Origin of the sequence: Microvirga sp. BSC39 (genome assembly GCF_000739015.1) — a bacterium.
Classification (GTDB): domain Bacteria; phylum Pseudomonadota; class Alphaproteobacteria; order Rhizobiales; family Beijerinckiaceae; genus Microvirga.
Genome location: NZ_JPUG01000062.1, coordinates 401,246 through 446,445 on the forward strand (window position 1 = coordinate 401,246; position 45,200 = coordinate 446,445).

A 45,200-nucleotide genomic window follows, 5' to 3' on the forward strand; every position below is an offset into this window, starting at 1 on the left:
GTCGTTGTGCGTCGGAGGGAGGCCTGATGGCTTGCCACAATGGTTAACAATTAGTTAACAAAGACTTAGCCAAGAGTCCGTAAGCAGCACTTTCGCCGCACCTTGGAACTTTCTTGAATCAAACAAGTTTTCCTCCTGTGATCGTCCTTCGGTTGCTAGGGGAAGAACCGATGAAAACCTTCCAAGCCAAAAACACCTGCCACGTGTCGTCCCGCGCCCAGCGTCTCGACCGGCGTCAGGAAAGCCGCTGCTCCCTCGCCCTGATCATGCTGATGGGCCTGGCGACGCTCTCCGTCATGGCAACTACACAGACGCTCTCCGCCCAGGACACGAAAACCATCCACGTCCATTCTCCGCGATAACGCGTGAGTGAACGACGGCACGGTTGACGCCCTGCTGCAAGAGTTTAGCTCTCCGGCATCGGATCGACGGAGAGATGTATGCTTAAGCTTCGTATTGCCCTGGCCTGCGTCCTGACCCTCGGCGCCCTCCCCCCCGCCCTGGCCCAGGACACCCAGCGCTTCCGCACCGATAAGGTGGAGGTGATCGTCGAGACGGTCGCCCGCGATCTCCAGAACCCATGGGGCCTCGCCTTCCTGCCCGACAACCGCATGCTCGTGACCGAGCGCGCCGGACGCCTGCGCATCGTCGAGGCCAACGGCTCTCTGTCGGAGCCGATCGAAGGCCTCCCGCGGATCGCCGTGCGCGGACAGGCCGGGCTTCTCGACGTGGCCCTCGACCCCAGCTTCGCCCAGAACCGGCTCGTTTACCTGAGCTTTGCCGAGGATCGCGGCGAGGGACGGGCCGGCACGAGCGTGGCGCGCGCCCGCCTCAGCGACAACGGACGAGCGCTGGAATCCCTGAACGTCATCTTCCGCCAGGAGCCCTCTCACACCGGCAACAATCACTGGGGCTCGCGCCTGGTGTTCGACCGGGATGGCAACCTCTTCGTGACGCTCGGAGACCGCTTCGACCTGCGCAATCAGGCTCAGAACCCGGCCAACCACATCGGCAAGATCGTCCATATCAAGCCTGACGGCTCCGCTGCCCCGGGCAACCCGTTCCTGAACCGCGAGGATGCGCGGCCGGAGATCTGGTCCATCGGTCACCGCAACCTGCAATCGGCGGCCCTCCACCCGACCACGGGTGAGCTTTGGACCGTCGAGCACGGCGCGCGCGGCGGCGACGAGGTGAACATTCCGCAGAAGGGCAAGAACTACGGCTGGCCCGTCATCTCCTACGGGGTCGACTACTCGGGCGCGAAGATCGGCGAGGGCACCAAGAAGACGGGCCTGGAGCAGCCGGTCTATTACTGGGACCCGTCCATCGCCCCGTCCGGCATGGCGTTCTACACGGGCGACAAGTTCCCGGCCTGGCGCGGCAGCGTTCTGGTCGGGGCGCTTGCCGGCAAGCTCGTCTCGCGGCTGGAGACCAACGGCAACCGGGTGACGGGCGAGGAGCGCATGCTGCAGCAGCTCGGCGAGCGCATCCGCGACGTGCGCCAGGGACCGGACGGTTTCGTCTACCTGCTGACGGATTCCCGCAACGGCCGCATCCTGCGCATGAAGCCAGCCACCTGAGGCCGGCGCTTGGGCCCCTAGCGCAGGGCCTTGGGAATAACGAGTTTCAGGCCAGACCATGTCTCGTCGACGGCGCAGACTTTCACGTCGACGAGGCCCTGCGCAAGCGCTGCGGCCCGGATCACGTCCTCCGTCACGTCGGTCGGGACCTTGGAGCTCTTCTTCGGCCAGGAGATCCAGATCATGCCATTGCGCATGATCCGGCCTCGCAGAAACTCGAGCGCGTGATCGAGCCCATTGCTCTGCACCGTGAACAGGTGAATCACGTCGAGCGGGGCCGGCAGGTCTTCGGTGAGTGAGGGCTTCACCGCCCGCTCCTCAAAGACGGCACTGTCCGCCAGCCATAGGAGGTTCTCGGGCAGCCCGATAAAGGCCGCCTTCTGCCCATCTTTCAGTCCGAGCTTCTTCGGAAGCGGCGTGCCGGAATATCCTGCGCTCATGCGGATCTCACCGCCCCTGGAAGATGAACGCAGCCCCTCCGGCGATCAGGCAGAAGCCGATCAGGTGGTTCCAGCCGAGCGGCTCCTTCAGGTAGAGCACCGAGAAGCCCGCAAAGACCACCAGGGTGATGACCTCCTGCATGGTCTTCAGCTCGGCGGCCGAATAGACGGCGGAACCGATCCGGTTGGCCGGTACGGCAAACCAGTATTCGACGAAGGCGATGCCCCAGCTGGCCATCACGGCGATCCACAGAGGCGAGGTCTTGAACTTCAGATGCCCATACCACGCGAAGGTCATGAACACGTTCGAGGCGATCAGCAGCAGGATGGGGGCGGTGTGCGGGCTCATCGGACTTTCGGGGAATGGCTAGGAGGGAGGCGGGCTCTGCCCTATGCTTCTCAGCTGGGCTGTCAAGCGGACGGTTGAGAACAGGCGGAACATGCGCAAGAAGGCTGTGGCAATCGGACTCGTGAGCGTTGGCCTCGGCTATGGCTTGTGGCGCGGCTGGGAAACGGGATTGGAGCGGACGTGGCAGGGCCTGTTCGGCTCGCCCGACCTGGGGCCCGTGGAGTTCGCCACCCTCAAGCGCCGCTCCACGCCCAACGATGCCCTGATCTGCTCAGCCGACATCTGCCCTCAGGCACAGCCCGATGCGGAGTCCCCGGTCTTTCCCGTCCCCAAGGATCGCCTCCGCGGCATCGTCTCCGACGTCGTCCTGGCAGAGCCCGGCACGCGTCTTCTCGACAGAGGCCAGGAGCAGGACCGCTACCTCGTGCGCACGCGGCTGATGCGCTATCCCGATACCGTGGTCGTGCAGGTGTTCGACCGGGGCCAGGATGCATCGACCCTCGCTCTTTATTCGCGCAGCCAGATCGGCCGCTCGGATTTCGGCGTCAACAGGCGGCGGATCGAGCGCTGGGTTGCCCGCATCGGCGCGCTGGCCGCACGGCAGCAATCCTAACGATTATACAAACGCTGCAACACCTGAGAGCCGCCGGCGATCTGCGGATTGGATGGGTCGAAGCCCTCCCGCCTCTCCCGCTGCGTGACGAGGCCGCGCGCCGTCTCGAAAGCCGCATCCAGGCGCGGCTCACGCCTGAGGGCCTTGTTGAAGAAGGCATCGCCGAAATAGGTCCAGGTCGCCCCGTCCTGGCAGCCGAAGGACGGCTTGTCGGCCGCAGCGGCCGTGATGACGAGGGTGCGCTCATCGGCGAGCGCTTTGGCGAAAACGCCCGAGTAGCAGGCCGAGACGATCACCACCCGGTGCTGCGCCCTGGTTCTCTCGAGCAAGCCCCTCACGTCGCCCGGCGTGACGAGACGGGTATCGCGTCCGGCCACGAGGCCGATGCCCTCCGGGGCCCCGTGGGAGGTCAGGACGAGCACCACGATGTCCTCGGCGGGATCGAGCGTCCGGCCCGCGGCCTCGGCGGCGGCCAGCAGGGTCTGCGGCGTCGCGCCGGCCCGGCGCTTGGTGTTGAAGCGGACGATGGAGCGCCCTTTCGCGCCGAGCTGCTGCTCGAGAATGCGGGCCGCGCCCTTGGCCTCGCTCTCGAACACGCTCTGCGGCCCCCAGAGACCGAAGGACAGGACATAGACGTCGGTCTGCCCTGGACGCTGCGGGGCCAGCTGGAGGGGATCGGCCCGGCGGGCACTCTGCCCCGGGGAGTCGTGTACGGGAACGGCGGCAAGGAGCAGCCCTGCCAGCCACAAAGCAAGAAATCGGCGCATGTCGTTTCCCCAGCCTCGTCCACCTTACGCGCAGAGCGCGTTCAACGCCAACACGGGCCTAGACCGAGCGGAGGCTGGGCTGAGGGATTCGGGGCCGTGCGAACCTGGGCTGAACCGAATGCCGTCTTCCGGGTTTCCCTGTCAGCCAGTGAACAGGACATCGTCCCAAGAGGGCTTCTCAAGAGGAATTCTATGGATATCGCGCTCGACAAGGTTTGCGAACTCATTCTCCGGGCCAGGGCCATCGACGTCAAAGAGGGCATCACCGATCCGGCCTCGGGCTCGAATCCCACCGACGACGGCAGCATCGACGCGCTGACCGCCTCGCCGGACGACGCGACCGAGGACGAGGTGCGCGACGTGATCGCCGGCCTCAACGACGACGAGCGCGCCGACCTGATCGCCCTGGTCTATATCGGCCGCGGCGACATGGAGCCCGAGGAATGGGGCGCCGCCGTGCGCCTTGCCCGGGAGCGCGACGAGGCAAGCTCCGCTTCGACCGCCGACTGGCTCATCGGCATCCCGAACCTCGCGGACCTGCTCGACGAAGGCCTCAACGCTATGGGCCGCAGCTGCGCCTGAGCGAGCGGGCGCGCCAACGATCGCTGGCGCGCCGCTGCCGGACTACATGGCTTTCGGCATCGCCGCGATGTCGCGCACGGTCCCGTCCACGCCCGCAATCGTCCCGACTTCCGATGTCTTGCCGGTCGCCAGGTCGACCTTGTAGAGCGACTTGCCGCTCATGAGCCAGCCTTCGTTGGTGGCATCGCTGGACACGATGTCGAAGGCCGCGGTGCCGGCTTCCATGCCCAGCATGCCGACCGAGTTCAGAACGCCGTCGTTGGGCGGCACCTGCCTGACAAGCACGCCGCTCGCCTCGATGTCGTAGAGCACCGTCTCCTTCGCGCCCTTCATGGAATTGGTGTAGGCGCCGGCCACAACTTTCGGCATCTTGCCCTTGTGCATGTCGGCGTCGGCAAACTTCAGCTGGCCGTCCTTGGTGACCTTGCCGTCATCCACATTGGCGCGCAGGTTCATGCCGTCCGAGCCGATGATCCGCAGCCGGTCCGCCACCGGGTTGAAATCGACCGTCGCCATGGTGCCGGGCGCGAGCATGGTGTCGAGCTTGGACTTCATGGAGGCCTTGCCCGTGGCCGGATCGATCGTCACCACGGTGCCATCCGCCACAACGCCATAGAGCATGCCGTCGGCTGGGCGCACATCGATGCCGACAAGCGCGCCGGAGAGGCCCGAGACCTTCATCGAACGCTCGACCTTCTTGCCCGCCACATCCACGATGGCGATCATGTCGTCTCCCACAAGCGCCGCCACGCTCTGCGCGTGAGCCGCGCCTGCCACGAGTGACGACCCGATGAGAGCCGCGGCCAAGGGTGTGAACTTCATGATAATCCTCCGGCTGAAACCGCCGGTCCTGAGCGACCGACATTGCGCATACCCGCCGGGATCCTCTATGGATGCAGGGGACGTGAATATTTCTCGGACCGCCTGCATCCAACGGCAGGGTCCGGGTGTATCTTAGCCAAGTGGAAACGGAGTTCTCGCGTGAAGGCTGCGCTGGGGGAGATGGCCTCCCCGGCCTTGGACCTGAACCACGCCCTCGGCCAATGCGCCCTGGGCGATCGTCTGGCCTTGCGCGCGATCTATGACAACGAGGCGCCGCGGATGCTGGGAGTCGCCATGCGCCTCCTGCGGCGACGGGCCTTGGCCGAGGAAGCCGTGCACGACACCTTTCTCCAGGTCTGGCGCAAGGCGGACAGCTTCGATCCGGCCCGGGGCGATGCCCGCTCCTGGCTCTATGCGATCCTGCGCAACCGGGCGCTCAACATCCTGCGCGGTGAGACCCGCACCGATCTGGTCGAGGATTTCGAGCCCATGGGGCTCGCGAGCGACGAGGAGAATGCCGAAACCGTCATGATGCGCCTGTCCGATACGGGAAGCCTCAAGCGCTGCCTGGAGCGTCTGGAGCCCTCGCGCCGCCAGGCCATCACGCTCGCCTATATCCACGGCCTCAGCCACGGCGAGCTCGCCGGCCGCCTCGGCGTGCCGCTCGGCACGATCAAGTCCTGGATCCGCCGGTCCCTGATCTCGCTGCGGGAGTGCATGGCATGACCCGCGACGATCAGGATCGCCTCGCCGCCGAGCATGTCCTCGGGCTCCTCGAGGGCGAGGAGCGCGGACTGGCCGAGCGTCTCATGACGTCCGACGCAGCCTTCCAGGCTCTCGTCCAGCAATGGCGCACCCGCTTCACGGAATGGGACAACACGGCTGCCGACGTCGCCCCGAGCGATGCCCTGTGGCGGCGGATCGAGTCCGGCCTCGAACCTCAACCTGCTGTAGCTGCCGCAAGGCCTGCGGCACCCGTGCGACGGGCGACGTCGCCAGGCCTGCTGCAGGGCCTCTGGAACAGCCTCGTGTTCTGGCGCGGCTTCGGCATGGCCGGCGCGCTGGCCGGGCTCCTGCTCGCCTTGGGCGTGGGCTACTTTGCCGACAAAGCCACCCGCCAGCCCACCCTCGTGGCGGTTCTCATGAGCGAGACCAACCAGCCGGGCGCCGTGCTGCGCACCTTCGCGGACGGGCGCCTCGAGCTCACGCCGCTCGGCGACATGGAGATTCCGCACAATCACTCCATTCAGGTCTGGACCTTCCCGGATCCGAACGGGGCGCCGGTCTCCGTGGGCGTCGTGCAAACGGCCAGGACGGTGCTGCTCGACCCGAGAAACCTGCCCCAGCCGCACTCGAATCAACTGTTCGCGATCTCGGTCGAGCCGCTCACCGGCTCTCCCACGGGCCTGCCCACGGGACCTGTGGTGATGAAGGGCACGGCGTCCACGGCACTGTGACGGCGCCCTATTTGTGACACGGATCGCGCCAATACTTTCGGATAATCCTGAAGGAGGATGCCATGGCTCCGCGCCACCCGCCCGAGAGTTCAGATGACGATGAGCAGATCAAGCATCTGCAGGCCCTCCACAAAGCTCTTCAAGAGAGCACGGCCGTCGATAAGCTGCCCGTTGCTGAGATCAAGCAGGATGCACCGCACCTCGCGACGGCAGAAGAGGTCGAGATCGACCGCATGGAGGCCTACCTGAGGGGTCCGACGGCGTTCACCGCCTGACCCACAACTTTTCTCTCTTCACGAAAACGCGACCCCGCATCCAATCGCATCCATGCGGGGTATCCGCCCTGAAGGTTGAGCCTTCGGTCTCCGGCAACAGGCCGGGATCCTTAATCCAACCAATTCAGGGACCAGATCCATGAACATTCGCATTGCCTGCATGACGGCCGCCATCGCACTTGCGGCTCCCGCTCTCACGCTGTCCGTGACGGCGCAGGAGCAGACCAAGACGGTCGGCGGCGCCCCGATGTATGCGTCGAAGAACATCGTCGAGAATGCCGTCAACTCGAAGGATCACACGACCCTCGTGGCTGCCGTGAAGGCTGCGGGCCTCGTCGAGACCCTGCAGGGCAAGGGTCCGTTCACGGTGTTCGCACCGACCAACGCCGCCTTCACCAAGCTGCCCGCCGGCACGGTCGACACCCTGCTGAAGCCCGAGAACAAGTCCCAGCTCACCGGCGTGCTCACCTATCACGTGGTGGCCGGCAAGATGACCGCGCAGGATCTCGCAGCAAAGGTGAAGGAAGGCGGCGGCAAGGCCATGCTGAAGACCGTGCAGGGCGAGATGCTCACCGTCACGCCGTCCGGCAACACGCTCACCATTACCGACAAGAAGGGCGGCAAGTCCACCGTCAGCATTGCCGACGTGATGCAATCGAACGGCGTCATCCACGTGGTCGACACCGTTCTGCTGCCGGGCTGATCCCTCCACATCCCGGCACGGGCGGAGCGAAAGCTCCGCCCGGTTTCCCCAGTGGTCACACACTTCAGCAGCCCTTCGGGGCTGCTTCTTTTTGCAGCCTTGCGACAAACGAAAAAGGCCGCTCAACGAGCGGCCTTTCGCACCCAGCAAGGGTTTTTGGATTTACAGCTTTCCGAGCTTGAGGAACTGCGTCTCGCCGGAAGAATCGTCCACGCCGTCGTTGTCGGTGACGATGTAGGCATCGCCCGCGGCATCGATGGCGAAGCCTTCCACCTTGTCGAGCACATAGCCCTTCGCGGCCTTCATGTCGGGAAGGAGATCGCGCACCAGCGTCTTCTGCACGAGCGGTACTTCGCCGCCGAGCGCCCGGGGCTTCATGTCGGCCATGGAGACCGCATAGAGCTTCTTCACCTTCGCCTTCTCGGCGATCTGGTTGTCGCGCTCGATGATGATGACGCGATCGCCCGCAGCGGTGATTTCGGAAAGGCCGATCCACCCTGCTTCCGCGGTGTCGAGCGGATAGCGCACGGCGCTCCAGCTCTTGTCCGCAGGCTTGTATGCGAGGAGCTTCACGGCGTTCTTGCCGTCGTCGGCCCATTCGCGCTGCACCGCGAGCCACACGGTCTCGTCGGCCCCGGAACCGGTGACGGTCACGCCCTCGAAGCCGTAGTTCTTCGCGCCCTTCTCGAGCTCCGCCGGCACGGCGATCTCCTCCTGGATCGCACCCATGGCATCGACCTTGATGAGACGGTTGGTGAGGCCCTTCTCCGGATTGCCCTCGGAAGCGAGCCAGAAGCCGTCGCCCGCTACAGCAATGCCTTCGAGATCGAGCTTCTCGGCCGCAGCGCCGTTGCGCGTGACGAGCGCTTCACCCGTGATCGTCGCGGGCTTCTTCGTGGCATCGATGGTCAGAATGCGCGGCGCTCCGCTATAGACGCTATCCGTCACCGCGTAGAGCTTGCCGGCCTGCGACTTGTCGGCCGCCAAGCCCGAGAGCGCGCCCCAGGCGATCGGCAGGCCGTCGGCGTTCTTCGCCGAGCGGATCGTCGGATAGGCCGGGGCGGCGCGCTCGGCGCGCTGATAGATCATCACGTGGGGAGCAACACCGCCGTCTCCGTGCAGATCGGTCTCGCTCGTGGCGACGAACAGATTGCGTCCGGGGATCGCGAGCAGCCCCTCCGGGCCGATGCCCGTGGGCAGAACCTGCACCAGTTCGGGCGCAGCACCCGTGTCGCGATACACGCCCACCACCGAGGCGCGCTCGGCACCGACGAAGATCAAGGTGTCGTTTCCGAAGCGGCCGGTCTCGACGCCTTCGATCTCAACGCCCTTCTTGTTGCGCTTGTCCGGATAGTGACCGAGCGCCACGATCTCGTGCTCCAGGCTCGCGCCGGATTCATACGCCACGCTGCCATCCCGGTTGAAGATGGTGAAGCCGCGCGATCCGCCCTTCCAGTCGCCCTCATTGGCGGTGACGAAGCGGTTCGCATCGATCCAGTGCACGGCATCCGGCTCGCGGGCGACCTTCTCCATCGTGCCCGTGAGCTCGATCCTGCCATCCCGTTTGGTGTCGATGGCTTTGAGGTCCACGGTTCCAGCGGAGAAATGCGCTTCGACCCTACCGGTCTTTCCATCGACCACGGCGATGTGGTTGTTCTCCTGGAAGGTCACGACCACTTTGCCCTCGTCGGACACGTCGACATATTCCGGCTCAGGGTCGTCGCCCGCCACCGTCGCCAGTCCCGTCAGACTCACCGTCTTGAGGGCTCCGCAATCGACCTGATCGCCATTGAGCGAGCCGACCACCAGCGAGCCCGCAGGCAGCTGCGGAAGCGCGCCATCGTTCAGCTTCTCGTCGCGCTCGTTCTCGATGGCGATGGCGATGACGCCCGCATGGGCCGCAACCGAGTCCGGCTGGCCCGGCAGGGTGCACTCCGCGGCGATCGTCCGGTCGGCGAGGTTGATCGTCACGAGCTTGCCGGTCGGATTGGTGAGGCTCTCGGACGTGTTGACCGCCACATGAACCTTCTGGCCCACGACCTTCACGGAGGTGGGTTCGCCGCTCAGGGCCAGCGATCCGCCGGCCTTCGGCTGGGCCGGATCGGTGATTTCGATGAAGCCGAGCGCCTTGCGCGGGCTGTCGGTGTAGATCAGCAGCTTGCCGTCTTCGCTCGCCGTGATGATCTCGGCCACGGTCGCGGCCTTCTGGTCTCCATCCTTCGGAAGGTTCGCCGTGATGGGGAAGCTGGCGATGCGGTCGAAATACTCGGCCGCGGAGGCGCTGAGCGCGGTGCCGGAGAGGAGCGCGGCGGCAAGCGAGCCGACGATGAAGGAGCGATGCATGGAATCCCCGCAGAACGGTCAAGGTTAGCCGGGTCCTCATGCGCCCGTCGTATGACAGGTGAATGACGTCGGGCGCCTCCGCCCAGGCGCGGTTTGCACCCAATCCGGTCCCAAGACGTTGTCGAAACTGGAGCGGCCGTGTAGCAGCTTACAACAGTCACGCTTGAACGTTTTCGACAGGAGCCCTCATGAGCATCGGCCTGATCGCGTTGCTGGACGACATCGCGGGCCTCGCGAAAGTCGCCGCCGCCTCGCTCGACGATGTGGGATTGCAGGCCGCCAAGGCGGGCGCGAAGGCCGCCGGCGTGGTGATCGACGATGCCGCCGTGACGCCGCGCTACGTGGTGGGCTTCGCGGCCGCCCGCGAACTGCCCATCGTCGGCAGGATTGCCCTTGGGTCGCTCAAGAACAAGCTCCTCTATCTGCTGCCCGCGGCCCTGCTGCTCAGCCTCTTCGCCCCCTGGGCCATCACGCCTCTGCTCATGATCGGCGGCGCCTACCTCTGCTACGAAGGCTCGGAGAAGGTGTTCGAGGCGCTGTTTCCCCACAAGGCGCACGAGCACGAGGCCGCCGTCAGCGAAGCCACCCAGACGGCGCAGAGCCTCGAAAACGAGAAGGTGGGCGGCGCGATCAAGACCGACTTCATCCTCTCGGCCGAGATCATGGCCATTACCCTGGCCAGCATCCCGGTGGGGTCGATCTGGATGCAGGCCGTGGTGCTGGCCGTCGTCGGCATCGGCATCACGATCGCGGTCTACGGCACCGTGGCGTTGATCGTGAAGGCCGACGATGCCGGCGTGGCCATGGCGGCCAGCAACCGACCCGTCTCCCGCCTCCTGGGACGGGCCAGGTCGGGTGTATCTCCCTCCGGCGCAGACCGGACCCTGGCCCCGCTGACCAAAGCCTTCGGCCGGGGATTGGTGAAGGGCATGCCGGTTCTGCTCAAGCTTCTCGCCATCGTGGGCACCGCCGCCATGGTGTGGGTCGGCGGCGGCATCATCGTCCATGGGCTGGAGGGCTACGGCTTCGCCGGACTGGGCCACGCCATTCACGATGCGGCGGTTGCGGCCGCCCATGCGGTGCCGGCGCTCGGCGGCTTCGTGGAGTGGCTCGTCTCAGCCGCTGGCTCCGGCCTCTTCGGACTGGTTCTCGGGGCTGTGCTGATTCCCTTCATCCATTTCATCGCCGTGCCGCTGATCAAGGCCCTGCGGGGCGGCAGCCGGAAGGCCGAGAAGCACACCGCCTAAGCCAATGGCAGGTCGCGGGTCATCGCCCGCTGACGGTCGATCAACTCGCCTTGCGGTAATAGCGATGACGGGAATCTGCTTTATCGGCTCTTTCCCGCCAAGCATCTGCGAGCTCACAGTTGTGCGGCGTACCTAACCCCTCGCGATGGATGCGCGCAAGCGCGAGCATCGCATCAGTGTTGCCCTTGTCCGCAGCCTTCTCGAACCAGCGGCGCGTCTCGACGTAATCGACCGGGCCCTCATGCCCCAGGAGCAGGAGACGGCCGATGATCACCATAGCGTCTTCATGTCCCTGCCGGGCCGCGAGGACGTACCAGTATCGCGCTCCCTGCCCGCTGATGCGCTTACCGCCGAGCGCCTTTTCGGCGAGTGCCATAGCCGAGGGCAAATCGCCAGCTTCAGCAGCTTTGGTCTTCCATTCGAGAGCAAGCTTCGGATCGGGCTCGACACCCCAACCCTGTTCGTAGACTTTTGCAAGAGCTGCCATCGAGGGTGCATGGCGTTGCGCAGCGGCTTTACTCCACCACTCAAAGGCCAGCTTGTCGCTGCTTTCCATTCCCTGCCCGTTCCTGGCCATCCAGCCGAGGCCATGCATCGCCGGCAGGCTGTTTCGCTCGGCGGCAAGAGTGAAATACTGACGCGCCTTATCGAAGTCACGAGGAAGGCCGTAGGCATACAAGTAGAGATAGCCAATGTTGAAGGCTGCCTGCGCATTGCCTTGATCGGATGCCTTGCGATACCACGATACCGCCGCCGCATCGTCGCGAAAGCCGCCTATTCCTTCCTTGCTGAAGAATCCGAGGGCATTCATTGCATAATCGTCACCAGCCTGCGCAGCCTTCTCATACCAGGAGCGGGCTGCTCCCAGATCGACGGGAACGCCCTCGCCATGTTCATAGAGCTGTGCGAGGTGACGCATGCCCCGTGCATTTCCGGCCTGCGCAGCCTTCTCGAACCAGAGCTTGGCCTGCGCAGCGTCCTTCGGTCCACCCTCTCCATCTCTCATCATAAGGCCTACTGAGAACATTCCCACAGGATGGTTGTCGTTCGCCACCTGAAGGTAGATCTCACGTGCTTTCTTCCAATCTTTCGGGCCGCCTGTTCCGGAATAATAATCGCCAGCAAGCCAGAGCTTTCCTTCCGCCGAACCGCCATCAGCCGCCTTCTGATACCACCGGCGCGCTGCCGCTTCGTCCTTTGGCACCCCCAATCCCTTGCGGTAGAGATTTCCGACAGAGACCATTGCCCCGGTGATTTTTTTCGCGGCAGCGATCTGATAATGCCCGTGCGCCTGTCGCGGATCGGCGGAGACTCCTTTTCCCTCCTCGAGAAGAAGCGCCATGCGGAAATGCGCGGAAGGATTCCCCTTGTCCGCAGCCCTGCGGTAGAAGTCCATGGCCCTCGCATGATCGGCTCCCTGTGCGCCCGCCCCGACCTCGTATAGATAACCGAGATAGACCAGGACGGAGTCGTCCTTTGGCTCCGGGATGCGCTCGTACCAGGCAAGAGCCGCGCCGCGATCACGTGAGACGCCGACGCCCTCCATGAAAGCGAAGGCAAGCTCCTTCATGGCGACCACATCGCCACCCAGCGCGGCAAGCTCGAAGTATCGAGTGGCTCGAACGGGATCAGCCTTTGTGTGATAACCGTTCCTTAGCATATAGGCGTAGCGGAGGTAGGCGATTGCCTTTCCACTCGCCGCACCTTTTTCATAGAGCCTTGCGGCGCGTTCCGGATCCTTCGGACCGCCGCGCCCCTGATCCAGCATCATGGCCAGATCGGACATGGCGAGCGTGTTGCCCTTTGCAGCAGATCGCTCCAGCCATACGCGTGCCTGCTTCGCGCTCATCGGCACATTGTCCCCGGACAGATAGACCTGCGCGAGGTTGTACATGGCGTAGTCCGAGCCGCCACCCGCCGCCCGGCGCCAGAGCTGAATCGCCTGCCGGACGTCTTTAGCCACACCCTTGCCTTGATGAAGATGCAACGCGATCTCGCTCAAGGCTTGGACCTCGCCGAGCGCTTCACTCTCCCTGAAATAGGCAAGCGCCTTTACATCATCATGAGGGACGCCCCATCCATCGCGATGGACCCATCCCAGTTCCAGAAGCGCTTGCCCGCTCCCTCTCCTCGCGGCCAGTTCTAACCAGGACCGATAGAGCCACGCATCGAAGCTCTGCTGCTTCGGCCTCCACTCACGGGCGATCTCGATCATAGCCCGGGCAGACCCCGCTTTGGCGGCCTCGACCTGCACAAGACGGCCTGCTGCCTGAGCAAGGTTTGCCGTCAGTTTGGACCAACCGTCCGAACCTGTGCCCGACGGCTTGACTTCCGGTTCATGCGCAAACCTGTCCTGCAGATCCATCAGCAGCAGAGTGGCTTCGGCACGCTTGTTTCCTGCCTTCGTCGCGCGGGTGAGATAGTCTCGTGCCACGGTGCGAACATCAGGCGTGTTGGAGGTTTGCAGCAGAATCTGTGCGTAAGCGGTCATGCCCGCTGAAATCCCATCGTCCGCCGCCTGAATCAGGAGAATGCGGGCCTTCTCGCGATGCTGCGGCCCCCCAACTCCGTCCCAGAGCATCTGTCCGAGATGGGCTCTTGCATGTTTGTCACCATGAGCCGCAGCCTTTTCATACCAGTGGCTCGCACCGGCATCGTCCTGAGGCCCGCCTTCGCCGCCGCGCATCATGCCCGCAAGCTGATACATGGCCGTGGCATCGCCCTTCTCGGCGGCCTTGAGGAACCATGCGCGTGCCCCGTATCTGTCGACCGGGCCGCCCTCTCCCCTGTACATGGAGAAAGCGAGGTTCCTCATGGCCGTGCGATTGCCGCCCACCGCAGCCAGCCCATAGAGCGCGCGGGCTCGGCGAGCGTCCTGCGGACCTCCCTGCCCCTTGTCTATCATGTAGGCGAGGTTGTTCGTTGCGCTCGCGTGCCCCTTGTCCGAAGCGCGCTCGTAAAGCCTTCGCGCCGTCTCGAAGTCGCGGTCGATGTTCTCGGCCAGCCAAGCCCGCCCATACATGCCGGCCGCCGATCCCATCGCAACGGCCTGATCGTACCACTTGAAGGCTTCCGGAAGGATCTGATCCTTCCCCCTGGCGCTCAGGAGATCGCCCAACCTGACCATGGCAGAGACATCGCCTTGCATCGCGGCACTCCGATAGTATTCAAGCGCCTTCCTCATATCCACCCGCACGCCGTTGCCGCGCTCGTAGAGGAGGCCAAGCCGGTATAGAGCGTTGCGGTCGAAAAGAGCGGCAGCGCGCTCGAAATGCTGCCGCGCCAAGGCAAAGTCCTGCGATCCGCCGCTGTCGTCGAGAGCGATGATGCCGAGCCCTCGCCATGCCGGAGCGTGTCCCTTCCTGGCCGCTTGTTCGAAATGCTCCTTCGCTTTCTGGACATCCTTCGCGCCATCCTGGCCGTTCAGATAAATGAAGCCCAGACTGACCAGGGCGGGCGCACTGCCGGCCCGTGCCGCATCTTCAAAAAACTCCTTTGCCAGGGCCGGGTTCTTCGGAGCGCCATCGCCAGCCGCATATTGCGAGGCGAACCCCAACAGGCCTACCACCGGCATGATCTTGGCTGCCCTCAGGTAGAGTTGGCGCGCCTCCTCGTGACTGGGTGCGGAGACATCGCCGAGATCGAGCATGAAGCCCAGGTTCAGCATGCCTGTCGGATCGCCGGCATTGGCGGCGCGCTCATAGAATCCTTTGGCGGCAATACGGTCTCGCGTGCCTGCGATGCCATGGGATGCCATTCACCCAAGCGTCGTCAGGCTATAGGCGTGGCCCCCATCCGCCGCCTTTAGGAGATTTTCCTTCGCGATAACATGCTCGCCGAGGTGAAGATTAGCGCGTCCGAGCGCATGCCGCAGACGCGGCATGTCGGGGCGGATCTCGACAGCTGCCTCGCAAATGATCTTGACGAGGGGGGCATCCAGAAGGCCTTCATAGACAGGATCGATGCCTGGCGGAACCGAGAGATCCCCAGGCATGGCAGCCAGCCTGTCACAGGCCGTCACCACCGGCTCCAGCCGGGAGGCCTCCTGTCCGGAAGCCGGGGCTCCCGCCAGCAGCGCGCCCCACAACAACAGATAACCCCCGACACGCATCCCCCAGCCCTTTGCCCTTTTCCGCTCAACCGCAGCTCCGATAAAAGCGTAAGGCGAGACAAAATTCAAAATGCCGCTAGGGAACGATGCAGGTTGTATCCGCGATGGGAGGAGCTTGGCGGGGCTGTCCTGCGTCACCCTCATGACGTCGGGAAGAGATCCCGAACCCTTTCAATTCTCGATCTTTCGTACCATATTCGTTCTATGGCCAAATCACCCAAGAAGCCCAAGCTTTCCACCGGGAAAGCCTCCAAGCCTGAGCTGAAGCCCCTGGCCCCTCACCTGGCCGATCTCCTCAATCCCGCGGTCAACCGGGAGCGCGAGGCGGCGGAGGGGTTTGCCGAGCGCGCGCAGGAAACCTTCATCCACGGGGACATCACCGACGTGGATCCGGCGCTGGCGAAGAAGCTTGGCCTGAAAGGTCCCGACGACGGGCCGGACGTGGCTGAGGAGCTGGGCGATCTCTCCTCCGGGTCCGGCTATTCCGCCACGGTCGATGCGCTCTCGCGGCTGCTCACCGAGGGCGATCCGCGCTTCAAGAACGGCACGCTCTGGGTGCCGCACCGCCCGCCCCGGCCCGAGAAGTCGGAAGGCGGCATTCCGTTCAAGATCAAGTCGGACTTCCAGCCTGCCGGCGACCAGCCCAACGCCATCCGCGAGCTGGTGGACGGCGTGCGCCGGCAGGAGCGCGACCAGGTTCTGCTCGGCGTCACCGGTTCCGGCAAGACCTTCACCATGGCCAAGGTGATCGAGGAGACGCAGCGCCCCGCCCTCATCCTCGCACCGAACAAGACGCTGGCCGCGCAGCTCTACGGCGAGTTCAAGTCGTTCTTCCCCGACAACGCGGTGGAGTATTTCGTCTCGTATTACGATTACTACCAGCCCGAGGCCTACGTGCCGCGCTCGGACACCTTCATCGAGAAGGAATCGTCCATCAACGAGCAGATCGACCGCATGCGCCACTCGGCGACCCGCGCGCTGCTCGAGCGCGACGACGTGATCATCGTGGCCTCCGTGTCGTGCATCTACGGTATCGGCTCGGTCGAGACCTATACGGCCATGACCTTCTCCGTGAAGGTGGGCGAGAAGATCGAGCAGCGCCAGCTCATCGCGGATCTCGTGGCCCTGCAGTACAAGCGCATTCAGAGCGACTTCGCCCGCGGCACATTTCGCGTGCGCGGCGATGTGATCGAGCTGTTTCCGGCCCACTTGGAGGACCGCGCCTGGCGCATCGGCCTGTTCGGCGACGAGATCGAGAGCATCGTCGAGTTCGATCCGCTGACAGGCAAGAAGACCAACGACCTGCAGTTCGTGAAGGTCTACGCCAACTCGCACTACGTGACGCCGCGTCCCACGTTGCAGCAGGCCGTGAAGGGCATTCAGGACGAGCTGCAGCACCGGTTGCAGGAGCTCGCCCGCATGGGCCGCCTGCTGGAGGCGCAGCGCCTGGAGCAGCGCACGCAGTTCGACCTCGAGATGATCGAGGCCACGGGCGTGTGCAACGGCATCGAGAACTATTCGCGCTATCTCACCGGCCGCAAGCCCGGCGAGCCGCCGCCGACCCTGTTCGAATACCTGCCCGACAACGCGCTGGTCTTCACCGACGAGAGCCACGTGACGGTGCCGCAGATCGGCGGCATGTATCGCGGCGACTTCCGGCGCAAGGCGACGCTCGCCGAATACGGCTTCCGCCTGCCGTCGTGCCTCGACAACCGCCCGCTTCGCTTCGAGGAATGGGACGCCATGCGCCCGCAATCGGTGCACGTGTCGGCCACCCCCGCCAAGTGGGAGATGGAGCAGACCGGCGGCGTGTTCGTCGAGCAGGTCATCCGCCCCACCGGCCTCGTCGACCCGGTGGTGGAAATCCGCCCGGCGCGCTCGCAGGTCGATGACCTCGTGCACGAGGTGAAGGAGTTGGCCGCCAACGGCTACCGCACGCTGGTGACCACGCTCACCAAGCGCATGGCCGAGGACCTGACCGAATACATGCACGAGAACGGCATCCGCGTGCGCTACATGCACTCGGACATCGACACGCTGGAGCGCATCGAGATCATCCGCGACCTGCGCCTCGGCGCTTTCGACGTGCTCATCGGCATCAACCTCCTGCGCGAGGGCCTCGACATTCCCGAATGCGCGCTGGTGGCCATTCTCGATGCGGACAAGGAGGGCTTCCTGCGCTCCGAAACGTCGCTGGTGCAGACCATCGGTCGCGCGGCGCGTAACGTCGAGGGCAAGGCGATCCTCTACGCGGACAAGATCACCGGCTCCATGGAGCGCGCGATCGCCGAGACCAACCGCCGCCGCGAGAAGCAGCTCGCCTACAACGCCGAGCACGGCATCACGCCGCAGAGCGTGAAGAAGAACATCGCGGACATCCTGGAGAGCGTCTACGAGCGCGACCACGTGTCGGTCGATACGGGGATGGCCGACCGCACGGTGGGGCACAACCTCAAGGCCGTCATCGCCGACATGGAAAAGCGCATGCGCGAGGCCGCGGCGAATCTGGAGTTCGAGGAAGCGGCTCGCCTGCGCGACGAGCTCAAGCGCCTGCAGGCCACCGAGCTTGCCATCAGTGACGACCCGATGGCGCGGCAAAGCGACGTGGAGAAGGAAGCGGGCCGGTATGGCGGCGCGCGCAAATACGGCCGCAGCGCCAACCTGCCGCCGAAGGGCCTGGCGCCCTCAGGGGAAGGCGCCAGCGCGGGCGACGAGGATTCGGACTCCTACGGCCCCCTCGGCAAGGGCCGCTCGGACGAGGGCACCCGGGTGCGCAAGCCCGGCCTCGACGAGATGGGCCCCGGCACGGACCGCGAGGTCCCGCTGAATTTCCGCGAGCGCCCCGCCGGGCGTTCGACGCAAGGGTTTGCGGGGCAGAAGCCGAAATACAAAGGCGGACGGAAGGGGCGGTAAGCCGCCCCTTGCTTGTGATTCAAACCTTACAGTCGATCTTGATGCTCAAGGAACGGGCAGCGGCGACGCGCTCCATCTCTTCTCGGCTCAGCTCGACCAGCGTGAAGGTCGGATCCTTCATCAGGCTCGACGGATTGGGCTGAAAGTTCTGCGTATCCTCGATCTCGACCGACGCGGTGCCGGAGACCTGGACCTGGTCCTCATTCATCATGGCCGTTCTCCCTCGACAGGCTCGTGCCGGGCCCGATCTGTGACATATTGTTACATATGTACATCCGGATCAACAAACCTGCCGTTGAATCGTCAAGGGCAGCACCGGGGCACCTCCAAGCACCCTGGCCTACCCCGGCACCCGGTCGAGAATCCCCATGACCACCGAGCCGATGCTGGCGATGAGGATGGCCGCGGTGGCGGCGGCTTTGGGGATGAGCAGGCCGGCGCGTCGGGCATCCGTGTACCAGCCGCCGACGATCGTGCGCCATTGCCAGTAGGGCGAGAAGGTCCAGGCTTGCGGATAGGGCCGCCGCTCGCGCCGGCAGATGTCCCACACGATCCGGTCGTTCACGCGATAGAACGCGAGCGACGCCGCTCCGAACAGCACGAACCAGACCAGACCCCTGACCATCCCGACGCTCCGGCTCTCGCCCGATGCATCATGGTGGATGAAGCCCGTGCCATCTTTGTGGCGGCTTCCGTCAGCGTCACGGCCGGACTCGTTCCAACCATCCACGTTCTCATCGGTATAAGACCTGGCTCCCGGACGAGCCCGGGGATGCCGCCTGAAAGATCATTCAACCAATTGGTTGACAGCCAATCCGGGCGCACTCATATTCAACCACATGGTTGAACAACACGCATCCCACCTCGACACCGTCTTCCACGCCCTGGGCGATGCCACCCGCCGGCGGATGCTGCGCGATCTCTCCGGAGGCGAGCGCACGGTCGGCCAGCTGGCGGAGCCCTTCGCGATCTCCCTGGCCGCCGCCTCGAAGCACATCAAGGTGCTGGAGCAGGCCGGGATGATCCGGCGCGAGGTGCGCGGCCGGACCCATCTGTGCCGCCTCGACCCCGGCCCGCTGGCGAGCGCCCACCAATGGCTCACCGCTTACGAACGCTTCTGGACCGATCGTCTGGACGCCCTCGACCGGCTCCTGCGCGAGGAGGATGCCGCAAATGCCCCTTAGCCCCCGAGAACCCCACGAGGAGACAGCCATGAATGACCTCTCGCCCACCAACCTTGCCCCCGATGCCTATGGCGTGCTGAGCGAGCCCGATACCCTGACGATCCAGCGCCTCCTGCCCGGCCCCGCGGAGCGGGTGTGGGACTATCTCACCCAGAGCGAGCTGCGCCGCCAGTGGCTGGCCGCGGGCGAGATGGCACTCGCCGTCGGTGCCCCCTTCGAGTTCGTGTGGCGCAACGAAGAGCTCACCTCCCCGCCCGGCACCCGCCCGGCGGGCTCGGCGGAGGAGCACCGGCTGGAATGCAGCATCACCGAGCTCGACCCGCCCAAAAAGCTCGCCATCACCTGGGGCTCCACCGGGGGCGTCACCTTCACCCTCGAGCCCATCGGCACCAAGACCCTGCTCACCGTCACCCATCGCCGGGTGCCCGAACGCTCGGCGTTGCTCAGCGTCAGCTCCGGCTGGCACACCCATCTCGACATCCTGGCCGCCCGCATAGCGGGCCAGGAGCCGCCGGAGCCCTTCTGGGACGAGGTCGCCCGCCTGAAGCCCGAATACGACCGGCGCTTTCCGGGCTGACACCACACCAGGACGTCCGAAAGCCCTCATCCCCTTGTGGGGATGGGGTGCCGGGCGGAGGGCCGCAAAGTCAGCGCGCCGTACCCGACGCAGAAAACGCGCGGCTCCTGGATCGTCTCTTCCCTCTCCCGTGTGGGAGAGGGGCAGGGGTGAGGGTGTGCGGCTTCACCAGCCCGGCGCCATCGCTTCCGCTGCACCCTGCCTCGCGTCGTGTCTTCTTCGGCACCGGCCTTCCCTCGCCCCAACCCTCTCCCGCACGGGAGAGGGAGACCCGCGCCTTGACGTTCGACGCCTCACCGGGCCGAACCCTGCCCCCTCCCGCCAGGAGGAGGGAAACGGCACGCCCCTGCCCGACCCGCCCACACTCCGCGACAGGGTGAAGCCCACGAGGAAGCCCGGCGACGCGGAGCCGATCCCGCCCTGGCGACAGGCCTCGTCCATGAGGTCGAAGGAGAGCGCTTCAGATCAGCCCCCGGCTCTGAGGGCCATCACGGCCGCAATCGCCCGCTGCGGCAGCTTGACGATAGTTGCGATGAGCGCCCCCAGCACGAGGGCCGACCCGCTGAGCCAAGCGGGAGCGGTCCTGCCGCAGGTCTCGCAAGCCTGTGATCGCGGGTGGACGATCCTGGTACGATCCAGGTCCGCTGAAACAAACCGCGCGTGACGAGCAGCTTGGCTCTCACCTTCCACACCATAGCATCGAGCCGGGCTGCACGACACGCCACCCTCGATTGTCTCCCCTCCCGGGGCCTTGACCGGCCCCGGGGCCGAGAACCTGTGCCCTTTCATTCATTCCTTCCCGTCCCCATTACCTCGAGAGATTCATCGTGATCCAGGACGACATTCCCCTCTGCATCATGCCCAATTTCGACGACACGCTGCGCCGCCTGTCGGACCTGCTCATGGCGTACAAGATCTGCCGCCGGCGCACCTGCCGGTGGCACGAGAGCTGCCAGGGCGGGTTCGGGCCGCCCTGCTACCTGCAGCAGCGCAACCTCTTCGCCGATGCGGTCCGCTACGAGCTGGACGAATACCGGAACTATTGGACCCCGCAGCGCCGCAGGGCGAAGACCCGGACGCCCTGGGGGCGTCGTAGCCGGGATGCGGCCGTGCACGAGGCCCGGGCGGAGGGCGGGCCGGTCTTGGGCGGCGGCGCACCCTCGGGGTGCCGGCCAGCCAACGAAAAGGGCGGCCCTGGAGCCGCCCTTGTCCGTATGCGTCGAGGCCATGCCTCCGTTGGGGCCGCTCCTCTGTTGGGGCTGGGCCTCCGGTGAGGCTGGGCCTCTCAGAACAGGAAGTCGTCCGCCGTGAGCGTGCCCTTGAAGCCCTGGAGCACGATGGTGCCGGTGCCGGTCTCCACCACCGTGGCGCCGCCCTTGATGGCGATCGTGAGCTGCTCGAAGGCAGTCACGCCCGTGTTGCGCAGGTCGAGGAGGTCGTCGGCCTGGTTGAAGTCGCGGATGCGGTCGCGGCCGAAGTTCATGTCGAAGGCGAAGGTGTCCTGGCCCTTGCCGCCGCGCAGGAAATCCGCCCCCGCGCCGCCGTTGATCACGTCGTTGCCGTCGCCGCCGAAGATCCTGTCGGAGCCGTCGCCGCCGAGCACCGTATCGTTGCCGGTGCCGCCCTGGAGATGATCCACCCCGGCGCCGCCGTCGATGCTGTCGTCGCCCGCGCCGGCGAAGACGATGTCGCGGCCCTGGCCCGCATCGACGGTGTCGTTGCCCGCCCCGCCGTAGATGCGGTCGTTGCCGTTATAGCCCTTGATGAGGTCCGTCCCCTTGCTGCCGCGCAGCAGGTCGGCCCCGCAGCCCCCGAAATACTTAGCCATTTCCAACCTTCGGTCTTTGATTTCAAACAGGATGTTCAACAATGAAGCGGAACGTTGTCCGCAGCCTCTTCGATATCACGTTCCGGTAGGCCAGTTAGGAATTTCGGCCCAGTGAGCTGTTTGGTCGCTGGACGCAAAAATGGCCGGGGAGCGCCCGGCCATGAGGTTCAGTCCGTGCTGTCCGGCGTCAGAGCCGTCCCATCAGCAGCAGGATGATCAGGATGACGAGGACGACGCCCAAGAGGCCGCTCGGGCCGTAGCCCCAGCCGCGGCTGTGCGGCCAGGCCGGCACGGCGCCGATGAGAAGCAGGATGACCAGAATGAGCAGGATGGTGCTGATGCCCATGGAAATTCTCCTTGGTGGCGCGCCTTGGAAACGGCCGCGCTTCATGGGTGGGAAACTTGGCCGTTGGGAAATGGTTCCCGCTTCTCCGAGCGTCGCTATTGCCTGTGGATGAGTTCCGAAGGGGTAGGTTCCGGGGCGGAACGATCACAAATGCCTGACGTTACCTCCTCGGCGATTGGGTGCCGCTTTCAGCGCGGTCCCAGCGGGAGGTCGCTAGTCCCGATTGTCCAGGACAACCTATGCAGAAGAAGAATCCGAACATCATGCGCAACGACGATACAGAAAACGTTCCTGGCCTTCACGGATCGTCCTCTCCGGCCCTGAGCCGCTCGGTGCAGGCTCAGATCGGCCAGCGGCTGCGTCAGTTCTACGAGACGCTGGCGCTGGGCGAGCAGCCGGTTCCGGACCGGTTCATCGAGATCATCAATCGGCTGGACGAGCGCAAGCCGGAGAAGCATCAGTCATGAGTATCAGTACCGATCTGCGCGATTCCATGCTCAAGGCGACGCCAAACCTACGAGCCTTCGCCATTTCGCTGACGAACAACGTGGACCGCGCCGACGACCTCGTTCAGGAAACCCTGATGCGGGCGATCGCCAATATCGAGCGCTTCCAGCCCGGCACCAACATGCAGGCCTGGCTCTTCACCATCCTGCGCAACCTGTTCCATTCCGAATACCGCAAGCGCCGCCGCGAGGTCGAGGATGCGGACGGCAAGTACGCCGCCACCCTCTCGGTCGCGCCCGACCAGATGCCCCATCTCGATTTCGAGGATCTGCAGAAGGCCCTGGCGCGCCTGCCCCACGACCAGCGCGAGGCGCTGCTGCTGGTGGGGGCCTCCGGGTTCTCCTACGAGCAGGCGGCGGAGATCTGCGGCTGCGCGGTGGGCACCATCAAGAGCCGCGTCAACCGGGCCCGCAACCGCCTCGCCGAGCTGATGCACCTCACCGACGTGGAGGAGGATCTCGGCCCGGACCGCGTCACCCTCTCGGTGATGCACGCGGTCGCCTGATCTGCCCTCAGGAAGCCTTCCATCAACAGGCGCACCTGTCGGAGCGCCTAACGATGCTCTTGCTTATCGAGGAAGCATCGGATCAATCCCAAAAGTGCAGATCTACTTTTGGGTCCGATGCTTTAGCGACGCCGGAACTGCTGGTTGCCGCGCTGCGGCGGACGCGGACCGGAAGAGGCACCCGAATCCTTGTGACGGAAGATGAGACGGCCCTTCTCGAGATCGTAGGGCGACATCTCGACAGTCACGCGGTCACCAGCCAGCGTCTTGATGCGGTTCTTCTTCATCTTGCCGGCCGTGTACGCGATGACCTCGTGCCCGTTGTCGAGCTGCACGCGGTAGCGGGCGTCGGGCAGAATTTCGGTCACAAGTCCTTCAAAGGTGATCAGTTCTTCCTTTGCCATGCAAAGCCTTTCCTCATAACAAAAAAGCCGCCCCTCACCCGGAACGGCTCAGATGCGAGAGAACGTGCCGTAGCACGTTCTCCGGCATGAAACCTTAGGCGTTCTGCAGGTTCACTGCAGAAGCGCGGCCGGTGCGCTGGTCGGTCTGAAGCTCATAGGAGATCTTCTGACCTTCGCGCAAGCCGCGCATGCCGGCGCGCTCAAGCGCCGTGGCGTGAACGAACACGTCCTTGCCGCCGTTGTCGGGCTGGATGAAACCATAACCCTTGGTTTCATTGTACCACTTCACGGTTCCCTGTTCCATGGGGAATTCCCTTTTCACTGTCGTTTGCACGTGGATGCGAGCTTAAAAGCCAGACACCCGTTAGTCGATAGATGGTAGAGTAAGGAACGTGCGCCCGGCAGTGCCAAAGCGGGAAGCCCAGTCGTCCGGCCAAATGTCGATGAAGATTAGGTAGGGTACGGATGGGGCAAATGCAAGGCAAAGCCCAGGGTTCCTTCCCCGGGAACTCCTCGCTGGATGCCTTGCCGGCCCGGCTTCTAGCGGCTGCCCCGTATGCCGGAGATCACGCCCTGCAGGGCCTCCTCCCCTGGAGGCGTGAAGCGGATCTCGGTCCCGTCGGCCTCGATCAGGCCCCGGCCCGTGAGCTCCTCCACGGCGGCCTCGCTCGCCTTGTGGCCGGCTCCGTCCTTCTGCACCACGCTGCGCACCATCTGGCCGCTCGACAGCTGGTGATAGGCCGCGAAGGCGAACACCGCCAGCGCCTCGTCGCTCAATCCGGACAGATCCGCCATCACCCACCTCGCTTGCCGTTGAAGATATCCACCCTCTCAATGCGAAGGCTCCCTGACCGTTCAAGCGGAGCGGCAAAAACAGGCGGCGCAAGGCTGCTTCAGCGGCCAGGAACAGACGTCCACGCCATACGTTGGTCGCGCGTGAGCGGGCTATCCAGGAGCCCGGACGAGAGCAAGGAGGAGCGCACTCATGGCCAACGATCGCAACCGCTACGGCAACCAGGATCCCGGCTGGCGCGACCGCGAGGATGACGGCTACATCGCCCGCCGCGGCTTCGGCAACCGCAGCGCCGGCTACGACCGCCGCTCGGGCGAGGGTGATAGTCGCGGCCGCGAACGCGACTTTGGGGATTCGGCCGGCTACGGCACCGGCGGTTCGGCCCTCGACTGGCACGACGTGGTCGGCGAGGAGCGCGGTCAGGGGCGTCCCTTGTTCGACACCGACCGTCGGCACGATCCGGACCGGTTCGGGCAGGACCGCTACGGGCGCGACCGCCAAGGATCGGAGAGCTTCGGCCGCGGCTCGCGCGACTACAACGAGGAGCGCGGCTTCTTCGAGCGGGCCGGCGACGAGGTGCGATCCTGGTTCGGGGATGATGACGCGGAGCGCCGCCGCGACCGTGACGTGCGCGAGACCGGCCAGCATCGCGGCCGTGGGCCGAAAGGCTATCAGCGCTCCGATGCCCGCATCCTCGAGGACGTGAACGACCGCCTCACCGAGGATCCGCACATCGACGCCTCCGAGATCGACGTGAGGGTCGAGAACCGCGAAGTCACCCTCACCGGAACGGTCAACAGCCGCTTCGAGAAGCGCCACGCCGAGGACATCGTCGAAGCCGTTTCCGGCGTCACCCATGTGCAGAACAACCTGCGCATCCAGCAGGCGGCGGATGCGGGCATCGCCGGCTCGATGATGTCCGGCGCAGGAGCCGCAGGCGCCGGCAGCACCGGGACTCCGGCAACCGGCACCGCGACCTCCAGCGGCCGCAGGTCCGGCGGGACTTCTGGCAGCGGCGTCTGACGCTTCTCCGACCCGAACACCGCCGATTTACCAGGATGTGCTTCTCCCCTTGGGGATGATGCGCATCCGTCGCAACAAGACCTTTACCTTTCCCCAACCGCGATGAGGCCCCATATGGGACGGAAAGGAAGAGGACATCGATGGCAGGCATTTCCGTCACGCTCGAAGGCGACAACATCCAGCTGGCGTTCCAGAAGGACGAACAATCCACCGCCGTGGTCATGGACCCCCATGCTGCGCGCTCGCTGGTGAGAGCCGTGAGCCAACTTCTCGCCGCCATCGGCGAGAGTGTCGGAGAGGAGGGCGAGGACATGCCGGAGGAGCTGGTCGACGTGACCTCCCAGACCATTGACATCGGCATGGACGAGCACGGGATGGCCGTGGTGGCCCTCCAGGCCGGTGCGATGCCGCCTTTCCTGCTTCGCCTGAAGGACGATGAGGCAAGGCACATCGCTCAAAGCCTGCTCGAGATCCTCAACAGCCCCCGCGACGCCCGTGTTTCGCACGGAGATCACTAGGCTTAACCAATCTTCCTCAAGGTCATGAGAAAAGCATTGATCCGAAGCCGGCCGCCTGACATAAGTTACTTTATAACTTTTCTTATGCCTGTTCCGATGCCGCAGCAGCATCCTCAGGCAGCCGGGATATTGTCATGGCGGATTGGTCAGCAGGCTATGTTGTCGATGTCGAGTATACGCACGGCTTCTATCAGGAGCTGACACCGAGCCTCCTCGGCTTTCTGTCGCTTCTGCAGGGGGTGCAGGCACCGGATCTCGGCTCGTCGTCGCTGTCCTATTGCGAGCTCGGATGCGGCCAGGGCTTCTCGACGAACCTCCTGGCGGCTGCCAATCCGCACATCCAGTTCCACGCCACCGACTTCAATCCCAGCCACGTCGTCGGCGCCAAGAGCCTCGCCCAGGCAGCGCAACTGAAGAATGTCCACTTCTACGACGACAGCTTCGCCGAGTTCGTGAACCGGAGCGAGCTGCCTGACTTCGACTTCATTACCCTGCACGGGATCTACAGCTGGATTTCCCCTGAGAACCGCCGGAGCATCGTCGAGTTCATCCGCCGGACGCTCAAGCCCGGCGGTCTTGTCTACATCTCCTACAACACCATGCCGGGCTGGGCCTCCATGATGCCGCTCCGGCGCCTGCTCCTGGAGCATACCGCAGCTCAAGGAGCGCAGCTCTCCCCCCAGTCGCGCGTCTCGGCCTTCCTGCAACTTGCCGATAAGCTCGGCAAACTGGATATGCGCTTTCTTGCCAGCCATCCGAAGCTGGAGAAGAAGATCGAGCGACTGAAGGGCCAGAATCAGAACTACATCTTTCACGAGTACTTCAACCAGGACTCCAACCCCTTCTACTTCACGGATCTCGCCGAGGAGCTCGCTGAGGCGAAGCTCACCTGGGTTGGCCCGGCCAATGCGTTGGACACTCTGGACGAGATCAATCTGACGAAAGAGCAGCGGGAATTCCTCGCTGGGATTGACGATATTCCCCTTCGTCAGATGACCCGCGATCACATCGTCGACCAGCAATTCCGTCGCGACATCTTCATCAAGGGTCCCGTCCGCCTCTCAGCCTATCAGACGCGGGAGAAGTGGCTCGACACACGCTTTGCTCTGACGATGAAGGGATCCAAGATCCCCCGCGAGATGCGCGGGATGCGAGTTGCGATCAAGCTGCAGGATGGCATCTACGATCCTCTCATTACCGTTCTTGAGCAAGGGCCGCGGACGCTGCGCGAGATCATGGCCGCGCCCACGCTCGCCGCATTCAACTTCAACAGGCTTGTCCAGGCTCTTACCATCTTGGTGGCCCAGGGCGCCTGCTCCCCTTGCCTGCCGGAGCGGGGCACCGCCGAGCGGAAGCTTCAGGTGGATTGCTTCAACAGGGCCGTCGCGGACCAGTCGCGCTTCGAGCGCAAGTTCAGCTATTTCGCCTCTCCCGTTACCGGCGGCGGCATCTCGGCTGACCGCATGGCTCAGCTCATGTGGTTGTCCCTGCAGGATAAGGAACCGGACATCACCCGCTTCGTCGGGCATGTTCTATCTGCTGCGGGTCAGCGCTTGATGCAGGACGGCAAGCCGCTCGAGGGTAAGGCCCATGAGGCGGAGCTTCAGCAGCGTGTCGCGGAGTTCGAGCAGAATACGCTCGGCGTGTGGACGGCCCTTGGCCTGAATACGTCCTCTTCTCAGGAATCCTCCAAGCCGACGAGACTGCGCGCCTGACGGGGCTTCACCTCTTCGGCATTAAGCTGAGCAGCTACGGAACTTCATGAATGCCATTCGGTTGTCGAACGCGGGGCATCATTGGCCGCGCTTCGGACAGGGCCTATGGCAGTTCACGACCCAGATCTCACCTCCGGCGCATATCCGTCTGTTCCTGTCATGGACGCCAAGGCGGAGCCGACCCTCAAATACCCGGAGTCGGAGGCCTTCTATGCAGAGGCTCTTAGGGAGCTGAACAATCTTGGTCTGCCCTTCCTGCTCGCCGGCACCTACGCGCTCTCGGCGTACACGGGCATCACGCGTCCGACCAAGGATCTCGACATCTTCTGCAAGGCCGGCGACTACACGCGCGTTCTCTCGCACTTCAAGAGCCTCGGCTACTCCATCGAGATCGAGGACGACCGCTGGCTTGGCAAGGTCTTCAAGGGCCAGTACTTCTTCGACGTGATCTTCGCATCGTCGAACGGCACGATGCCGATCGGGGATCCATGGTTCGAGCATGCGCGGCAGATCGAGGTGTTCGGCACTCCCGTGCGCATCGTCGGGCCGACCGAACTCGTCTGGTCCAAGTGCTTCATCCAGTTGCGCCACCGCTATGACGGCGCCGATGTGGCACACACGATCCTGAAGGCCCACGACCAGATCGACTGGCACGGGCTACTCGCATACATGGAAGTGCATTGGGAGGTGCTGCTCATGCACCTGCTCAACTTCCGCTGGATCTACCCGTCCGAACGCGACAAGGTCCCGGGCTGGGTGATGGACGAGCTCCTCGACAGGCTCTCCAAACAACGCGACCTTCCTCCGCCGCAGATGAAGGTTTGCCGCGGGCGGATGTTCTCCCGTGTCGACTACGAGATCGACGTGAAGGAGTGGGGATTTGCCGATGTAGGCGGCGAAGGTGAATGGCGGAATGAGTGACGTGGAGACAACCATGAAGGTCGCAGCCATGGGCGACCTTCACGTTCGTGAAGACAATGCCGAATCCTACCGCGATCTCTTCGGGGAAATCTCCCGGGAGGCGGATGTGCTGGTGCTTGCCGGCGACCTGACGGATCTCGGCAAGCCGAAGGAAGCGGAGCTTCTCGCGCACGACCTGAAGGCCTGCTCGATCCCCGTCGTCGGCGTGCTCGGCAACCACGATTACGAATGCGGCGCACACGAACAGGTGGCGCAGATCCTGCGCGATGCCGGCATGAAGTTGCTCGACGGCCAGTCGGTGGAGATCGACGGCGTCGGCTTCGTCGGCGTGAAGGGCTTTGCCGGAGGCTTCGGGCGGCGGATGCTCGGCTATTTCGGTGAGCCGGCCATGAAGCAGTTCGTCAACGAGACCATGAACGAAACCCTGCGGCTGGAAAACGCCATGCGGCAGGTGCGGGCCAAGCGCTCCATGGTCATTCTGCATTATGCCCCGGTCACCGACACGATCGAGAGCGAGCCGCTGGAGATCTATCCTTTCCTGGGCTCGTCGCGTCTGGCGGAGACCATCGATCGATTCAAGGTCAATGCCATCGTGCACGGCCATGCCCATCGCGGCCGCTTCGAGGGCCGCACGCCCGGCGGGCAGCGGGTCTACAACGTGGCCAAGCACATCGAGAAGCCGACGGGCAAGCCCTACGCCATTCTCGAGATCTGAGTGGGCTTATCATAGCCCGCTCACGGCGATCATCTCCGCTCAATAGCGCGTGCCGGGATCCGTCGGGTTGCCGGGCAGGTAATCAGGCTCGGACCCAGGACCTTTCGGATCGTTGATTCCCGGATCGTTGACGGGATAGGGCGTGCGCGGTCCTGTCGGGCCGATATCCGGCTGTTCATCAGGAATGGTTCCTGGCGGCACCTCGCTCGGAATGTTCCCGCCGGGCAGCGGCTCGTTCGTGGGGCTTCCCGGATTGACCATCGTTGACTCCTCACTTTGCAAACCCGTGATTGGGTCAACAAGTCCGCGTGAGCAGGGTTCCGATTGCGGTCTTCGCGCGGAACCCCTCCCCGCCTCGCCCGTTCCAGAAGCAGTTCCCGAAAACGATGGAGAAGCGACATGCCTGACATCAAGCAGGCCAGGATCCTCATCATGGCGACGGACGGCTTCGAGCAGTCTGAGCTCATGGTGCCGCAGGAGAAGCTGACGGATGCCGGCGCGACGGTCGAGGTCGCAGCCCCGAAGTCGCGCATGAAATCGGGCAAGATCTACGGATGGGACGAAAACGACTGGGGCAAGACCGTATCCGTCGACAAGGACATCGAGGATGTGACCCCGGCGGATTACGACGCCCTCGTGCTGCCCGGCGGACAGATCAATCCCGACAAGCTGCGTGCGGAGCCGAAGGCGATCGAAATCATCCGGGCCTTCTATTCCTCAGGCAAGACCGTCGCGGCGATCTGCCATGCGCCCTGGCTCCTCATTGAGGCCGGCATCATCAAAGGCAGGAAATGCACGTCCTATCACTCGATCAAGACGGACGTGATCAATGCCGGCGGGCAGTGGCGCGACGAGACGGTCGTGACCGATCACGGCCTCATCACCAGCCGCAATCCCGGCGATCTTGATGCCTTCGTGAACAAGATCATCGAAGAGGTGCGCGAGGGCTCGCATGCGGGTCGCCGTCAGGCCGCAGAGTAAACACCCGCTCTCCGATACAAACAGAAAAGCGGCCGGTGAGAACCGGCCGCTTTCGTATTCGTCTGGAGAGTGGCCTTAGGCCTGCTGGATCGCCGAGATCTTCCAGGCTCCACCCTGATCGCGGCGGAAGGTCCAGAGCTCGGTCGCCTCTTCGACCTTGTTCGGATCGCCCTCCACCACACGGCCGCTGGCGCGGTCCACCATGACGTCGGTGATGCCGAAGCGCATGGCAACGGTGGCGTAGTCCGTCGTGCCCTCGCGCCAGGCCTCGGACAGGTCGCCCTGGTTGAGGCGCACGTTGGAGAGCTTGTTCACGACGCCACGGGCGGTGTTGTCGTTCAGCTCCTCCTGGATGTAGCCGGCCATCTCAGGGGTCGCGAGCGTCCACAGCTTGGCGACATCCTCGCGGGAATAGGCATCCTGCATCTCGACGAGGCCGCGCTCGAAATCCGCGAAATCGCGCTCGCCGATGCCGATCTCATCCCGCACGCCCGGACGAGGCTGCGGCTGCTGGGCTCTGCCGCCGAGGCCGCCCATCGCGCCGCCAAGACCTGCACCCAGGCCGCCGAGACCACCACCGAGACCACCGCCCATAGGCTGTCCACCCGTCGGGGGCACGCTGCCACCCATGGAGCGGGCATAGCCCTGGCCTTGGCCGGCATAAGACGGCTCCTGACGGCGGCGGAACCACTTCATGGCAAACGACACCAGCAGGACCACGAGGCCGATCTGGAGCAGAAGGCCAAAGATCGAGGCCAGTCCGCCGAGACCGCCGAAGAAGCCGTTGCCGAACAGGAGGCCGAGCAGGCCTGCGCCGAACAGGCCCGCCATGAGGCCCGTGCCGAAGCCGAAGCGGCGCGGCTGCGCCACGTTGGGCGCCGGGGTGCCCGGGCGGGTCACGTTGGGACCCTGGTTCGGGACCTGCGAGCGCTGGATTGGGGCTGCGGCATCAGGCGCCGTCCGCGTAGCCGGCGGCGGCGTATAGGTGCGCGCGCCACGCGAGCCGAAGCTGCCCCCGCCCCGTCCGACGCGAGCCTCGGCCGCGCTTCCGGCGAAGATCAGACCGGCCGCCAGGACCATCATGATCCGGCTGCGGCGAGAAGCTAAATTCATCATCGTCTTTGTTTCATCCCTTCGGGGCATGACGCTCCCTGGAGATAATGTGGTGATGCCCAAGGGGTTGCGGAAGAGTTGACCGTTCGATTTCGGCGCCCTTCCACACCAGTTGTCATTCCGGGGCCTCGCAGCGGAGCCCGACCCGAAGGGCCGCGCCAAAGGCGTGGAAATCCATAACCACGACATTTCAAGAGGGGGCGAGCGGCGTCGCGCCTCTTCCTGCGCCGTTAGCGGTTATGGATCCCCGCTTTCGCTGGGATGACAATGGCAGCGCAACAGCCTCAGTGACTCTGTTTCTGCTTCAGCTGATCGATCCGCTTCGAGGCCTCAGCCTTGTCGAGTTTCGGGTCGAAAGCCTTCGGATCATGCGCCTGTTCCGACAGGGTCTTGAGGTAGGATGCTTGGGCGCCGGTCATCGGTTCGTCGCCCGTCACCCACTCGTCCGGATCCTTGATCTGGTTGTCGGATGGATCAGGATTGGTCTTCGGATTAACTGCCTCTGCGGAAGCCTTATGGTTAGCGGAAGCACCGGAATTCACTTTGCCGTGCGAAGACATGCAGGACTCCTATTGTTCTAGTTTTGTTCTATAACGAGAACACGCCTGCAGGGCCTTGGTTCCTCAGAGAAAGCCGGATTACCTCCGGAGACTCATCCCCGTTATCCACAGATTCGGCCCTCGACACGCTGCCAAGCTTATGTTCTTGCTTTGTTCATGGATGTGAGAGGGATGGACGGCGATGCGCAAACCGACAGGTCTGGAGCGGCTCTACGTCGACTTCGATTCCTTCTTCGCCAGCGCCGAGCAGCACCTTCAGCCTCATCTGCGCGGCCGGCCTGTCGGGGTCATCCCGGTCGATTCGGAGCATACGGGGCTCATCGCCGTCAGCCGCGAGGCCAAGGCTAGAGGCCTCAAGCGTGGCACGTTCGTGCGGGATGCGCGCCGTCAATGCCCCGGCCTTGTCCTCGTGACGGCCCGGCATGAGGCCTATGTGGAGCTGCACCGGCAGATCCTGGAGGCCATCGAGACAGTCATCCCCGTCAAGGCCGTCTGCTCCATCGACGAGATGGTCTGTGCGCTCATGCCCTCGGAATGGCCGCAGGCACTCGCAATCGGACAGCGGGTGAAGGATGCGATCGCCGCCAGGATTGGCCCTACCCTCACCTGCTCGGTGGGCCTTGGGCCCAATGACCTGCTGGCCAAAATCGCCGCTGAGATGAAGAAGCCGGATGGCCTCATGGCGCTTCATCCCGACGATCTGCCGGGCCCCCTGCTCTCCCTCGACCTCACGGACATCCCCGGCATCGCCAGAGGCAATGCGGCACGGCTTGCCCGCGCAGGAGTCAGCGACATGGCTGCCCTCTGGCAGCGCCAGCCCAAGGAACTGCGCCGGCTCTGGGGCAGCGTCGAAGGCGAACGGATGTGGATGGCGCTGCACGGCTACACTGTCGAGCGGCCAGAAACCTGCCGCCGCATGTTCGGCCACGGCCGGGTTCTTCCCGCCGACTGGCGCTCCCTGACCGGCGCCTATGCGGCTGCCCGCGCGCTGCTTGCCAAGGCCTCGGCCCGGATGCGCCGCGCCGGCTTTGCAGCGAAGGCGCTGGCGGTCTGGCTGACGGACAGGAACAGCGCGGGCTGGTATGGGGAGGAGCATTTCCGGGCCACCTGGGACGACCCGTCCCTGCTGGCGTCCTTGAGCCGCCTGTTCCACCATGCCGAGCGGGAGGAGATGCGCCGCAGCCGCAGCGTTCATGTGGCGCTGCACGATCTGGTGCCGCTCAGCGACATCGAGGACGACCTGTTCGATGATGCGCCGGAGACGCAGCTCAAGCGACGCATGGAGTACCTGTCGGCCATTGCCGACCAGCTCAATGTCAGCCACCGAAAGACGCTGCTGCACTGGGGGCCCTGGGTGACGATTCCCGGAGGTTATGCAGGCGCCAAGATCGCCTTCAACCGCATTCCCGATGCGGAGGACTTTTAAGCTGCGAAAGGCATGTTGAGCATAGAGCACGCCTTAGGCCATGATGGCGTATCACCCGGTTTCTGGAGGCTGCTCAATGGCCAAGCGCGCAATCATTCCGCCTGACTTCAGAGCGGCGGCGGATCAATTGAAAATGTCTCCCGGCATTGTCTCCGGCGACCACGTTTTTCTGACCGGCGTCACCGGGAGCGACGCGCATGGGCAGATGCCCGATGATGCGGAAACACAGATCAGAAACGCTTTCGAAAAGATCGGATCCGTGCTGCGGGCAGGCAGGCTGACGTTCCGATCAATCGTGGAAATGACGAGTTATCATGTCGGCCTGCGGGAGCACTTCGACCTCTTCAATGCAATCCGCCTCGAATACCTGGGCGAACCCTACCCGGCCTGGACGGCGGTTGAAGTCGCAGGCCTCAGGCGTGAAGGAGCGATCGTCGAGATCCGTGTCATTGCTCACAACGGTTCAATTGACTGAAGCCGCCTGAAACGTCGATGCCCGGCACAGGGCCGGGCATGACAGAGATAGTCTATCAGGTGAGATCCCTTAAGCAGCCTTGCTCTTGGGCTGCACCTCGGCCGAGTAGTCGTCCATGAGCACCTTGGTCATGTTGCCGGGCTGGTACTTGTGCGGGCCGATCTCGGACACGGGCGTGACTTCGGCCGCCGTGCCGGTGATGAAGCATTCGTTGAAGCTCGGGAGCTCGTCCGGCATGATCCGGCGCTCGGCAACCTCGAAGCCGCGACGCTTGGCGAGGTCGATCACCGTGCGGCGGGTGATGCCGTCGAGGAAGCAGTCGGCAATCGGCGTGTGGACGATGCCGTCGCGGATAAAGAACACGTTGGCGCCCGTGCATTCCGCCACACGGCCCTGCCAGTCGAGCATGAGCGCATCTGCATACCCTTTGCGCTCAGCCTTGTGCTTGGAGATGGTGCAGATCATGTAGAGGCCCGCGGCCTTGGCCGCCGACGGGGCCGTCGCCGGGTCGGGACGGCGGTATTCCGCCATGTCGATGCGGATGCCCTTCATCTTCTCGGTCGGATCGAAATAGCTCGGCCATTCCCAGGCCGCGATGGCGAGATGGATCTTGTTGGCCTGAGCGGCCACACCCATCATCTCCGAGCCGCGCCAGGCGACGGGACGCAGATAGGCATCCTTCATGCCACTCTTTTCAAGAACGAGGCGCTTGGCCGCGTCGATCTCGGCGACGCTGTAGGGGATTTCGAAATCGAGGATCTCGGCCGATTTCTTCAGGCGCTCCGAATGCTCCGTCGATTTGAAGATCTCGCCGCCATAGGCGCGCTCGCCTTCGAACACGGATGAACCATAATGGAGGCCATGCGAGAGAACGTGAAGCTGGGCGTCCTTCCAGGGTACAAGCTGCCCGTCGTACCAGATCCATCCATCACGTTGATCGAAGGGGGTCGCGGACATTGTCACTCTCCTTGAAGGCCGACCTTGTGGCTACCAGGGTCGGGTAATTTCCGGTGCGCTCCCAGCCAATTTCAATTGCATTCATTTCGCGGAAGCGGCTTGACGAGTAACAATCGTCCTGAGATATGTCAACAAGGCTGACATAAAATTTGGGAACAGGATGGTGCCTGACGCTCTTCCAGCTATGAAGTCTCATCACCCCGGCAAGGACATCCTCGCCGAGACCCCGGCCTATGACCTGATCGAACTGTTCTTCTTCGCCTACCGCGACTTCGTCAGCGATCCAGACCGGATCCTCGACGAATACGGCTTCGGGCGCGCGCACCACCGGGTCCTGCACTTCGTAAGCCGCAACCCGGGTCTCACCATCGCCGAGCTCCTCGACATCCTGCGCATCACCAAGCAGAGCCTGAACCGGGTTCTGAAGGAGCTGATCGAAAAGGATTTCATCGAGAGCCGGATGGGCACCGCCGACCGGCGCCAGCGCCTCCTCTATGCCACGCCTCAAGGCCGGGAGCTGGCCCTGAAGCTTGCAAAGCTCCAGACCCGCCGCATCATGCGCGCTCTGTCCGGCATGGAGCCGGAGGCCAAGGACCTGGTCAGCCGCTATCTCCTCAGCCTGATCGATCCGGACAGCAGCGCTCATGTGAAGCACCTCGTATTCGGGTCCGAGGAAACCTGATAAAGCAGGGTCCGCGACAGTGAAGTGTTAGACCCGATGGATGCACGCATCGACATTCCCGACCACGCCCCGCACGTCCTCGTGGTGGACGACGACCGGCGCCTGCGTGACCTGCTGACCCGGTTTCTCAGCGAAAACGGCTATCGGGTGACGGCGGCGGCCAGCGCCGCGGAGGCGCGGGCCAAGGCGGACAATTTCGTCTTCGACGCCCTCGTCCTCGACGTGATGATGCCGGGCGAAACCGGCTTCGACTATGCCCGCTCCTTACGGGAGCATTCGCAGGTGCCGATCCTGATGCTCACCGCCCGCTCCGACACCTCTGATCGGGTGACGGGCCTTGAGATCGGCGCGGACGACTACCTGTCGAAGCCCTTCGAGCCCCGCGAGTTGCTCCTGCGGCTCGGCAATATCCTCAAGCGCGCGGTGCCTGTACCGGGTGCTGCCAACGGCGACACGCCCGAGGTGATCCATTTCGGCCCCTTCTCCTACCGCTTCGACCGGGGCGAGTTGCGGCGAGGCGACGAGATGGTGCGCATCACCGAGCGCGAGCGCGAGATCCTGACCATTCTCGGCAGCCATGCGGGCGACAACGTGCCCCGCGAGGCGCTGTCCGGAACCGGGATCGCCGCCAACGAGCGCACGGTGGACGTCCAGATCAATCGCCTGCGGCGCAAGATCGAGACCGACCCGGCCAACCCGATCTTTCTGCAGACCGTGCGCGGCATCGGCTACCGGCTCGTGATCGACCGATGAAGATCGGCGCGACCCTGAACTATTCGCCCCTCGACCACGCCGCGCGCTGGTTCGGGCGTTTTCTGCCGAAGGGTCTCTATGCACGCGCGCTCATCATCATCATCGCGCCGGTCATCCTGCTGCAATCCGTGGTGGCGTACGTGTTCATGGAGCGCCATTACGAACTTGTGACGCGCCGTTTGTCCTCGGCCGTGACGGCCGATATCGCGGCGCTCATCGACATCTATGAGAGCTATCCGCAGGACAGGAACACCAACATCCTCTCGCGCATCGCCTCCGAGCGCCTGCAGCTCGATGTGGACATCCTGCGCAACACCGATCTGCCGCCGCCAGGGCCGAAACCGTTCTTCGATATTCTCGACGAGACCCTTTCCAACGAGTTGCGCCGCCAGGTCGACCGCCCCTACTGGGTCGATACGGTCGGGCGCTCGAGCTATGTGGAAGTGCGCATCAAGCTCGATCAGAACGACGTGATGCGCGTCCTGGCTCGGCGCAGCCAAGCCTATGCTTCCAATTCGCACATCTTTCTCGTGTGGATGGGTGGTTCGTCCTTCGTGCTGCTCGGCATCGCCATCTTGTTCCTGCGCAACCAGATCAGGCCGATCCTCAGGCTCGCAGAAGCGGCGGAGGCTCTCGGCAAGGGACGCGAGATCGACTTCCGCCCTCGCGGCGCGCGCGAGGTGCGCCAGGCCGGCCACGCCTTCCTCGAAATGAAGCGGCGCATCGAGCGCAACATGGAACAGCGCACGACGATGCTCAACGGCGTGAGTCACGACCTGCGCACCATCCTCACGCGCTTCAAGCTGTCGCTCGTGTTTCTGGACCAGACTCCCGAAGTGGAAGACCTCAAGCGCGACGTGGACGAGATGAGCCGCATGCTGGAAGGCTATCTCGCCTTTGCGCGTGGCGACGGCGGCGACGGGGGCGAGCAGGCCGTCGAAACAGACCTGAGGCAGCTGCTCGAAGAGGTGCAGTCGGATGCGGAGCGGCAGGGGCATGTGACGGAACTGGACATCATCGGAGACCCGATCATCACGGTGCGCCCCGATGCGTTCCGGCGCCTGCTGTTCAATCTGGTCGGCAACGCGGCGCGGCATGGCGACCGGATCGAGATCACGGCCAATCATGAAACACGCTGGCTCGTGCTGCATGTGGACGACGATGGACCAGGCATCCCACCTCCGATGCGCGAAGAGGTCTTCAAGCCCTTCGTGCGCTTGGACGAAGCGCGCAATCAGGACGAGGGCGGCTCAGGTCTGGGCCTCGCCATCGCCCGCGATGTCGCACGCTCCCATGGCGGCGACATCGTGCTCGGCGACAGCCCACTCGGGGGCCTGCGCGCGACGGTGCGCTTGCCGGCCTGATCAGTAGAGCCTGCCGCCCACTGGCACGTCACGGTCCGGGCGGATCAGCATCACGTCGCCGTTGGCATCGGGCACGCCGAGCGTCAGCACCTCCGACAGGAAAGGCCCAATCTGACGCGGCGGGAAATTCACCACCGCGAGCACGAGCGTTCCGACGAGATCCTCCGGCGTGTGGTTGACGGTGATCTGCGCCGATGAGCGTTTCGTGCCGATCTCCGGCCCGAAATCGACCGTGAGCTTGAAGGCGGGTTTGCGCGCCTGCGGAAAGGGATCCACGGCAAGGATGCGTCCGACACGGATGTCGACCTTCAGGAAATCGTCGAAGGTAATCTCCGGTGAGACCGAGTGCCCCTGGTCCATGTGCCCCTCTCGGCCCTGTCAGATCGCCGCTGCGGGATTCTCAGCATCGCCATTGTCGTCCGCAGTGCGGCGGCGTTCCGAGCGGGACGTGCGGCGCCCCTGCATGAAAGCGCGGCCGACCGCGCGCAGCGGGGCGCTCAGGCGGCGCAGATCCTCGGCGCCTTCCAGGATGCGCTCCCCGCGCCGCAATTCGCGGTCGAGACGCGCCATGGTCCTGGCCTGTGCCGGGTCGTCATCCTCAAGCCACGTGCGCATGGTGTTGGCATAGACCAGCACCGCGCCCTGAAGCTTCAACGTGCCGAGCGGCCCTTCCGTGTTGATGCCGGCAGCCGCCAGCATGAAGCGCTGGGAATTGAGCGCCACCTGGTTCAGCGCCGCGAGCGACACGGGATCGTATTGCAGGTCCTGCGAGATCCGGCGCAGCGCGTCCTTATAGGGCTGCATCGCATCGAAGCGGCGCATCAGCACGTCGAAGATGCGCTCGCGTGCAGGCTCGCCGGCAAGGTCGTCCGTTGTTCCCTCGAGCACCTGCTTGTCGATCATGCGGGATAGCCCGCCGAGCACGGCACCCTTTGAGGGAAAGAGATCGCGGAACTCCGCGAGCGAGACATTGGCGGCCTTCGCGATATCGGTGATCTCGATCTCGTGCCAGGAGCGCCGGGCGGCGAGATCCATGAGAGCTTCGATGATTGCCTTGCGCTTGTCCATCGGAGCTGTGGAAGCCTGTGCCGTCACGATCAACCTCCTGAAGATATGCCGTTCAGCCTAATCTAGGGATGCACCGCAGCAATCCCAAGGCTCACCCGGCGAGTTCCTCGGCGCGCCGCTTGGCCGCGGCGACCGCTTCGCGCATGAGCGCCTTCATCCCTCTCGGATCACGCATGAGCACTTCGAGCGCCGCCGCCGTCGTGCCGCCGGGCGAGGTGACGTTCTGGCGAAGCGTCGCGGGGGGCAGATCGCTCTGGAACAGGAGTTCGCCCGCCCCGGTGACCGTGGCGCGCGCGAGGCGCTCGGCAAGTTCCTGCGGGAGGCCGGCCGCGGCGCCTGCCTCGGCGAGACATTCCACGAGATGGAACACATAGGCCGGTCCCGAACCCGACAGCGCCGTGACGGCGTCGATCAGGTCTTCCGTCGGCAGCCATTCGACGATGCCGTTGCTGCTCAAGAGCGCATCGGCCATGAGGCGCTGCTCCTCGCTCACCTGATCGTTGACGGCTGCACCCGTGGCGCCGCGGCCGATGCTGGCGGGCAGGTTCGGCATGGCACGCACGATGGCGCCGGCGGCCGGGAGCCTGGAGCGCAGGTCGCCAATGGTCTTGCCGGCGAGGATCGAGATGATGAGGGTCTGGGGTCCGAGGCAGGCATTCACCGAAGCCGCCGCGTCATCCAGCATCTGCGGCTTGGTGGCGAGCACCAGAACGTCGGGGGCGGCAGGCTCTGCAGGGTTTAGGGCCATCCCCTGCTCCCGGCACAGCCAGGTCATCTCCTCGGACGGGTGAGGATCGACGACTGTGACGCCCTGCGGCCGCATGCCGACCTTAAGCCAACCCTCCAGCATCGAGCCGCCCATTTTGCCAGCGCCAACGAGGATGAGGGACGAAGGGAGGCAGGGAGCGTTCACGGACATAAGCTAACCTGAAGGAAGAGATGTGGAATACCGCTATCTATCCCTGCCGATTAGGCCCTGTCGAGGCAGGTTCAGGCCTCACCTTCCGTTTCGAACAGCACGCTGTCGAGGGCTTCACGGGCCGACTTGCCGGCCCAGATCACGAACTGGAAAGCCTGGAAATAGCGCTCGCAGGCTTCCACCGCGACCCGCAGCATGGTCTCGCACTGACCGTCCGTCGGATCGGCGCCACCGGCGAGCAGGAGGGCATGGCGGAACATCACCACGTTTTCGGTGCTCCACAGGTCGAAATGCCCCACCCAGAGCTGTTCGTTGACGGCGGAGATGAGCTGGAGAACATCCTGCCGGCGACGCTCGGGAACCTTCAGGTCGAAGGCGCAGGCCATGTGCAGAGCCTCGACATCCTCGATCCAGGTGAAGGCGACGTCGTAATCGGCCCAGCGACCGGCGACGGAGACAGACATCTCATCCGCCTCGGCACGATCGAAGATCCAATGACGCAGGGCAGCCAGACGCTCGACCACGTCGAGGGGATGCTCCGCGCGGTCGATTTCAAGATGAATCTGCGACATGTCGATCCGATCAACTCAATCGCCCGAACATGGTAAACACATCCGGGCCATACCATTGCGTCAATCCGGGCACTGCTCGGAAGAAGACCTCGAAATACCTTCGGTATTCGGAGTTCCTGCCGCAGCGGCCTCGAATCAGCTCATGAACGACAGTCTTAGATTTCGGCCCCTGTCACAATGCGCCGGTTTCACCTGTCCACAACAGGAGCCCCGCGCCGAATGCAGGCCGGCATTTCACCCTGTTCAGGGTGCAGCAGAGCTCGTGCTGGCGGAAGGGGAGAGCTTCGCCTCGAGCTCCTTCAGCCGAGCCTCGAGCCGCTCGTTGTCCTCACGAGCCGCGATCACCATCTCGCGCAGGACCTCGACCTCTTCGCGGGTGGCGACGTCCATGTCCTTGATCAGGCGCTCGAACTGGCTGCGGACCACGCTCTCGACTTCGCGCCGGACGCCCTGGGCTGCGCCAGCGGCATCGGTGGCAAAGCGGGCGAGTTCATCGAAGATCCGGTTGGGCGATTGGGTCATGGGTCAATCCACAGCGTTCGGTGGGCTCATCGGCCCTGGAACGCCACACATGGGCGCATTCGCCTTAAACTGCAACAGGGTTGACGATCCTCGCCTGACGGGTCCAATGGCAGCCCGTTCGATCAAGGCCCGCTCATGCCGCTCTCCTTTCCGCTCATCGACCCGATCGCCATCTCCATCGGCCCCATTGCGATCCGCTGGTACGCGCTCGCCTATGTGGTCGGCCTCCTGGGCGGCTGGTTCTATGCCAAGCGCCTGGCCGCGAAGGCCGATCTCTGGGGCGGGCTGAAGCAGCCCAAGCCCATCGATGTGGACGACCTCATCGTGTGGGTGGCGCTCGGCGTCGTGCTGGGCGGCCGGGTCGGCTACGTGCTGTTCTACAACCTGGGCTCCTATCTCTCGCAGCCCCTGGAGATCTTCGCTGTCTGGCGAGGCGGCATGTCCTTCCACGGCGGTTTCCTGGGCGCGGTGCTCGCCATCGTGCTGTTTGCCCGCTCGCGCGGGCTCAACCCGCTGGCCATGCTCGACATGGCCGCCGTGGTGACGCCCATCGGGCTGTTCTTCGGCCGCATCGCCAACTTCATCAACGGCGAATTGTGGGGAAGGCCCGCACCGGACTTTCCCTATGCGGTGGTCTTCCCCCATGCGGGTCCGGTGCCGCGCCATCCGAGCCAGCTCTATGAGGCTTTCGGCGAGGGCCTCATCCTGTTCATCGTCATGGCGTTCGCGGCCCGGCGCTTCGGCTTCCGCAGGCCGGGGCTCCTCGGCGGCATCTTCGTGCTGGGTTATGCGCTGGCCCGCATCGTGTGCGAGTTCTTCCGCGAGCCGGACGAGCAGCTCGGCTTCCTGTTCGGCTCCTCAGTGCAGGCTCTAGGCGGCGGCATCACCATGGGCATGCTGCTCTCGATTCCCATGGCGCTCGTGGGCGCCGGCGCCATCGTGCTGGCGTCGCGCGGCCTTACGCGGCCCCGGCAGGCGGTCGAGGCCGCGTGAGGCCGCTGAAGGAGACCTTGCGCGAGACGATCGCCCTGGAGGGGCCGATCTCGGTCGAGCGCTACATGAACCTGTGTCTCCGGCACTATTACGCCACCCGCGACCCGCTGGGCGCCGCCGGCGACTTCACTACGGCGCCGGAGATCAGCCAGATGTTCGGCGAGTTGATCGGCCTGTGGATGCTGGAGGTCTGGAACGGCATGGGCCGCCCTGCCCCGTGCCGCCTCGTGGAGCTCGGGCCTGGACGCGGCACCCTGATGGGGGATCTCCTGCGGGCGACACGGCTCCTGCCCGACTTCAAGGCGGCGGCCACCGTTCACCTCGTGGAGACGAGCCCCTCGTTGAGGCAGCGCCAGCAGGCCTCCCTCGCCTCCTCCGGATTCGAGGTTGAATGGCACGACAGAATCGAGGACGTGCCTGCGGGCCCCACGCTTCTCGTGGCCAACGAGTTCTTCGACGCGCTCCCGGTGCGCCAGTTCGCTGCCACCGACCGAGGCTGGTGCGAGCGGCTGGTGGGCCTCGACGGCGAGCGCCTTATCTTCGGCCTGCGCCCGGAGTCGGAACCCACCCTCGGCAAGCCGCTGCGCCTGAGCGACATCCTTGAATGGCCTGCCGCCTCGATTGACATCACGGGCACCCTCGCCGGCAGGCTCGCCCGCGACGGCGGGGCCGCCCTCATCCTTGACTACGGCTACTGGGGCCCGGCCTTCGGCGACACCTTGCAGGCCCTGAAGAGCCATCGGCCCGTCGATCCGCTGGAGGAGCCGGGCGAGGCCGACCTCACCACCCATGTGGACTTCCACCGCCTCGCCCAAGCCGCCGCGACGCAAGGCGCCCGGGTTCACGGCATCGTCACCCAGGGCGATTTTCTTCAAGCGCTCGGGATCGAGGCTCGCGCCGACGCCCTGAAGGCTCGCGCCACGCCGGCCCAGGCGGCCGATATCGACCGGGCCCTCGCGCGCCTCACGGAGCGCGGACCGACCGGCATGGGAGAGCTGTTTAAGGTTTTGGCCGTTACACAGGAAGCCATCCAGGCCGTGCCGGGGTTGCCCGCCCTGCCCTCCTCTTCGTAGGATCGCCCCATGTTCATCCAAGCCCCTGCCCTTTCCTCCCAGCCCAATATCCGCCATGCCTTCTTCACGCGGGAAGGCGGCGTCTCGAACGGGATCTATGCCTCGCTCAACGGCGGTGTCGGCTCCTCCGACGATCCGGAAAAGGTGCAGGCAAACCGCCGGCGCATGGCCGAGGCGCTCAGCGTCGCGCCCGAAGCACTCATCAGCATCTATCAGGTCCACTCGCCCGACGCGGTGATCGTGGAGGGTCCGTGGCAGGGCGAGCGCCCCAAGGCCGACGCCATGGTGACCACTGTGCCGGGCTTGGCGCTCGGCATCACCACGGCGGATTGCGGGCCGGTTCTGTTTGCCGACGCTGAGGCCCGTGTGATCGGAGCAGCCCATGCAGGCTGGCGCGGGGCCGTGACGGGCGTTCTGGAATCCACCGTCGAGGCGATGGAGCGGCTGGGCGCGAAGCGAGACAACATCGTCGCGGTGCTCGGGCCCACGATCAGCCAGAAGGCCTACGAGGTCGGCCCCGACTTCATCCAGCGCTTCATGACGGAAGCACCGGGCCACGAGCGCTTTCTGAAGGAGGCGGAGAAGCCGGGACATGCTATGTTCGACCTCCCCGGCTTTATCGGTGCCCGCCTCGAAGCGGCAGGAATCGGCGCTTTCACGGATCTCGGGCTCTGCACCTATTCCGACGAGGAGCGGTTCTTCAGCTATCGCCGCACCACCCACCGGCAGGAGCCGGATTACGGTCGCCTGATCTCGGCGATCGCGCTCACTCCCTGATGCCGGCGACGTCCGGCGTCTCCCAGGCGAGATGCTGGCCGCCATCGACGGCGATCATCTGGCCCGTGACGCTGCGGGCCTCAGCGAGATAGAGCACCGCATCGGCGATCTCGTCCGGCGTTCCACCATGCCCCAGCAGCACGGCGCTGCTCTGCTTGGCGAAATCATCGTCGCCCTGGCGCACGTTCGACAGGGTCGGTCCGGGTCCGATGGCGTTCACCCGGATCCGGGGCGCCAGGGCCTGGGCCATGGTCTGGGTGGCGGTGAAGAGAGCGGCTTTTGTGAGCGTGTAGGAGAAGAACTGCGGCGTCAGCTTCCAGACCCGCTGGTCGACGATGTTGACGATGCAGCCCCGGCCTTCGGCGGGCAGTTGGTGTGCGAAGTCGCGGGCGAGGAAGGCAGGAGCCCGCAGATTGACGGCGAAATGCCGGTCCCACCGTTCCTGCGACAGGGTCTCGACTTCATCGGGCTCAAATTCGGAAGCATTGTTGACGAGAAGAGTCAGAGGGCCCAGCGCCCGGACGGCCTCCGGCACAAGGCGCTCGACCGCATCGCCCTCAGCCAGATCGCCTTGCACGACGACCGCCCTCCCACCGGCCGCTCTGATCCGCGCAGCCATGCGCTCAGCCTCGTCTGTCGAGCGGCGGCAGTGGATGGCCACCGCATAATCCTCATCGGCAAGACGCTCGACAATGCCGCGCCCGATGCGTTGGGCTCCACCCGTGACGAGAGCTGCTTTTTTCATGATGAAGCCTCTTGAAATTTAATTACATAGCGTCAGTTATCTGTCTTCGCCAAGAAAATGACATTTTTTCCCTGCTGCGTCGAACTAACGGCCAAGCTGTGCGTTATAGGCCTAGCGATGTCGCAAGGGGTTCATCTGCGTATTGCCGCCACAATCCTGCCACAGCACTTCTTGGCCGCTGTGGTTGTGAGGTCACAGCCCTCGCGAGGTTGTCGCTCTATAAATGGGGAGTGCCCGGCCTGAACCGACGACAAGTGGGTCCGGCTGGCATGACATCGATTAGGAAAGAGAAACCATGAAGAAGATTCTTCTCGCCAGCGTCGCCCTCTTCGGCTTCGCCGGGGCTGCCTCCGCTGCGGACCTGCCCATGCGCGCTGCTCCGCCGGCTCCGATCATTGCCGCTGCTCCGATCTTCACCTGGACCGGCTTCTACGTCGGTGTGAACGCTGGCTACGGCTGGTCGGACGACGACTTCGACTCCGTTGCCCTGGCTGACGACGACAACGACGGCGGCTTCGTCGGCGGCGCCCAGGTTGGCTACAACTACCAGATCGGCTCGTTCGTGGTCGGTCTCGAAGGCGACATCCAGTACGCCGACTTCGGCCGTGAGGGTGCCTTCGTGGTGGGCGGCACCACCTACGACATCGACAACAGCGACTGGTTCGGCACGGTGCGTGCTCGCGCCGGTGTGGCCTTCGACCGCGCTCTGATCTACGCCACCGGCGGTTTCGCCTTCGCTGACGAGGCCAACGGCTGGACCGTGGGTGGTGGTGTGGAGTACGCCTTCACCAACAACCTGTCGGCCAAGATCGAAGGTCTGTACGTCAACCTCGACAACGACGACGACTTCCCGGGCTTCGACGGCGAGACCGACTTCGGTGTGGTGCGCGCTGGTCTGAACTTCCGCTTCGGCACCTACTAAGATCCGTCTCTTCTACAGAGACAGAAAAGGCCCGGGTCAACACCCGGGCCTTTTTCGTTG

At 64.5% G+C, this 45,200-nt stretch carries 54 protein-coding genes; 30 read left to right on the forward strand and 24 right to left on the reverse strand.

Annotated features, from left to right (window positions below):
- Positions 1-170 precede the first annotated feature (170 nt).
- Entirely contained in the window at positions 171-362 is a 192-nt protein-coding gene (locus MA07_RS13035) for a hypothetical protein (protein ID WP_036351156.1), read from the forward strand.
- Between the two features lie 78 nt (positions 363-440).
- Positions 441-1,580, forward strand: coding sequence for a PQQ-dependent sugar dehydrogenase (locus MA07_RS13040; RefSeq protein WP_036351158.1), 1,140 nt, complete (start codon positions 441-443; stop codon positions 1,578-1,580).
- 17 nt (positions 1,581-1,597) lie between these two features.
- Here the strand turns inward: MA07_RS13040 and MA07_RS13045 are convergent, their stop codons facing one another.
- Positions 1,598-2,020, reverse strand: coding sequence for a DUF3052 family protein (locus tag MA07_RS13045; protein WP_036351160.1), 423 nt, complete (start codon positions 2,018-2,020; stop codon positions 1,598-1,600).
- A 7-nt stretch (positions 2,021-2,027) separates the two neighbouring features.
- Positions 2,028-2,369: a DMT family protein gene (locus MA07_RS13050; protein WP_036351162.1), complete on the reverse strand. Its 342-nt coding sequence runs from the start codon at positions 2,367-2,369 to the stop codon at positions 2,028-2,030.
- A gap of 91 nt (positions 2,370-2,460) precedes the next feature.
- On the opposite strand from MA07_RS13050, the gene MA07_RS13055 reads away from it, so the two are divergent.
- A complete protein-coding gene (locus MA07_RS13055) occupies positions 2,461-2,982 on the forward strand; it encodes a DUF1499 domain-containing protein (RefSeq protein WP_036351392.1) in 522 nt (173 codons plus the stop codon).
- Here MA07_RS13055 and MA07_RS13060 read toward each other — a convergent pair.
- Complete coding sequence (locus MA07_RS13060) at positions 2,979-3,749, reverse strand: C13 family peptidase (protein WP_052003131.1); 771 nt, start codon at positions 3,747-3,749, stop codon at positions 2,979-2,981. The two genes, MA07_RS13055 and MA07_RS13060, sit on opposite strands and share 4 nt — an antisense overlap.
- 192 nt (positions 3,750-3,941) lie before the next feature.
- Here MA07_RS13060 and MA07_RS13065 point away from each other — a divergent pair, with 192 nt between their 5' ends.
- On the forward strand, positions 3,942-4,331 hold the full coding sequence (locus MA07_RS13065; RefSeq protein ID WP_036351163.1) for a DUF3775 domain-containing protein: 390 nt from the start codon (positions 3,942-3,944) through the stop codon (positions 4,329-4,331).
- Positions 4,332-4,373: 42 nt separating this feature from the next.
- Here MA07_RS13065 and MA07_RS13070 read toward each other — a convergent pair whose 3' ends face one another.
- Positions 4,374-5,153, reverse strand: a complete 780-nt coding sequence (locus MA07_RS13070) for a DUF4394 domain-containing protein (RefSeq protein ID WP_036351164.1) — start codon at positions 5,151-5,153, stop codon at positions 4,374-4,376.
- Between the two features lie 159 nt (positions 5,154-5,312).
- Between MA07_RS13070 and MA07_RS13075 the strand changes: the two genes are divergently transcribed.
- The 4 genes from MA07_RS13075 to MA07_RS13090 all read left to right on the forward strand — a co-directional run bounded on the left by MA07_RS13075 (position 5,313) and on the right by MA07_RS13090 (position 7,588).
- Complete coding sequence (locus MA07_RS13075) at positions 5,313-5,879, forward strand: sigma-70 family RNA polymerase sigma factor (RefSeq protein ID WP_348270405.1); 567 nt, start codon at positions 5,313-5,315, stop codon at positions 5,877-5,879.
- A complete protein-coding gene (locus MA07_RS13080) occupies positions 5,876-6,610 on the forward strand; it encodes an anti-sigma factor (protein ID WP_036351165.1) in 735 nt (244 codons plus the stop codon). The genes MA07_RS13075 and MA07_RS13080 overlap by 4 nt, the downstream gene beginning before the upstream one ends.
- Positions 6,611-6,672: 62 nt before the next feature.
- The gene (locus MA07_RS13085; protein WP_036351166.1) at positions 6,673-6,885 is read left to right on the forward strand and encodes a hypothetical protein; all 213 of its coding nucleotides are present in this window, start codon (positions 6,673-6,675) and stop codon (positions 6,883-6,885) included.
- A gap of 139 nt (positions 6,886-7,024) precedes the next feature.
- On the forward strand, positions 7,025-7,588 hold the full coding sequence (locus MA07_RS13090; RefSeq protein ID WP_036351167.1) for a fasciclin domain-containing protein: 564 nt from the start codon (positions 7,025-7,027) through the stop codon (positions 7,586-7,588).
- Positions 7,589-7,750: 162 nt separating this feature from the next.
- Here MA07_RS13090 and MA07_RS13095 read toward each other — a convergent pair whose 3' ends face one another.
- A complete protein-coding gene (locus MA07_RS13095; protein ID WP_036351168.1) occupies positions 7,751-9,931 on the reverse strand; it encodes an esterase-like activity of phytase family protein in 2,181 nt (726 codons plus the stop codon).
- Between the two features lie 188 nt (positions 9,932-10,119).
- Here MA07_RS13095 and MA07_RS13100 point away from each other — a divergent pair, with 188 nt between their 5' ends.
- Entirely contained in the window at positions 10,120-11,178 is a 1,059-nt protein-coding gene (locus tag MA07_RS13100) for a DUF808 domain-containing protein (protein ID WP_036351169.1), read from the forward strand.
- A gap of 40 nt (positions 11,179-11,218) precedes the next feature.
- Here MA07_RS13100 and MA07_RS13105 read toward each other — a convergent pair whose 3' ends face one another.
- Positions 11,219-14,935, reverse strand: a complete 3,717-nt coding sequence (locus tag MA07_RS13105) for a tetratricopeptide repeat protein (RefSeq protein WP_036351171.1) — start codon at positions 14,933-14,935, stop codon at positions 11,219-11,221.
- Complete coding sequence (locus MA07_RS13110) at positions 14,936-15,289, reverse strand: hypothetical protein (RefSeq protein WP_036351173.1); 354 nt, start codon at positions 15,287-15,289, stop codon at positions 14,936-14,938.
- A gap of 204 nt (positions 15,290-15,493) precedes the next feature.
- Here MA07_RS13110 and uvrB point away from each other — a divergent pair, with 204 nt between their 5' ends.
- Positions 15,494-18,202, forward strand: coding sequence for an excinuclease ABC subunit UvrB (gene uvrB, locus MA07_RS13115; protein WP_052003132.1), 2,709 nt, complete (start codon positions 15,494-15,496; stop codon positions 18,200-18,202).
- A 19-nt stretch (positions 18,203-18,221) separates the two neighbouring features.
- On the opposite strand, the gene MA07_RS13120 is transcribed toward uvrB, so the two are convergent.
- On the reverse strand, positions 18,222-18,413 hold the full coding sequence (locus tag MA07_RS13120; RefSeq protein WP_036351175.1) for a hypothetical protein: 192 nt from the start codon (positions 18,411-18,413) through the stop codon (positions 18,222-18,224).
- Between the two features lie 129 nt (positions 18,414-18,542).
- Positions 18,543-18,827, reverse strand: coding sequence for a hypothetical protein (locus tag MA07_RS13125; RefSeq protein WP_152568849.1), 285 nt, complete (start codon positions 18,825-18,827; stop codon positions 18,543-18,545).
- 214 nt (positions 18,828-19,041) lie between these two features.
- Between MA07_RS13125 and MA07_RS13130 the strand changes: the two genes are divergently transcribed.
- From MA07_RS13130 to MA07_RS13145, 3 genes are all read left to right on the forward strand, one after another.
- The gene (locus tag MA07_RS13130) at positions 19,042-19,386 is read left to right on the forward strand and encodes a metalloregulator ArsR/SmtB family transcription factor (protein ID WP_052003133.1); all 345 of its coding nucleotides are present in this window, start codon (positions 19,042-19,044) and stop codon (positions 19,384-19,386) included.
- 28 nt (positions 19,387-19,414) lie between these two features.
- Positions 19,415-19,963 (forward strand): SRPBCC family protein, encoded by a 549-nt coding sequence (locus tag MA07_RS13135; protein WP_036351180.1) that lies wholly within the window; start codon positions 19,415-19,417, stop codon positions 19,961-19,963.
- A gap of 827 nt (positions 19,964-20,790) precedes the next feature.
- The gene (locus MA07_RS13145) at positions 20,791-21,237 is read left to right on the forward strand and encodes a hypothetical protein (RefSeq protein WP_036351184.1); all 447 of its coding nucleotides are present in this window, start codon (positions 20,791-20,793) and stop codon (positions 21,235-21,237) included.
- Positions 21,238-21,248: 11 nt separating this feature from the next.
- Here the strand turns inward: MA07_RS13145 and MA07_RS13150 are convergent, their stop codons facing one another.
- Complete coding sequence (locus tag MA07_RS13150) at positions 21,249-21,791, reverse strand: calcium-binding protein (RefSeq protein WP_036351186.1); 543 nt, start codon at positions 21,789-21,791, stop codon at positions 21,249-21,251.
- 187 nt (positions 21,792-21,978) lie between these two features.
- Positions 21,979-22,137, reverse strand: coding sequence for a DUF3309 family protein (locus tag MA07_RS28980; RefSeq protein ID WP_036351188.1), 159 nt, complete (start codon positions 22,135-22,137; stop codon positions 21,979-21,981).
- 239 nt (positions 22,138-22,376) lie between these two features.
- Here MA07_RS28980 and MA07_RS13160 point away from each other — a divergent pair, with 239 nt between their 5' ends.
- Together MA07_RS13160 and MA07_RS13165 are read left to right on the forward strand one after the other, a co-directional pair.
- Positions 22,377-22,604, forward strand: a complete 228-nt coding sequence (locus tag MA07_RS13160; protein ID WP_036351190.1) for a NepR family anti-sigma factor — start codon at positions 22,377-22,379, stop codon at positions 22,602-22,604.
- Complete coding sequence (locus MA07_RS13165) at positions 22,601-23,149, forward strand: sigma-70 family RNA polymerase sigma factor (protein ID WP_200879362.1); 549 nt, start codon at positions 22,601-22,603, stop codon at positions 23,147-23,149. Before MA07_RS13160 ends, MA07_RS13165 begins: the two co-directional genes overlap by 4 nt.
- Positions 23,150-23,271: 122 nt before the next feature.
- Here MA07_RS13165 and infA read toward each other — a convergent pair whose 3' ends face one another.
- The 3 genes from infA to MA07_RS13180 all read right to left on the reverse strand — a co-directional run bounded on the left by infA (position 23,272) and on the right by MA07_RS13180 (position 24,348).
- On the reverse strand, positions 23,272-23,553 hold the full coding sequence (gene infA, locus MA07_RS13170; RefSeq protein ID WP_009494617.1) for a translation initiation factor IF-1: 282 nt from the start codon (positions 23,551-23,553) through the stop codon (positions 23,272-23,274).
- Between the two features lie 94 nt (positions 23,554-23,647).
- Entirely contained in the window at positions 23,648-23,857 is a 210-nt protein-coding gene (locus MA07_RS13175; protein ID WP_036351194.1) for a cold-shock protein, read from the reverse strand.
- A gap of 236 nt (positions 23,858-24,093) precedes the next feature.
- Entirely contained in the window at positions 24,094-24,348 is a 255-nt protein-coding gene (locus MA07_RS13180; protein WP_036351196.1) for a hypothetical protein, read from the reverse strand.
- A 190-nt stretch (positions 24,349-24,538) separates the two neighbouring features.
- Between MA07_RS13180 and MA07_RS13185 the strand changes: the two genes are divergently transcribed.
- The 5 genes from MA07_RS13185 to MA07_RS13205 all read left to right on the forward strand — a co-directional run bounded on the left by MA07_RS13185 (position 24,539) and on the right by MA07_RS13205 (position 29,238).
- Positions 24,539-25,369, forward strand: coding sequence for a BON domain-containing protein (locus tag MA07_RS13185; RefSeq protein WP_036351198.1), 831 nt, complete (start codon positions 24,539-24,541; stop codon positions 25,367-25,369).
- Positions 25,370-25,509: 140 nt separating this feature from the next.
- Complete coding sequence (locus tag MA07_RS13190) at positions 25,510-25,887, forward strand: hypothetical protein (protein ID WP_036351200.1); 378 nt, start codon at positions 25,510-25,512, stop codon at positions 25,885-25,887.
- Between the two features lie 134 nt (positions 25,888-26,021).
- A complete protein-coding gene (locus MA07_RS13195) occupies positions 26,022-27,602 on the forward strand; it encodes a class I SAM-dependent methyltransferase (RefSeq protein ID WP_036351202.1) in 1,581 nt (526 codons plus the stop codon).
- 105 nt (positions 27,603-27,707) lie between these two features.
- On the forward strand, positions 27,708-28,523 hold the full coding sequence (locus MA07_RS13200) for a nucleotidyltransferase family protein (protein ID WP_036351204.1): 816 nt from the start codon (positions 27,708-27,710) through the stop codon (positions 28,521-28,523).
- Entirely contained in the window at positions 28,516-29,238 is a 723-nt protein-coding gene (locus MA07_RS13205) for a metallophosphoesterase (RefSeq protein ID WP_036351206.1), read from the forward strand. Before MA07_RS13200 ends, MA07_RS13205 begins: the two co-directional genes overlap by 8 nt.
- Positions 29,239-29,277: 39 nt before the next feature.
- Here MA07_RS13205 and MA07_RS13210 read toward each other — a convergent pair whose 3' ends face one another.
- Entirely contained in the window at positions 29,278-29,499 is a 222-nt protein-coding gene (locus MA07_RS13210; RefSeq protein ID WP_036351208.1) for a hypothetical protein, read from the reverse strand.
- A gap of 138 nt (positions 29,500-29,637) precedes the next feature.
- Here MA07_RS13210 and MA07_RS13215 point away from each other — a divergent pair, with 138 nt between their 5' ends.
- A complete protein-coding gene (locus tag MA07_RS13215) occupies positions 29,638-30,219 on the forward strand; it encodes a type 1 glutamine amidotransferase domain-containing protein (RefSeq protein WP_036351210.1) in 582 nt (193 codons plus the stop codon).
- A gap of 75 nt (positions 30,220-30,294) precedes the next feature.
- On the opposite strand, the gene MA07_RS13220 is transcribed toward MA07_RS13215, so the two are convergent.
- Positions 30,295-31,335 (reverse strand): TIM44-like domain-containing protein, encoded by a 1,041-nt coding sequence (locus tag MA07_RS13220; protein ID WP_036351212.1) that lies wholly within the window; start codon positions 31,333-31,335, stop codon positions 30,295-30,297.
- Between the two features lie 281 nt (positions 31,336-31,616).
- Positions 31,617-31,892, reverse strand: a complete 276-nt coding sequence (locus MA07_RS13225) for a DUF3072 domain-containing protein (RefSeq protein WP_036351214.1) — start codon at positions 31,890-31,892, stop codon at positions 31,617-31,619.
- 181 nt (positions 31,893-32,073) lie between these two features.
- On the opposite strand from MA07_RS13225, the gene MA07_RS13230 reads away from it, so the two are divergent.
- Together MA07_RS13230 and MA07_RS13235 are read left to right on the forward strand one after the other, a co-directional pair.
- Complete coding sequence (locus MA07_RS13230; protein ID WP_036351216.1) at positions 32,074-33,318, forward strand: hypothetical protein; 1,245 nt, start codon at positions 32,074-32,076, stop codon at positions 33,316-33,318.
- A 76-nt stretch (positions 33,319-33,394) separates the two neighbouring features.
- Complete coding sequence (locus MA07_RS13235; protein WP_036351218.1) at positions 33,395-33,793, forward strand: RidA family protein; 399 nt, start codon at positions 33,395-33,397, stop codon at positions 33,791-33,793.
- Between the two features lie 69 nt (positions 33,794-33,862).
- Here MA07_RS13235 and MA07_RS13240 read toward each other — a convergent pair whose 3' ends face one another.
- Positions 33,863-34,750 carry a branched-chain amino acid aminotransferase gene (locus tag MA07_RS13240; protein WP_036351220.1) on the reverse strand — a complete coding sequence of 296 codons (888 nt, stop codon included), beginning with the start codon at positions 34,748-34,750 and terminating at the stop codon, positions 33,863-33,865.
- 160 nt (positions 34,751-34,910) lie between these two features.
- Between MA07_RS13240 and MA07_RS13245 the strand changes: the two genes are divergently transcribed.
- From MA07_RS13245 to MA07_RS13255, 3 genes are read left to right on the forward strand one after another with little or no spacing between them, the layout of a single operon-like run.
- Positions 34,911-35,432 carry a MarR family transcriptional regulator gene (locus MA07_RS13245; protein WP_036351222.1) on the forward strand — a complete coding sequence of 174 codons (522 nt, stop codon included), beginning with the start codon at positions 34,911-34,913 and terminating at the stop codon, positions 35,430-35,432.
- A 36-nt stretch (positions 35,433-35,468) separates the two neighbouring features.
- Entirely contained in the window at positions 35,469-36,185 is a 717-nt protein-coding gene (locus MA07_RS13250; RefSeq protein ID WP_036351223.1) for a response regulator, read from the forward strand.
- Positions 36,182-37,549: an ATP-binding protein gene (locus tag MA07_RS13255; RefSeq protein WP_036351225.1), complete on the forward strand. Its 1,368-nt coding sequence runs from the start codon at positions 36,182-36,184 to the stop codon at positions 37,547-37,549. The genes MA07_RS13250 and MA07_RS13255 overlap by 4 nt, the downstream gene beginning before the upstream one ends.
- On the opposite strand, the gene MA07_RS13260 is transcribed toward MA07_RS13255, so the two are convergent.
- The 5 genes from MA07_RS13260 to MA07_RS13280 form a co-directional block, all read right to left on the reverse strand.
- On the reverse strand, positions 37,550-37,909 hold the full coding sequence (locus MA07_RS13260) for a tRNA-binding protein (protein ID WP_036351228.1): 360 nt from the start codon (positions 37,907-37,909) through the stop codon (positions 37,550-37,552).
- Positions 37,910-37,927: 18 nt separating this feature from the next.
- Positions 37,928-38,617: a hypothetical protein gene (locus tag MA07_RS13265; protein ID WP_052003134.1), complete on the reverse strand. Its 690-nt coding sequence runs from the start codon at positions 38,615-38,617 to the stop codon at positions 37,928-37,930.
- A 91-nt stretch (positions 38,618-38,708) separates the two neighbouring features.
- Positions 38,709-39,536 (reverse strand): pyrroline-5-carboxylate reductase, encoded by an 828-nt coding sequence (gene proC / locus MA07_RS13270; protein ID WP_036351232.1) that lies wholly within the window; start codon positions 39,534-39,536, stop codon positions 38,709-38,711.
- 71 nt (positions 39,537-39,607) lie between these two features.
- Entirely contained in the window at positions 39,608-40,108 is a 501-nt protein-coding gene (locus MA07_RS13275) for a YbjN domain-containing protein (RefSeq protein ID WP_036351233.1), read from the reverse strand.
- A gap of 243 nt (positions 40,109-40,351) precedes the next feature.
- On the reverse strand, positions 40,352-40,630 hold the full coding sequence (locus tag MA07_RS13280; protein WP_036351235.1) for an accessory factor UbiK family protein: 279 nt from the start codon (positions 40,628-40,630) through the stop codon (positions 40,352-40,354).
- 135 nt (positions 40,631-40,765) lie between these two features.
- Here MA07_RS13280 and lgt point away from each other — a divergent pair, with 135 nt between their 5' ends.
- Genes lgt through pgeF form a run of 3 tightly spaced genes read left to right on the forward strand, consistent with a single transcriptional unit; the run spans position 40,766 to position 43,473 of the window.
- Positions 40,766-41,623, forward strand: coding sequence for a prolipoprotein diacylglyceryl transferase (lgt, locus tag MA07_RS13285; RefSeq protein WP_036351237.1), 858 nt, complete (start codon positions 40,766-40,768; stop codon positions 41,621-41,623).
- A complete protein-coding gene (locus MA07_RS13290; RefSeq protein ID WP_036351239.1) occupies positions 41,620-42,696 on the forward strand; it encodes an SAM-dependent methyltransferase in 1,077 nt (358 codons plus the stop codon). Before lgt ends, MA07_RS13290 begins: the two co-directional genes overlap by 4 nt.
- Before the next feature lie 9 nt (positions 42,697-42,705).
- The gene (gene pgeF, locus MA07_RS13295; protein ID WP_036351241.1) at positions 42,706-43,473 is read left to right on the forward strand and encodes a peptidoglycan editing factor PgeF; all 768 of its coding nucleotides are present in this window, start codon (positions 42,706-42,708) and stop codon (positions 43,471-43,473) included.
- Here pgeF and MA07_RS13300 read toward each other — a convergent pair.
- The gene (locus tag MA07_RS13300; protein WP_052003135.1) at positions 43,463-44,218 is read right to left on the reverse strand and encodes an SDR family oxidoreductase; all 756 of its coding nucleotides are present in this window, start codon (positions 44,216-44,218) and stop codon (positions 43,463-43,465) included. The two genes, pgeF and MA07_RS13300, sit on opposite strands and share 11 nt — an antisense overlap.
- A 295-nt stretch (positions 44,219-44,513) precedes the next feature.
- On the opposite strand from MA07_RS13300, the gene MA07_RS13305 reads away from it, so the two are divergent.
- Positions 44,514-45,140: an outer membrane protein gene (locus MA07_RS13305; protein WP_036351245.1), complete on the forward strand. Its 627-nt coding sequence runs from the start codon at positions 44,514-44,516 to the stop codon at positions 45,138-45,140.
- Positions 45,141-45,200 lie beyond the last annotated feature (60 nt).

Excerpts from the sequence above, each read along its gene's own strand:
- MA07_RS13135 (WP_036351180.1), top strand. The coding sequence starts at position 19,415 with ATGAATGACCTCTCGCCCACCAACCTTGCCCCCGATGCCTATGGCGTG.
- MA07_RS13280 (WP_036351235.1), bottom strand. The coding sequence starts at position 40,630 with ATGACCCAATCGCCCAACCGGATCTTCGATGAACTCGCCCGCTTTGCC.
- MA07_RS13275 (WP_036351233.1), bottom strand. The coding sequence starts at position 40,108 with ATGTCGCAGATTCATCTTGAAATCGACCGCGCGGAGCATCCCCTCGAC.
- MA07_RS13040 (WP_036351158.1), top strand. The coding sequence starts at position 441 with ATGCTTAAGCTTCGTATTGCCCTGGCCTGCGTCCTGACCCTCGGCGCC.
- uvrB (WP_052003132.1), top strand. The coding sequence starts at position 15,494 with ATGGCCAAATCACCCAAGAAGCCCAAGCTTTCCACCGGGAAAGCCTCC.
- MA07_RS13080 (WP_036351165.1), top strand. The coding sequence starts at position 5,876 with ATGACCCGCGACGATCAGGATCGCCTCGCCGCCGAGCATGTCCTCGGG.
- MA07_RS13160 (WP_036351190.1), top strand. The coding sequence starts at position 22,377 with ATGCAGAAGAAGAATCCGAACATCATGCGCAACGACGATACAGAAAAC.
- MA07_RS13100 (WP_036351169.1), top strand. The coding sequence starts at position 10,120 with ATGAGCATCGGCCTGATCGCGTTGCTGGACGACATCGCGGGCCTCGCG.
- proC (WP_036351232.1), bottom strand. The coding sequence starts at position 39,536 with ATGTCCGTGAACGCTCCCTGCCTCCCTTCGTCCCTCATCCTCGTTGGC.
- MA07_RS13110 (WP_036351173.1), bottom strand. The coding sequence starts at position 15,289 with ATGCGTGTCGGGGGTTATCTGTTGTTGTGGGGCGCGCTGCTGGCGGGA.
- MA07_RS13050 (WP_036351162.1), bottom strand. The coding sequence starts at position 2,369 with ATGAGCCCGCACACCGCCCCCATCCTGCTGCTGATCGCCTCGAACGTG.
- MA07_RS13250 (WP_036351223.1), top strand. The coding sequence starts at position 35,469 with ATGGATGCACGCATCGACATTCCCGACCACGCCCCGCACGTCCTCGTG.
- MA07_RS13265 (WP_052003134.1), bottom strand. The coding sequence starts at position 38,617 with ATGGACAAGCGCAAGGCAATCATCGAAGCTCTCATGGATCTCGCCGCC.
- MA07_RS13225 (WP_036351214.1), bottom strand. The coding sequence starts at position 31,892 with ATGTCTTCGCACGGCAAAGTGAATTCCGGTGCTTCCGCTAACCATAAG.
- MA07_RS13090 (WP_036351167.1), top strand. The coding sequence starts at position 7,025 with ATGAACATTCGCATTGCCTGCATGACGGCCGCCATCGCACTTGCGGCT.
- MA07_RS13120 (WP_036351175.1), bottom strand. The coding sequence starts at position 18,413 with ATGATGAATGAGGACCAGGTCCAGGTCTCCGGCACCGCGTCGGTCGAG.
- MA07_RS13130 (WP_052003133.1), top strand. The coding sequence starts at position 19,042 with ATGGTTGAACAACACGCATCCCACCTCGACACCGTCTTCCACGCCCTG.
- MA07_RS13035 (WP_036351156.1), top strand. The coding sequence starts at position 171 with ATGAAAACCTTCCAAGCCAAAAACACCTGCCACGTGTCGTCCCGCGCC.
- MA07_RS13105 (WP_036351171.1), bottom strand. The coding sequence starts at position 14,935 with ATGGCATCCCATGGCATCGCAGGCACGCGAGACCGTATTGCCGCCAAA.
- MA07_RS13185 (WP_036351198.1), top strand. The coding sequence starts at position 24,539 with ATGGCCAACGATCGCAACCGCTACGGCAACCAGGATCCCGGCTGGCGC.
- MA07_RS13245 (WP_036351222.1), top strand. The coding sequence starts at position 34,911 with ATGGTGCCTGACGCTCTTCCAGCTATGAAGTCTCATCACCCCGGCAAG.
- pgeF (WP_036351241.1), top strand. The coding sequence starts at position 42,706 with ATGTTCATCCAAGCCCCTGCCCTTTCCTCCCAGCCCAATATCCGCCAT.
- MA07_RS28980 (WP_036351188.1), bottom strand. The coding sequence starts at position 22,137 with ATGGGCATCAGCACCATCCTGCTCATTCTGGTCATCCTGCTTCTCATC.
- MA07_RS13305 (WP_036351245.1), top strand. The coding sequence starts at position 44,514 with ATGAAGAAGATTCTTCTCGCCAGCGTCGCCCTCTTCGGCTTCGCCGGG.
- MA07_RS13190 (WP_036351200.1), top strand. The coding sequence starts at position 25,510 with ATGGCAGGCATTTCCGTCACGCTCGAAGGCGACAACATCCAGCTGGCG.
- MA07_RS13165 (WP_200879362.1), top strand. The coding sequence starts at position 22,601 with ATGAGTATCAGTACCGATCTGCGCGATTCCATGCTCAAGGCGACGCCA.
- MA07_RS13095 (WP_036351168.1), bottom strand. The coding sequence starts at position 9,931 with ATGCATCGCTCCTTCATCGTCGGCTCGCTTGCCGCCGCGCTCCTCTCC.
- infA (WP_009494617.1), bottom strand. The coding sequence starts at position 23,553 with ATGGCAAAGGAAGAACTGATCACCTTTGAAGGACTTGTGACCGAAATT.
- MA07_RS13065 (WP_036351163.1), top strand. The coding sequence starts at position 3,942 with ATGGATATCGCGCTCGACAAGGTTTGCGAACTCATTCTCCGGGCCAGG.
- MA07_RS13240 (WP_036351220.1), bottom strand. The coding sequence starts at position 34,750 with ATGTCCGCGACCCCCTTCGATCAACGTGATGGATGGATCTGGTACGAC.
- MA07_RS13205 (WP_036351206.1), top strand. The coding sequence starts at position 28,516 with ATGAGTGACGTGGAGACAACCATGAAGGTCGCAGCCATGGGCGACCTT.
- MA07_RS13210 (WP_036351208.1), bottom strand. The coding sequence starts at position 29,499 with ATGGTCAATCCGGGAAGCCCCACGAACGAGCCGCTGCCCGGCGGGAAC.
- MA07_RS13180 (WP_036351196.1), bottom strand. The coding sequence starts at position 24,348 with ATGGCGGATCTGTCCGGATTGAGCGACGAGGCGCTGGCGGTGTTCGCC.
- MA07_RS13070 (WP_036351164.1), bottom strand. The coding sequence starts at position 5,153 with ATGAAGTTCACACCCTTGGCCGCGGCTCTCATCGGGTCGTCACTCGTG.
- lgt (WP_036351237.1), top strand. The coding sequence starts at position 40,766 with ATGCCGCTCTCCTTTCCGCTCATCGACCCGATCGCCATCTCCATCGGC.
- MA07_RS13150 (WP_036351186.1), bottom strand. The coding sequence starts at position 21,791 with ATGGCTAAGTATTTCGGGGGCTGCGGGGCCGACCTGCTGCGCGGCAGC.
- MA07_RS13200 (WP_036351204.1), top strand. The coding sequence starts at position 27,708 with ATGGCAGTTCACGACCCAGATCTCACCTCCGGCGCATATCCGTCTGTT.
- MA07_RS13230 (WP_036351216.1), top strand. The coding sequence starts at position 32,074 with ATGCGCAAACCGACAGGTCTGGAGCGGCTCTACGTCGACTTCGATTCC.
- MA07_RS13195 (WP_036351202.1), top strand. The coding sequence starts at position 26,022 with ATGGCGGATTGGTCAGCAGGCTATGTTGTCGATGTCGAGTATACGCAC.
- MA07_RS13175 (WP_036351194.1), bottom strand. The coding sequence starts at position 23,857 with ATGGAACAGGGAACCGTGAAGTGGTACAATGAAACCAAGGGTTATGGT.
- MA07_RS13255 (WP_036351225.1), top strand. The coding sequence starts at position 36,182 with ATGAAGATCGGCGCGACCCTGAACTATTCGCCCCTCGACCACGCCGCG.
- MA07_RS13055 (WP_036351392.1), top strand. The coding sequence starts at position 2,461 with ATGCGCAAGAAGGCTGTGGCAATCGGACTCGTGAGCGTTGGCCTCGGC.
- MA07_RS13235 (WP_036351218.1), top strand. The coding sequence starts at position 33,395 with ATGGCCAAGCGCGCAATCATTCCGCCTGACTTCAGAGCGGCGGCGGAT.
- MA07_RS13045 (WP_036351160.1), bottom strand. The coding sequence starts at position 2,020 with ATGAGCGCAGGATATTCCGGCACGCCGCTTCCGAAGAAGCTCGGACTG.
- MA07_RS13060 (WP_052003131.1), bottom strand. The coding sequence starts at position 3,749 with ATGCGCCGATTTCTTGCTTTGTGGCTGGCAGGGCTGCTCCTTGCCGCC.
- MA07_RS13220 (WP_036351212.1), bottom strand. The coding sequence starts at position 31,335 with ATGATGAATTTAGCTTCTCGCCGCAGCCGGATCATGATGGTCCTGGCG.
- MA07_RS13125 (WP_152568849.1), bottom strand. The coding sequence starts at position 18,827 with ATGGTCAGGGGTCTGGTCTGGTTCGTGCTGTTCGGAGCGGCGTCGCTC.
- MA07_RS13215 (WP_036351210.1), top strand. The coding sequence starts at position 29,638 with ATGCCTGACATCAAGCAGGCCAGGATCCTCATCATGGCGACGGACGGC.
- MA07_RS13085 (WP_036351166.1), top strand. The coding sequence starts at position 6,673 with ATGGCTCCGCGCCACCCGCCCGAGAGTTCAGATGACGATGAGCAGATC.
- MA07_RS13260 (WP_036351228.1), bottom strand. The coding sequence starts at position 37,909 with ATGGACCAGGGGCACTCGGTCTCACCGGAGATTACCTTCGACGATTTC.
- MA07_RS13300 (WP_052003135.1), bottom strand. The coding sequence starts at position 44,218 with ATGAAAAAAGCAGCTCTCGTCACGGGTGGAGCCCAACGCATCGGGCGC.